This window comes from Falsiroseomonas sp. HC035, from assembly GCF_050563525.1.
GTDB lineage: Bacteria > Pseudomonadota > Alphaproteobacteria > Acetobacterales > Acetobacteraceae > Falsiroseomonas.
This window is the reverse complement of record NZ_JBNXUN010000011.1, coordinates 1-54,135: the sequence shown is the minus strand read 5'-3', so window position 1 is coordinate 54,135 and position 54,135 is coordinate 1. Positions and strand designations below refer to the sequence as shown.

Annotated in this window: 54 protein-coding genes, 1 tRNA gene, 1 pseudogene and 1 riboswitch (1 of these 57 only partly in view); of the genes and pseudogenes, 33 read left to right on the top strand and 23 right to left on the bottom strand. The window is 69.9% G+C overall.

What is annotated here, in order from left to right; translation table 11 throughout:
* On the top strand, positions 1-70 hold the end of the coding sequence (locus ACLF3G_RS20770) for a Bug family tripartite tricarboxylate transporter substrate binding protein (RefSeq protein WP_430671317.1). It extends 929 nt beyond the left edge of the window; the window shows 70 of its 999 coding nt (coding positions 930-999); the start codon falls outside the window, past its left edge; it ends in the stop codon at positions 68-70.
* Positions 71-83: 13 nt separating this feature from the next.
* On the opposite strand, the gene ACLF3G_RS20765 is transcribed toward ACLF3G_RS20770, so the two are convergent.
* Positions 84-157 (bottom strand) — tRNA-Pro (locus ACLF3G_RS20765).
* Between the two features lie 105 nt (positions 158-262).
* Between ACLF3G_RS20765 and ACLF3G_RS20760 the strand changes: the two genes are divergently transcribed.
* On the top strand, positions 263-1,867 hold the full coding sequence (locus ACLF3G_RS20760) for a sulfatase (RefSeq protein ID WP_430671316.1): 1,605 nt from the start codon (positions 263-265) through the stop codon (positions 1,865-1,867).
* Positions 1,864-2,841 (top strand): Bug family tripartite tricarboxylate transporter substrate binding protein, encoded by a 978-nt coding sequence (locus ACLF3G_RS20755; RefSeq protein ID WP_430671315.1) that lies wholly within the window; start codon positions 1,864-1,866, stop codon positions 2,839-2,841. The genes ACLF3G_RS20760 and ACLF3G_RS20755 overlap by 4 nt, the downstream gene beginning before the upstream one ends.
* Positions 2,842-2,856: 15 nt before the next feature.
* Here ACLF3G_RS20755 and ACLF3G_RS20750 read toward each other — a convergent pair whose 3' ends face one another.
* Genes ACLF3G_RS20750 through ACLF3G_RS20740 form a run of 3 tightly spaced genes read right to left on the bottom strand, consistent with a single transcriptional unit; the run spans position 2,857 to position 5,139 of the window.
* Positions 2,857-3,339 carry a DUF192 domain-containing protein gene (locus tag ACLF3G_RS20750; protein ID WP_430671314.1) on the bottom strand — a complete coding sequence of 161 codons (483 nt, stop codon included), beginning with the start codon at positions 3,337-3,339 and terminating at the stop codon, positions 2,857-2,859.
* Positions 3,336-4,523: an acetoin utilization protein AcuC gene (locus ACLF3G_RS20745; protein ID WP_430671313.1), complete on the bottom strand. Its 1,188-nt coding sequence runs from the start codon at positions 4,521-4,523 to the stop codon at positions 3,336-3,338. The genes ACLF3G_RS20750 and ACLF3G_RS20745 overlap by 4 nt, the downstream gene beginning before the upstream one ends.
* 58 nt (positions 4,524-4,581) lie before the next feature.
* Complete coding sequence (locus ACLF3G_RS20740) at positions 4,582-5,139, bottom strand: manganese efflux pump MntP family protein (protein ID WP_430671312.1); 558 nt, start codon at positions 5,137-5,139, stop codon at positions 4,582-4,584.
* Positions 5,140-5,307: 168 nt separating this feature from the next.
* Positions 5,308-5,416: riboswitch (TPP riboswitch) on the top strand.
* Here ACLF3G_RS20740 and ACLF3G_RS20735 point away from each other — a divergent pair.
* From ACLF3G_RS20735 to ACLF3G_RS20715, 5 genes are all read left to right on the top strand, one after another.
* Positions 5,407-6,168, top strand: a complete 762-nt coding sequence (locus ACLF3G_RS20735) for an ABC transporter ATP-binding protein (protein WP_430671311.1) — start codon at positions 5,407-5,409, stop codon at positions 6,166-6,168. Its footprint overlaps the riboswitch before it by 10 nt.
* Positions 6,165-6,923, top strand: a complete 759-nt coding sequence (locus ACLF3G_RS20730; protein ID WP_430671310.1) for an ABC transporter permease — start codon at positions 6,165-6,167, stop codon at positions 6,921-6,923. The genes ACLF3G_RS20735 and ACLF3G_RS20730 overlap by 4 nt, the downstream gene beginning before the upstream one ends.
* A complete protein-coding gene (locus tag ACLF3G_RS20725; protein WP_430671309.1) occupies positions 6,920-7,882 on the top strand; it encodes an ABC transporter substrate-binding protein in 963 nt (320 codons plus the stop codon). Before ACLF3G_RS20730 ends, ACLF3G_RS20725 begins: the two co-directional genes overlap by 4 nt.
* The gene (locus ACLF3G_RS20720; RefSeq protein WP_430671308.1) at positions 7,879-8,349 is read left to right on the top strand and encodes a YaiI/YqxD family protein; all 471 of its coding nucleotides are present in this window, start codon (positions 7,879-7,881) and stop codon (positions 8,347-8,349) included. Before ACLF3G_RS20725 ends, ACLF3G_RS20720 begins: the two co-directional genes overlap by 4 nt.
* Positions 8,350-8,402: 53 nt before the next feature.
* On the top strand, positions 8,403-9,383 hold the full coding sequence (locus ACLF3G_RS20715) for a Bug family tripartite tricarboxylate transporter substrate binding protein (protein ID WP_430671307.1): 981 nt from the start codon (positions 8,403-8,405) through the stop codon (positions 9,381-9,383).
* Here ACLF3G_RS20715 and ACLF3G_RS20710 read toward each other — a convergent pair.
* Positions 9,380-10,516 carry an alpha-D-ribose 1-methylphosphonate 5-triphosphate diphosphatase gene (locus ACLF3G_RS20710; RefSeq protein WP_430671306.1) on the bottom strand — a complete coding sequence of 379 codons (1,137 nt, stop codon included), beginning with the start codon at positions 10,514-10,516 and terminating at the stop codon, positions 9,380-9,382. The two genes, ACLF3G_RS20715 and ACLF3G_RS20710, sit on opposite strands and share 4 nt — an antisense overlap.
* On the bottom strand, positions 10,517-11,281 hold the full coding sequence (phnF, locus tag ACLF3G_RS20705) for a phosphonate metabolism transcriptional regulator PhnF (RefSeq protein ID WP_430671305.1): 765 nt from the start codon (positions 11,279-11,281) through the stop codon (positions 10,517-10,519). It abuts the gene before it with no gap.
* Positions 11,282-11,405: 124 nt separating this feature from the next.
* On the opposite strand from phnF, the gene phnG reads away from it, so the two are divergent.
* From phnG to ACLF3G_RS20665, 8 genes are read left to right on the top strand one after another with little or no spacing between them, the layout of a single operon-like run.
* Entirely contained in the window at positions 11,406-11,870 is a 465-nt protein-coding gene (gene phnG, locus ACLF3G_RS20700) for a phosphonate C-P lyase system protein PhnG (RefSeq protein ID WP_430671304.1), read from the top strand.
* Positions 11,867-12,433 (top strand): phosphonate C-P lyase system protein PhnH, encoded by a 567-nt coding sequence (gene phnH, locus ACLF3G_RS20695; RefSeq protein WP_430671303.1) that lies wholly within the window; start codon positions 11,867-11,869, stop codon positions 12,431-12,433. Before phnG ends, phnH begins: the two co-directional genes overlap by 4 nt.
* A 3-nt stretch (positions 12,434-12,436) precedes the next feature.
* Entirely contained in the window at positions 12,437-13,507 is a 1,071-nt protein-coding gene (locus ACLF3G_RS20690; protein ID WP_430671302.1) for a carbon-phosphorus lyase complex subunit PhnI, read from the top strand.
* Complete coding sequence (locus ACLF3G_RS20685) at positions 13,504-14,355, top strand: alpha-D-ribose 1-methylphosphonate 5-phosphate C-P-lyase PhnJ (RefSeq protein WP_430671301.1); 852 nt, start codon at positions 13,504-13,506, stop codon at positions 14,353-14,355. The genes ACLF3G_RS20690 and ACLF3G_RS20685 overlap by 4 nt, the downstream gene beginning before the upstream one ends.
* A complete protein-coding gene (gene phnK, locus ACLF3G_RS20680; protein ID WP_430671300.1) occupies positions 14,352-15,113 on the top strand; it encodes a phosphonate C-P lyase system protein PhnK in 762 nt (253 codons plus the stop codon). The genes ACLF3G_RS20685 and phnK overlap by 4 nt, the downstream gene beginning before the upstream one ends.
* A complete protein-coding gene (gene phnL, locus ACLF3G_RS20675) occupies positions 15,110-15,808 on the top strand; it encodes a phosphonate C-P lyase system protein PhnL (RefSeq protein ID WP_430671299.1) in 699 nt (232 codons plus the stop codon). The genes phnK and phnL overlap by 4 nt, the downstream gene beginning before the upstream one ends.
* Positions 15,805-16,947, top strand: a complete 1,143-nt coding sequence (locus ACLF3G_RS20670) for an alpha-D-ribose 1-methylphosphonate 5-triphosphate diphosphatase (RefSeq protein WP_430671298.1) — start codon at positions 15,805-15,807, stop codon at positions 16,945-16,947. Before phnL ends, ACLF3G_RS20670 begins: the two co-directional genes overlap by 4 nt.
* The gene (locus tag ACLF3G_RS20665) at positions 16,944-17,618 is read left to right on the top strand and encodes a DUF1045 domain-containing protein (protein WP_430671297.1); all 675 of its coding nucleotides are present in this window, start codon (positions 16,944-16,946) and stop codon (positions 17,616-17,618) included. The genes ACLF3G_RS20670 and ACLF3G_RS20665 overlap by 4 nt, the downstream gene beginning before the upstream one ends.
* Here the strand turns inward: ACLF3G_RS20665 and phnN are convergent.
* Complete coding sequence (phnN, locus tag ACLF3G_RS20660) at positions 17,557-18,135, bottom strand: phosphonate metabolism protein/1,5-bisphosphokinase (PRPP-forming) PhnN (RefSeq protein WP_430671296.1); 579 nt, start codon at positions 18,133-18,135, stop codon at positions 17,557-17,559. The two genes, ACLF3G_RS20665 and phnN, sit on opposite strands and share 62 nt — an antisense overlap.
* A gap of 86 nt (positions 18,136-18,221) precedes the next feature.
* Here phnN and ACLF3G_RS20655 point away from each other — a divergent pair, with 86 nt between their 5' ends.
* The 3 genes from ACLF3G_RS20655 (at position 18,222) to ACLF3G_RS20645 (ending at position 21,869) form a co-directional block, all read left to right on the top strand.
* Positions 18,222-20,009, top strand: a complete 1,788-nt coding sequence (locus tag ACLF3G_RS20655; protein ID WP_430671295.1) for a gamma-glutamyltransferase family protein — start codon at positions 18,222-18,224, stop codon at positions 20,007-20,009.
* Between the two features lie 93 nt (positions 20,010-20,102).
* Positions 20,103-21,071: a Bug family tripartite tricarboxylate transporter substrate binding protein gene (locus tag ACLF3G_RS20650; RefSeq protein WP_430671294.1), complete on the top strand. Its 969-nt coding sequence runs from the start codon at positions 20,103-20,105 to the stop codon at positions 21,069-21,071.
* 87 nt (positions 21,072-21,158) lie between these two features.
* Positions 21,159-21,869, top strand: coding sequence for a calcium-binding protein (locus ACLF3G_RS20645; protein WP_430671293.1), 711 nt, complete (start codon positions 21,159-21,161; stop codon positions 21,867-21,869).
* A 33-nt stretch (positions 21,870-21,902) separates the two neighbouring features.
* On the opposite strand, the gene ACLF3G_RS20640 is transcribed toward ACLF3G_RS20645, so the two are convergent.
* Genes ACLF3G_RS20640 through ACLF3G_RS20630 form a run of 3 tightly spaced genes read right to left on the bottom strand, consistent with a single transcriptional unit; the run spans position 21,903 to position 27,925 of the window.
* Positions 21,903-23,597: a thiamine pyrophosphate-dependent enzyme gene (locus ACLF3G_RS20640; protein ID WP_430671292.1), complete on the bottom strand. Its 1,695-nt coding sequence runs from the start codon at positions 23,595-23,597 to the stop codon at positions 21,903-21,905.
* Between the two features lie 35 nt (positions 23,598-23,632).
* On the bottom strand, positions 23,633-26,794 hold the full coding sequence (locus ACLF3G_RS20635; RefSeq protein WP_430671291.1) for an efflux RND transporter permease subunit: 3,162 nt from the start codon (positions 26,792-26,794) through the stop codon (positions 23,633-23,635).
* Between the two features lie 15 nt (positions 26,795-26,809).
* A complete protein-coding gene (locus tag ACLF3G_RS20630) occupies positions 26,810-27,925 on the bottom strand; it encodes an efflux RND transporter periplasmic adaptor subunit (RefSeq protein ID WP_430671290.1) in 1,116 nt (371 codons plus the stop codon).
* A gap of 256 nt (positions 27,926-28,181) precedes the next feature.
* Here ACLF3G_RS20630 and ACLF3G_RS20625 point away from each other — a divergent pair, with 256 nt between their 5' ends.
* Entirely contained in the window at positions 28,182-28,436 is a 255-nt protein-coding gene (locus ACLF3G_RS20625; protein WP_430671289.1) for an Lrp/AsnC ligand binding domain-containing protein, read from the top strand.
* 140 nt (positions 28,437-28,576) lie between these two features.
* Here the strand turns inward: ACLF3G_RS20625 and ACLF3G_RS20620 are convergent, their stop codons facing one another.
* Positions 28,577-29,548 carry a Bug family tripartite tricarboxylate transporter substrate binding protein gene (locus ACLF3G_RS20620; protein WP_430671288.1) on the bottom strand — a complete coding sequence of 324 codons (972 nt, stop codon included), beginning with the start codon at positions 29,546-29,548 and terminating at the stop codon, positions 28,577-28,579.
* Positions 29,549-29,730: 182 nt separating this feature from the next.
* Here ACLF3G_RS20620 and ACLF3G_RS20615 point away from each other — a divergent pair, with 182 nt between their 5' ends.
* Positions 29,731-30,024, top strand: coding sequence for a hypothetical protein (locus ACLF3G_RS20615; protein ID WP_430671287.1), 294 nt, complete (start codon positions 29,731-29,733; stop codon positions 30,022-30,024).
* 34 nt (positions 30,025-30,058) lie between these two features.
* Here the strand turns inward: ACLF3G_RS20615 and ACLF3G_RS20610 are convergent, their stop codons facing one another.
* From ACLF3G_RS20610 to ACLF3G_RS20600, 3 genes are all read right to left on the bottom strand, one after another.
* Positions 30,059-31,555, bottom strand: a complete 1,497-nt coding sequence (locus ACLF3G_RS20610) for an amidase (protein WP_430671286.1) — start codon at positions 31,553-31,555, stop codon at positions 30,059-30,061.
* A gap of 2 nt (positions 31,556-31,557) precedes the next feature.
* A complete protein-coding gene (gene ggt, locus ACLF3G_RS20605; protein WP_430671285.1) occupies positions 31,558-33,165 on the bottom strand; it encodes a gamma-glutamyltransferase in 1,608 nt (535 codons plus the stop codon).
* Positions 33,166-33,248: 83 nt separating this feature from the next.
* On the bottom strand, positions 33,249-34,010 hold the full coding sequence (locus ACLF3G_RS20600) for an SDR family NAD(P)-dependent oxidoreductase (RefSeq protein ID WP_430671284.1): 762 nt from the start codon (positions 34,008-34,010) through the stop codon (positions 33,249-33,251).
* 101 nt (positions 34,011-34,111) lie between these two features.
* Between ACLF3G_RS20600 and ACLF3G_RS20595 the strand changes: the two genes are divergently transcribed.
* Together ACLF3G_RS20595 and gpt are read left to right on the top strand one after the other, a co-directional pair.
* Positions 34,112-34,450 (top strand): tRNA-binding protein, encoded by a 339-nt coding sequence (locus ACLF3G_RS20595; protein ID WP_430671283.1) that lies wholly within the window; start codon positions 34,112-34,114, stop codon positions 34,448-34,450.
* Positions 34,451-34,464: 14 nt separating this feature from the next.
* A complete protein-coding gene (gene gpt / locus ACLF3G_RS20590) occupies positions 34,465-34,953 on the top strand; it encodes a xanthine phosphoribosyltransferase (protein WP_430671282.1) in 489 nt (162 codons plus the stop codon).
* A 40-nt stretch (positions 34,954-34,993) separates the two neighbouring features.
* On the opposite strand, the gene ACLF3G_RS20585 is transcribed toward gpt, so the two are convergent.
* Complete coding sequence (locus tag ACLF3G_RS20585; RefSeq protein WP_430671281.1) at positions 34,994-36,295, bottom strand: hemolysin family protein; 1,302 nt, start codon at positions 36,293-36,295, stop codon at positions 34,994-34,996.
* Between the two features lie 122 nt (positions 36,296-36,417).
* On the opposite strand from ACLF3G_RS20585, the gene ACLF3G_RS20580 reads away from it, so the two are divergent.
* The 5 genes from ACLF3G_RS20580 to ACLF3G_RS20560 all read left to right on the top strand — a co-directional run bounded on the left by ACLF3G_RS20580 (position 36,418) and on the right by ACLF3G_RS20560 (position 39,675).
* On the top strand, positions 36,418-36,846 hold the full coding sequence (locus ACLF3G_RS20580; RefSeq protein ID WP_430671280.1) for a DUF3429 domain-containing protein: 429 nt from the start codon (positions 36,418-36,420) through the stop codon (positions 36,844-36,846).
* A gap of 86 nt (positions 36,847-36,932) precedes the next feature.
* Positions 36,933-37,235 (top strand): hypothetical protein, encoded by a 303-nt coding sequence (locus ACLF3G_RS20575; RefSeq protein ID WP_430671279.1) that lies wholly within the window; start codon positions 36,933-36,935, stop codon positions 37,233-37,235.
* 1 nt (position 37,236) lies between these two features.
* Complete coding sequence (locus ACLF3G_RS20570) at positions 37,237-38,076, top strand: MurR/RpiR family transcriptional regulator (RefSeq protein ID WP_430671278.1); 840 nt, start codon at positions 37,237-37,239, stop codon at positions 38,074-38,076.
* A gap of 49 nt (positions 38,077-38,125) precedes the next feature.
* A complete protein-coding gene (locus tag ACLF3G_RS20565; RefSeq protein WP_430671277.1) occupies positions 38,126-38,755 on the top strand; it encodes a bifunctional 4-hydroxy-2-oxoglutarate aldolase/2-dehydro-3-deoxy-phosphogluconate aldolase in 630 nt (209 codons plus the stop codon).
* Positions 38,755-39,675 (top strand): sugar kinase, encoded by a 921-nt coding sequence (locus tag ACLF3G_RS20560; protein ID WP_430671276.1) that lies wholly within the window; start codon positions 38,755-38,757, stop codon positions 39,673-39,675. Before ACLF3G_RS20565 ends, ACLF3G_RS20560 begins: the two co-directional genes overlap by 1 nt.
* On the opposite strand, the gene ACLF3G_RS20555 is transcribed toward ACLF3G_RS20560, so the two are convergent.
* Entirely contained in the window at positions 39,665-40,153 is a 489-nt protein-coding gene (locus tag ACLF3G_RS20555; protein ID WP_430671275.1) for a GNAT family N-acetyltransferase, read from the bottom strand. The two genes, ACLF3G_RS20560 and ACLF3G_RS20555, sit on opposite strands and share 11 nt — an antisense overlap.
* A 69-nt stretch (positions 40,154-40,222) precedes the next feature.
* Positions 40,223-41,725, bottom strand: coding sequence for a M81 family metallopeptidase (locus ACLF3G_RS20550; protein ID WP_430671274.1), 1,503 nt, complete (start codon positions 41,723-41,725; stop codon positions 40,223-40,225).
* 80 nt (positions 41,726-41,805) lie between these two features.
* Here ACLF3G_RS20550 and ACLF3G_RS20545 point away from each other — a divergent pair, with 80 nt between their 5' ends.
* Complete coding sequence (locus ACLF3G_RS20545) at positions 41,806-42,585, top strand: alpha/beta fold hydrolase (RefSeq protein WP_430671273.1); 780 nt, start codon at positions 41,806-41,808, stop codon at positions 42,583-42,585.
* On the opposite strand, the gene ACLF3G_RS20540 is transcribed toward ACLF3G_RS20545, so the two are convergent.
* The 6 genes from ACLF3G_RS20540 to ACLF3G_RS20515 are packed head-to-tail and all read right to left on the bottom strand — an operon-like array spanning position 42,582 to position 50,129.
* Positions 42,582-43,820, bottom strand: a complete 1,239-nt coding sequence (locus tag ACLF3G_RS20540) for a M20 family metallo-hydrolase (protein WP_430671272.1) — start codon at positions 43,818-43,820, stop codon at positions 42,582-42,584. The two genes, ACLF3G_RS20545 and ACLF3G_RS20540, sit on opposite strands and share 4 nt — an antisense overlap.
* On the bottom strand, positions 43,817-45,103 hold the full coding sequence (locus ACLF3G_RS20535) for an ArgE/DapE family deacylase (RefSeq protein ID WP_430671271.1): 1,287 nt from the start codon (positions 45,101-45,103) through the stop codon (positions 43,817-43,819). Before ACLF3G_RS20535 ends, ACLF3G_RS20540 begins: the two co-directional genes overlap by 4 nt.
* A gap of 7 nt (positions 45,104-45,110) precedes the next feature.
* Positions 45,111-46,712, bottom strand: coding sequence for an ABC transporter ATP-binding protein (locus tag ACLF3G_RS20530; RefSeq protein WP_430671270.1), 1,602 nt, complete (start codon positions 46,710-46,712; stop codon positions 45,111-45,113).
* The gene (locus tag ACLF3G_RS20525; RefSeq protein ID WP_430671269.1) at positions 46,709-47,557 is read right to left on the bottom strand and encodes an ABC transporter permease; all 849 of its coding nucleotides are present in this window, start codon (positions 47,555-47,557) and stop codon (positions 46,709-46,711) included. Before ACLF3G_RS20525 ends, ACLF3G_RS20530 begins: the two co-directional genes overlap by 4 nt.
* A complete protein-coding gene (locus ACLF3G_RS20520; protein WP_430671268.1) occupies positions 47,554-48,540 on the bottom strand; it encodes an ABC transporter permease in 987 nt (328 codons plus the stop codon). Before ACLF3G_RS20520 ends, ACLF3G_RS20525 begins: the two co-directional genes overlap by 4 nt.
* On the bottom strand, positions 48,540-50,129 hold the full coding sequence (locus tag ACLF3G_RS20515) for an ABC transporter substrate-binding protein (protein WP_430671267.1): 1,590 nt from the start codon (positions 50,127-50,129) through the stop codon (positions 48,540-48,542). The genes ACLF3G_RS20520 and ACLF3G_RS20515 overlap by 1 nt, the downstream gene beginning before the upstream one ends.
* An 87-nt stretch (positions 50,130-50,216) precedes the next feature.
* On the opposite strand from ACLF3G_RS20515, the gene ACLF3G_RS20510 reads away from it, so the two are divergent.
* The 4 genes and pseudogenes from ACLF3G_RS20510 (at position 50,217) to ACLF3G_RS20495 (ending at position 53,752) form a co-directional block, all read left to right on the top strand.
* Positions 50,217-51,248, top strand: a complete 1,032-nt coding sequence (locus ACLF3G_RS20510) for a histone deacetylase family protein (protein ID WP_430671266.1) — start codon at positions 50,217-50,219, stop codon at positions 51,246-51,248.
* Positions 51,249-51,279: 31 nt separating this feature from the next.
* Positions 51,280-51,393 (top strand): annotated as a pseudogene (locus ACLF3G_RS20505) (magnesium chelatase domain-containing protein); the annotation flags it as partial.
* A gap of 224 nt (positions 51,394-51,617) precedes the next feature.
* Positions 51,618-52,979, top strand: a complete 1,362-nt coding sequence (locus ACLF3G_RS20500; protein WP_430671416.1) for a hypothetical protein — start codon at positions 51,618-51,620, stop codon at positions 52,977-52,979.
* A 278-nt stretch (positions 52,980-53,257) separates the two neighbouring features.
* Positions 53,258-53,752 (top strand): hypothetical protein, encoded by a 495-nt coding sequence (locus ACLF3G_RS20495; protein ID WP_430671265.1) that lies wholly within the window; start codon positions 53,258-53,260, stop codon positions 53,750-53,752.
* Positions 53,753-54,135: the final 383 nt, after the last annotated feature.

The window sequence follows — 54,135 nt, the reverse complement described above, 5'->3', positions numbered from 1 at the left end:
CGCGCTGGTGACGGCGGAGCGGGTGCGCTGGCGCGACGTGGTGCGGGACGGCAACATCCGCGTTCAATAGGACCGGAAAAGGATCGGGGTGCCCGGAATCGAACCGAGGACCTCCTGTACCCAAAACAGGCGCGCTACCAGGCTGCGCCACACCCCGTGGAGCGCGTGATTAGCCGAAGCCGCAGGGCAAGGCCAGCCGGATGACCGAGCGACCCGCATCACCTGCGGTCGAGCGGCCCGGCCGAGGGAGCGAGACAGTGCCATGCGGCTGATCTACATCCTGTTCGACAGCCTGAACCGTCATGCCCTGGGCTGCTATGGCGGGCAGGCGATCCCGACACCCCAGTTCGACCGGCTGGCCGCGCGCAGCGTCAGCTTCGGCACCCACTACGTGGGCAGCATGCCCTGCATGCCGGCGCGGCGGGACCTGATGACCGGCCGGCTGAACTTCCTGCACCGCGCCTGGGGCCCACTGGAGCCCTTCGACAACGCCTTCCCCGAGATCCTCCGCGCCGAACGCGGTACCCACAGCCACCTGGTGACCGACCACTACCACTACTTCGAGGATGGCGGCGTCGGCTTCCATGGCCGCTATTCGTCCTGGGAGTTCTTCCGGGGCCAGGAAAAGGACAAGTGGAAGGGCGTCGTCGCCCCGCCGATGGAGCGCTGGCGCGGCGCGTACCACCCGACCCAGTTCGACGGCCGCACCGACCAGAACGCCAACATGCCGTACTACGTTTCGCGGGAGCGGATGACGGAGGAAGCCGCCTTCCCGATCGCGCTTTGTACCGAAGCTGCGCTGGACTTCCTCGAGACCAACAAGGCGGCCGACAACTGGCTGTTGCAGCTCGAGTGCTTCGACCCGCACGAGCCCTTCTTCGCCGCCGCCCGCTTCCGGGAAGGCCTGCCCACCAACTACCGCGGCCCGGTGCTGGACTGGCCGCGCTACGGCCAGCCCGGCTATGCACCGGAGGAGGAGGCGGAGCTGCGCGCCAACTACCTGGCCCTGGTCGCCATGTGCGACGACTACCTCGGCCGGGTGCTGGACTGGATGGATGCCAACGACGCCTGGTCGGATACCGCGCTGGTGGTCTCGACGGACCACGGCCTGCTGCTCGGCGAGCACGAGTACTGGGGCAAGAACCGCCCGCCCTTCTTCGACGAGGTCGCGCGGATCCCGCTGTTCATCCACCATCCCGACCACGCGGCGCAGGCTGGATCACGGCGGATGGCGCTGACCCAGACCATGGACCTGATGCCGACCATCCTCGACATCTTCGGCGCCACGACGCCGCCGGAAGTGCTGGGCCGGTCCCTGGTGCCGCTGCTCGCGCAGGATGCGCCGCTGCGCCAGGGGGTGCTGTTCGGCCAGTTCGGCGGCGCGGTGAACGTGACCGACGGGCGCTTCGTCTACATGCGCCATCCGGAGGGCGCCCAGGCGGCGGTGCCGCTGCACCACTACACGCTGATGCCCGTGCACATGCGCAGCTTCTTCGAGGCGCGGGAGATCCAGGGCGCCACGCTGGCCGGCCCCTTCGGCTTCACCAAGGGCATGCCGGTGCTCAAGCTGCCGCTGGTGCCCGATGCCGCCGCCAACATGATCCACCGCTACCCACTGCTGGACCCGCACACGGCGCTGTACGATCTCCGCGCCGACCCGGCACAGGCCGCGCCCGTCGATGCCCCGGCGGAGGCCGCGCGCATGGCCGCGCTGCTCGCCGCCTTGATGGCGGAACACGAGGCGCCGCCGGAGGCCTTCGCGCGCCTGGGCCTGCCGGCACCTCGTTCCAGGGCCGCCGCTGATCGACCAGCCGAAGCCGCCGCCGCCATGCTGGCGGCAAGTGACCGGAGGAAACAGAAACCATGATCAACCGCCGCACCCTGACGAGCGGCCTTGCCGCGCTGCCCCTCCTCCGCGCCCGCGGCGCCGGCGCGCAGGCCCGGTATCCGGATCGCCCGGTCAGGATGATCGTGGGATTTCCCGCCGGCGGCGGTGTCGACCTGACGGCCAGGCCCCTGGCGCAGAAGCTGTCGGAGCGTTTCGGGCAGCAATTCGTGGTCGACAATCGTGGCGGGGCCGGTGGCAACATCGGAATGGACCTGGTCGCCAAGGCGCCGGCGGATGGCCACACGCTGCTGGTCGGCAATGTTGGCATGCTGGCCATCAACCCGGCGCTGTACAGCAGCCTGACCTTCGACACGGTGGCGGATTTCGCCCCGATCGCGCAGATCGTCGCCGTGCCGCTCGCGGTCGCCGTGCCGGCGGACCTGCCGGTGCGCAACCTGGCGGAGTTCATCGCAATGGCCAAGGCGCGGCCCGGCGCGCTGAACATGGGCTCGGGCGGCAATGGCGGCATCCCGCATCTGGCGTTCGAGCTGCTGAAGCGTCGTGCGGGTATCGATGTCGTGCACGTGCCCTATCGCGGCAGCGCGCCGGCCTTGCAGGACCTGCTGGGCAGCCGCCTCCAGTTGATGATCGACGGCTACAACCTGATGCGCGCGGCCGCCGAATCCGGCCGCATCCGCATCATCGCGACGACGGGGCGGGAGAGGCTGCCGGCGCTGCCGGACGTGCCGACGGTGCAGGAAAGCGGCGTGGAGGGGTTCGAGGCGGTGGGCTGGCAGGGCATCCTCGCCCCGGCCGCGACGCCCGCGCCGATCCTGGCGCAGCTCGAGGAGGCGATCGGCTGGGCGCTGCGCGACACCGACCTGCCGCGCGCCTACCTGGCGCAGGGCCAGCTTCCGATCTTCCAGGGCCGCGAGGCCTTCACCCAGACCGTGCGGCGCGAACGCGAGCAATGGACGCGGGTGGTGCGGGAGGCGAACGTCTCCCTGGATTGAAGTCGGGGTGGCGGTTCAGGGCGCGGTGCCGAAGATCCGGTGCAGGGCGCGGTCGCCGACGCGGATATCCAGCTTTTCCGTGATCCCGGCCTGCAATTCGAGCGTGGCACGGACCGGGCCGCGGCTGTCGATCGGTGTCAGGCTCTGCGGCACGGTGCGCTCCGCGATGCGGTGGATGCGGCCATCGGCGGCGATGAACAGCATGTCGAGCGAGGCCAGCGTGTTGCGCATCCACATGCTGCTCTCGCGCGGCTGGCCCCAGTCGAACAGCATCCCTTCCTCCGCGCCCACGGTCGGGCGGAACATCAGGCCGATCATCTGGTGGTCCGGGCTGACCGCCATCTCCACCTGGAAGGTGTGGCGGGTGCCGTTGCGACCGAGGATGACCAGCGGTTCGGTCGGCAGCTTCGGCTGGGGCCGGTCCACGCCCGGCTGGGCCAGGGCGGCGCCGGCCATGAACAGGCCGAGCGAGGCAAGCACGGGGCGTCGTTTCATCATGGCCCGAGCATAGCACCGGCCGCGAGGCTGGCGAGTGGCGGCTCCGGCAGCCCCTCCAGCGTCCGCGCCGCCAGCGCCCATATCTCCGGCCGCACCGGGCCGGGGCGGGGCGCGTCCGCGATGGTGGTGAACCAGTGGTCCGGCGGGTTGCGGCCGGCGGCGCGGTGGAAGGAAAGGCTGCGCAGTACGGCCTCCGCGGCGGGTGGGATGCGCGGCGGGATCGGCAGGCGGTTCAGTGTCGCCCAGACCCCGGCCCAGCAGCGCGCCACCGACCACGGGTTGTAGCCGCCGCCGCCCAGCACGATCAGCCGCGGCGCCACCCCCATCAGCGCCTGCGCCACCGTGCGATGCGCGCCGTTGGAAAGGGCGAGGCGGGACAGCGGGTCCTCCGCGATGGCATCCGCCCCGCATTGCAGCATCACCGCCTGCGGCCGCCGCTGGCGCAGGATGGGCAGGATGGCGTGGCGCAGCAGCACGTCCATTTCGCTGTCGTTGAAACCCTCCGGCACCGGCAGGTTGCGGGCATGGCCGCCGGCGCGGTTCTCCGCCGGGCCGGTGTTGGGCCAGCGCCCGGCTTCGTGCACGGATACGGTGAAGACGCGCGGATCCTCCGCAAAGGCCTGCTCCACGCCGTCGCCGTGATGCGCATCGATGTCGAGGTACAGGATGTTGTCGAGGCCGAGGTCCAGCCAGCGCAGCAGCCCGAGCACCGCGTCATTCAGGTAGCAGAAGCCGCTGGCGCGATCCGGCTGGCCATGATGCGTGCCGCCGCCGGGCACGTGCACGATGCTTGGGGCCGGCCCCGCATCGCGCGTCAACTCGGCTGCCCGCATCACGCCGCCGGCGCCGGTGGCAGGGCGCGAGAACACCTCCCGGTACACCGGGTTGCCATCCGCGCCGATGCGGTGGCGCGCCTTGTGGGCCGGGTCCACCTGCTGCGTCGCCTCGGCGGCCATCAGCGCGGCGATGTAGTCCGGCGTGTGGAAGCGCAGCAGGTCCACCGGCGTGGCGCGCGGGCTGTCCAGGTACTGCTCCGGTGCCACCCACCCCATGGCGCGGACGAGGTCCAGCATGGTCGAGACGCGCGGAATGGCCAGCGGGTGCTTCGGGCCGTAGGTGGAGCCGCGATAGATCTCGGAGCCGATGAGCAGGGGTCTGGTGACCAGGGGTTTGGGCGGGTGCATCGCAGCCGAAGATGGGGCCGGCCGGCCCAGGCGCCCAGATGCTGAGGCGCCCGGATGCTCAGGCGCCCAGATGCTCGAACAGGATCGAGCTGCCTAGGGCGATCAGCGCCAGTCCGGCCAGCGCCTCCGCGACCCGCCCGATGCGGCTGCCGAGCAGGCGGCCGGCCAGCATGCCGCCGGTCGCCATCGCGAAGGTGGCGGCGCCGATGGCGGGCGCCACGATCCAGATATTGGCGTCGAGCAACGCCAGCGACACGCCGACCGCCATGGCATCGATGCTGGTCCCCACCGCAGTGGCCAGGAGCATCCAGGCCGAGGCCGGGCCCGGTGCCGCCGCCGGGTCACGCCTCAGCGCCGCCCAGAGGCAATGCAGCCCGACCAGGCCGAGCAGGATGAAGGCCACCCAATGGTCGATCGCGGCGATGCTGCCGGCAGCCATCATGCCGGCGGACCAGCCAATCACGGGCGTCGCCATTTCCACCGTGCCGAACACCGCGCCGGTGCGAAGCGCATCGCGCAGCCGGATCCGGCGGCCGGTCGCGCCGCGGCTGAGGGCGGCGGCGAAGGCATCCACGGACATGCCGAGCGCGAGGACGGTGATGGCGGCGGGGGACATGGCGGACGACCTACCCGCAGCCCCAGGAATCGTCAAATTCTTATTTGAAATCAGTGTGTTGTAGTACCGGCCCAGCTTTGGTGCGCCGGCTACAGAAGCGGGAGGCTGGGACGATTCAAGGCGCCGGCACCAGCCCTTGCCATGCAGGCGGACCCGACGCATACAGGGCTGGTCATCGGGGGGAGCCCATTGGGGGCTGAGAGGCGGGGCTGATCCCCGCGACCCCACGAACCTGATCCGGGTCATGCCGGCGAAGGGAACGGTGTCTTGCCTGGCCTGCCCCCATTGGGCGCTCCCGCGCCCGGATTCCGCATCGCCCTGCCGCGTGGCCTCTCGCTTGGGGGGCTGCCCGTGCTGGGCGCGCTCGAACTCGCCGTCCAGGGCGGGCGGACCACGGCGCTGCTCGGGCCTTCAGGGTCCGGCAAATCCACGCTGCTGCGCCTGGTCGCGGGGCTGCTGCCGGTGCCGGTCGGCGGGCATGTGCAGGCCGAGGACGGCGCGAAGCTGGCCGGTCGCCTCGCCTACATGGCGCAGCAGGACCTGCTGGCCCCCTGGCGGGACGTGCTTGGCAACATCGCCATGGGCGCGCATCTGCGCGGCGAGCGGCCGGATCATTCGCGCGCCCGCGCCCTGCTCGCCGAGGTCGGGCTGACGGCGGCGGATGGCGCGAAGAGGCCGGCGCAGCTTTCGGGGGGCATGCGCCAGCGTGCCGCCCTGGCGCGAACGCTGATGGAAGACCGCCCGCTGGTGCTGATGGACGAGCCGTTCAGCGCCGTGGATGCGCCGACGCGCCACCGCATGCAGTCGCTGTCCGCGCGGCTGCTGGCCGGCCGCACGGTGTTGCTGGTGACGCATGACCCGCTGGAGGCGCTGCGCCTGGCGGACCGCATCTTCGTCCTGACCGGCAGCCCATCCGTCCCGGTGGAGGTGGCAGTCCCAGAGGGTGCGCCACCCCGTGCGGCCGGCGACCCGGCGCTGCTGGCGGCCCAGGCGGCGCTGCTGGAACGCCTGGCGGAGGCGGTCGCATGATCCGCGGGTTCATCGCCGCCGCCGGCCTCGTGTTGCTGTGGCAAGCCTTCGTCTGGGTCACGGAGGTGCCGCCCTTCCTGCTGCCGGCACCATCCCGCGTGGCCGCCGCCTTGGCGGACCGGTGGGACATCATCGCGGGCCATGCCGCCATCACCGGCACCGAGATCCTGCTCGGCCTGCTGCTGGGCACATTGCTCGGTTGCTGCACCGCGCTGGTGCTGGCGGCCTGGCCGGGCGGGCGGCGCTGGCTGCTGCCGCTGCTGCTGATCAGCCAGGCCATCCCCGTCTTCGCCATCGCGCCGCTGCTGACGCTGTGGCTCGGCTTCGGCATCGGCAGCAAGGTGGCGATGGCGACGCTCATCATCTTCTTCCCCGTCGCCACCGCCTTCTATGATGGGTTGCGGCGGACGGAGCCGGGGATGCTCGACCTCGCCGCGACCATGGGCGCCTCCCGCTTCGCGCTGCTGTGGCGGGTGCGGGTGCCGGCCGCCCTGCCCTCCCTCGCCTCCGGACTGCGCGTCGCCGCCGCCGTCGCGCCGATCGGCGCGGTGGTCGGTGAATGGGTCGGGGCCTCGGCCGGCCTCGGCTACCTGATGCTGCACGCCAACGGCCGCAGCCAGACGGATGTGATGTTCGCAGCACTCTTCGTGCTGATGCTGATGGCCCTCGCCTTGTGGTTCGCCACCGACTGGCTGCTGCGCAGGGCGATCCCCTGGCAGCCCGATTCCCTCCTCAGTGAAAAGGTCACGACATGACGCGCCTGCTCGCCCTGTTGGCCCTGCTGCTCGCCGCCCCCCTCGCGCACGCGCAACCGGCGCGGGAGCCGCTGACGGTGCTGCTGGACTGGTTCATCAACCCCGACCACGCCCCCATCATCATCGCGCAGGAACGCGGCGACTTTGCCCGGGCCGGCCTCGATGTCCGCATCGTCGCACCGGCCGACCCGAACGACCCGCCGCGGCTGATCGGCGCCAAGCGCGGCGATATCGGCGTGTACTACCAGAAGAACCTCTACCTCGCGGTCGACCAGGGCCTGCCGCTGATGCGCGTCGGCACGCTGGTGGCGACGCCGCTGTCCACCCTCACCGTGCTGCGCGACGGCCCGGTGCGGACGCTGGCGGATCTCCGCGGCAAGCGCATCGGCTATTCCGTCGCGGGGTTCGAGGAAGTGACGATGGGCGCGATGCTGGAGAGCGTCGGCCTGTCGCTGTCCGACATCCGCCTGGTGAACGTCAATTTCGGCCTGTCCTCGGCGCTGATGTCGGGCCAGGTGGACGGCATCCTCGGCGGCTTCCGCAATTTCGAGCTGCACCAGCTCGACATCGAGAACCGCCCCGGCCGCGCCTTCTTCCCCGAGCAGTACGGCATCCCGGCCTATGACGAGCTGATCTACATCGCGCATCGCGACCGGGCCCGCGACCCGCTGCTGCGCCGCTTCATCGACGCGACGGAAGCCGCCACGCACTTCCTGGTGAACAACCCGGAGGAATCCTGGCGCATGTTCATCGCTGGCCCCCGCCGCGAGCTCGACAACGAGCTGAACCGCCGTGCCTTCGCCAGCACTGCCAACCGCTTCTCGCTGAGCCCCGGCGCGCTGGACCGCAACCGCTACGAACGGTTTGCCCGATTTCTCGCCGACCGCAGGATGATCCGCAATGTGCCGGCGCTCGAGACCTATGCGGTGGAACTGCCGGCCGCTACTGCTGTGCGGTGAGCGCTGAACCTCGGTTCCTGGTCGACGCCGATGCCTGTCCGGTGCGGGACGAGATCCTGCGCGTCGCCGGGCGGCTCGGCTTCGAGACCATTTTTGTCTCCAACGGCTCTCGCCCCATCCGGCCGCCAGGTGGACGCACGCGGATCGTCATCGTCACCGATGGCGCCGACAAGGCGGATGACTGGATCGCGGAGGAGGCGACGCCCAACGATGTCTGCCTGACGGCCGACATCCCCCTCGCCGCACGGTGTCTGGCCAAGGGCGCCTTCGCGCTGAATTTCAAGGGCCACCCCTGGACCGAGAACAACATCGGCAGCGCTCTGGCCGGCCGCGCCATCTCCCAGCACCTGCGGGAGATGGGCATGGGCGGCGGCCCGCCGCCGATGGCGGGCGCCGACAAGTCGCGTTTCCTGAACGCGCTGGACACCATGGCGCAGGCGGCGATCCGGCGGTCCAAGGGGGCTTGATCGCGACCACGGTTGGGGGCCGAATATGCATCCTCATCCAAGGACGCGCAGAGATGGTCAGGATTACGCGGCGCGCTCTCAGCGGCCTCGCGGCTGCGGCGCTTGTGCCGGCCATGGCGGGCGCCCAGGCCCCCTGGCCATCCCGTCCGCTGCGCTGGATCGTGCCCTACGCACCGGGTGGAGGTTCGGACTTCCTCGCCCGCACGCTGGCCGCCGCCATCGGCGGACCGCTCGGCCAGCCCGTGCAGGTGGACAACCGCCCGGGCGGTGCCACCATCCCGGCGAGCGAGATGGCGGCACGGTCCCCGCCCGATGGCTACACGCTGCTGTCGGCCGACCTCACCGCGCTGGTCATCACACCGGCCATGTCGACCCGCCTGCCCTACCATCCGATCCGCGATTTCCGGCCGGTGGCGCCGATTGCCCGCTTCCCCTTCGTGCTGGTGGTGCATCCGGACCTGCCGGTGCGGACAGGGCCGGAACTGGTGGCCTATGCGCGCGCCAATCCCGGCAGGCTCAACTTCGGCTCCCCAGGCGTCGGCACGCCGACCCACCTGGCGACGGAACGCTTCAGCCGCACCGCCAATGTCCAGATCACGCATGTGCCCTACCGCGGCGGCGCGCCGGCGGTGCAGGACATGGTGGCGGGCGTGGTGCAGGCGATGTTCATCGACTACGCATCGGGCGCCCCGCACATCGCCAATGGCCGCGTCCGCGCCATCGGCATTCCCGCACCGCAGCGCCTGAGCCTGCTACCGGATGTGCCAACGTTGGCCGAACAGGGCCTCGGTGGCGCCGACATTTACTCCTGGCAGGGTGTGGCGGTGCCGGCCGGTACGCCGGATGCCATCGTCGCGCGGCTACAGACCGAATTGGTGAAGGCGCTGCAGACGGAAACGGTGGCCGCGCGCCTGCGCTCGATCAGCCTGGAGCCCTATCCCGGCACCGGCGCCGACCTCGCCGCGCTGATCGAGAGCGAGACGGCGATCTGGGCGCCGCTGATCCGGGAGCTTGGGCTGACGCTGGACAGCTAGATCCGGGCGCCCGCCCCTGCCGCCAGCCACGCCAGCCGTCCCTGGCAGAAGGTGGCGACCGGCGCGCGACGGTCCGGGTCCACCAGCACCAGGTCGCCCCGCAGCCCCGGCGCGATGCGGCCACGATCCGGAAGCCCCGCTGCCTGCGCCGGATTGGCCGAGACCAGCGCCCAGGCCGCCGGCAGGTCCAGCACGCCGCGACCGGCCATGACGAAAGCGGCCTCCAGCATCGCCGGCCAGTAGTAGTCCGACGCCAGGATGGTGACCAACCCACGCTCCGCCAGCGGCGCCGCGGCGGACCAGCCCATGTGGCTGCCGCCGCGCACCACGTTGGGCGCGCCCATCACCACATGCTCGCCCGCCGCGCGCGCGGCTTCGGCCACCGCTTCCGACATCGGAAACTCGCAGACCGCGGCGCCGAGTGCGCGGAAGCAGGCGCGGTCCTCCGGCGTCGCATCGTCATGGCTCAGCATCGGGATGCGAAGGGCGCGTGCCGCCGCGGCGAGACGCGCATGGGCCTCCGCCACCTCGCCGCGCCGGGCCAGCGCGGCCTCGGCCAGCGCGGCGAAATCCGAAACGGCGACGCCGCCGCGCTGCGCATAGGCGGCGGCCTTGGCCGGGTCCGGCAGGCGCCGGACGATGCCGGGCGTGTGGTCGTTGAAGGCCAGCAGCGCGACGCGGCCGGCCGCCATGTCGGTCAGCAATTCGCCCAGCGCATCCAAGTTGTCGGCCTCATAGCGGCAATGGATGCGCAGGTCGCAGCCGCCATCCGCGCGCACTGCCTCCACCGCCGCTAGCGTCCGGCGCCAGGCCTCGATGCCGCGCAGCCCCGGTTCCCAGGACAGGGTCACGCCGAGGCAGGCGGTTGTGATGCCGGCGGCCAGAAGCTGCGCCGCCGAGTCGCGCATCGCCAGGCCGGCCGGGAAGCCGATGCCAGGCCGTGGCTGCATCTGTCGTTCATGCGCATCGCCATGGATATCGACCAGGCCTGGCAGCACCAGCAGGTCCGCGGCATCGAAGCGCCGCGCACCGGCCGGCGCCGCGCCGGCGATCACGCCATCCTCCAGCGCCACCGCCGCCGGCCGCAGCGCGCCATCGAGCAGCGCGGTGCCGCCCTCGATCGACCAGTTCATTCAGGACTCCACGACAAGCTGCGCGCGGCCGGCCGCGTAGCGGGCGATCGAGAGGTCCACCACCTCCCCGGCCGGATCGACGTTCACCGCCTCCGTCACCAGCACCGGGCGGTTGCGGGATTGCTGCAGGATCTCGGCTTCCTCCGGCGTCGGCAGCCGTGCCGTGATGCGGGTGACCTTGCGGCTGTAATCCGGCACGCCGCAGGCGGCGAGTGCTGCGCTGACGGAGGGGTCCTTGCGCAGCAGCTCCGGAATCCGGCCGAAGCGCGTCGAGGGGAAGTGGTGCGTGCCGAGCACCAGCGGCCGGCCATCGGCCAGCGACAGCCGTTCCACCACCACCACCGGCCGCCCGCGCCGGATGCCGAGCTGTTCGGCCAGCCCAGTCTCGGCGGCCACCTCCGTCACGCGCAGGATGCGCCCGCCGGGTTCGCGATTCTGCCGGCGGATGATCTCGGCGAAGCGCGTGCGCGGGCCGAGGCGGTAGTCCACCACATCCTCCGCCACGAAGCTGCCGCGGCCCTGTTCGATGCGGACCAGACCACGGCCCTCCAGCTCCTCCATCGCGCGGCGCACGGTGTGGCGGTTGACGCCGTACTGCCCCGCAAGCTCCGCCTCGGTCGGCAGGCGGCCGCCGGGCGGGTAGGTCCCGCCGGCGATGTCCCGTTCCAGCCGCTGCGCGATCTGTCGCCAGAGCGCGACCCCCTGGCCGCGTGCCAGGGCGATGCCGCTGGCGGGTGCGTCGCCCGGTGCCGGTTCGTTGATCATTGGCCGCGGCCTGGGCCTGCATGGTTCGTCATGGAATCTTCAAACCCCTCCCGGTTCGCTTGTGCGAGTTTTGCTTGACCTTATCGGGGCGGATGACTAGTTGTCTAGACAATATGAGCGTCCCATGAGTCCAGATCCCGACGAGATTGAGAATAATGCGGAGCGCCGGCGGTGGATGTCCATCCTCGCCCGCGCGGATGCCGCCGAGATCGCCGCGCGGCTGCAGGCGATGCCGCCGCCGCCGCCGCATCGCAGGCTGCGCGGGCCGGAGACCGGGCTGGTGATGGTGCGCGGCCGCGCCGGTGGCGATGGCGCACCCTTCAACCTGGGCGAGATGACCGTCACCCGCTGCGCTGTGAGGCTGGAGGATGGCACGGTGGGGCATGGCTACGTCGCCGGCCGCGATGCGCGGCAGGCGGAACTGGCGGCGCTGCTGGACGCGCTGATGCAGGATGCGGCGCGGCGCCCGGCGCTGGAGGCCACGGTGATCGCGCCGCTGGAAGCAGCCCAGGCCGAGCGTCGGGCCGGCTCGGCCCGTCGGGCCGCCGCCACCCGCGTGGAGTTCTTCACCATGACGCAGATGCGATGAGCACGTCGTTCCCCGGCTTCGCCGATCCGGTGCTGGATTCGCAGGCCGCGTTCCGCGCCGTGCTGCAGGCGATGAGCCGCCCTGGCCAGGTGCAGCGCGTGCCTGTCCTGCCGGAAGTGCCGCCCGGCCTTTCACCCGCCGCGGCCGCCGTGCTGCTGGCGCTGGTCGATGCCGAGACCCGGCTGTGCCTCGCCGCCGGATCGCAGGCCGAAGCCTGGGTGCGCTTCCACTGCGGCGCGCCCTTCGCGCCGGCCGGCGCTGCCGCCTTCGTGCTCGATCCCGCCGCGCGGCTGGCAGAGTTGAACCCGGGGACGGAGGAGGAGCCGGAGCGCGGCGCGACCTTGATCCTGGAGGTCGGCGCCGTGGAGGAAGGCGCGGGCTGGCGGCTGACTGGCCCCGGTATCCGCGACGAGCACCGGCTTCGGGTGCGTGGCGCCCCGCCCGGCTTCCTCGGCGACTGGGCCGCCAACCGCCACCAGGCGCCCTGCGGCATCGATGTCATCCTGTGTGCCGGAGACCGTATAGCGGCGCTACCGCGCAGTGTCGCGATCGCGGAGGGCTGAGCCATGTATGTCGCGACCAAGGGCGGCGAACGCGCCATCGGCGCCGCCCACGCCTGGCTGGACGAGACCCGCCGCGGCGATCCCGCGCTGCCGGAACTGACCGCGGCACAGGTCGAGGCGCAACTCGGGCTCGCCGTGGATCGCGTGATGGCCGAAGGATCGTGCCACGATCGCGGACTGGCGGCGCTGGCGGTGAAGCAATCCCGCGGCGACCTGATCGAGGCGGCGTTCCTGCTGCGCGCCTACCGCACCACCCTGCCCCGCTTCGGCGCCAGCCAGCCGCTGGATACCAACGCCATGGCACTGCACCGCCGCATCAGTGCCACCTACAAGGATTTGCCGGGCGGCCAGGTGCTCGGCCCGACCTTTGACTACACGCATCGCCTGCTGGATTTCTCCCTCGCCGCCGCGGGCGGATCACGGGAGGCCCCGCCCGAGGCCGCGGTGACTGCCGAGCCGACGCCACGCGTGACGGAGATGTTGGCGCGCGAGGGCCTGATGCAGCGTGAGGCCGCGAGCGAGGCGGAGCCGGGCGACCTGACCCGCGAGCCCCTCGCCTTCCCCGCCGACCGTCCGCTGCGCCTGCAGGCGCTGGCGCGTGGTGACGAGGGGTTTCTCCTCTCGCTCGGCTATTCCAGCCAGCGCGGCTATGGCAACAACCACCCCTTCGTCGGCGAGATCCGCATGGGCGAGGTGGCGGTGGAGTTCGTGCCACCGGAGCTCGGCTTCGCCATCGACCTCGGCGACATCACCGTGACCGAATGCCAGATGGTGAACCAGTTCAAGGGAAGCCGCACGGAGCCGCCACAGTTCACGCGCGGCTACGGCCTGGTCTTCGGCCATGGTGAGCGCAAGGCGATGTCGATGGCGCTGGTAGACCGCACGCTGCGCGCGGCTGAATTGGGGGAGGACGCAACGGCGCCGGCGCAGCAGCAGGAATTCGTGCTTTCGCATTGCGACAACGTCGAGGCCACCGGCTTCGTCGAGCACCTGAAGCTGCCGCACTACGTCGATTTCCAGTCGGAACTGGAAAACGTGCGGACCATGAGGGCGAGTGTGGAGACGGCGAAGTGACGCACGATCCCGGCTACAACTTCGCCTACCTCGATGAATCGACGAAGCGGATGATCCGCCGCGCGATCCTGAAAGCGGTCGCCATCCCCGGCCACCAGGTGCCCTTCGGATCGCGGGAGATGCCGCTGCCCTACGGCTGGGGCACCGGCGGCATCCAGGTGACGGCGGCGATCCTCGGCCCCGACGATGTGCTCAAGGTGATCGACCAGGGCAGCGACGACACCACCAATGCCGTGTCGATCCGCGCCTTCTTCCGCCGCACCGCCGGCATCGCGACGACGGAAAGCACGGAGCAGGCCAGCATCATCCAGACCCGCCACCGCATCCCCGAACGCGCGCTGCGGGAGGACCAGATCCTGGTCTACCAGGTGCCGATCCCGGAGCCGCTGGGCCGGCTGGAGCCGCGCATCGCGGAGACGCGGCGGATGCACGCGATGGCCGATTACGGGCTGATGCATGTGAAGCTGTACGAGGACATCGCCCGTCACGGCCACATCGCCACCAGCTATTCCTACCCGGTCATGGTCAACGACCGCTACCTGATGTCGCCCTCCCCTATCCCGGCCTTCGACAACCCGAAGATGGACCGCATGCCGGCGCTGCAATTGTTCGGCGCGGGGCGGGAGAAGCGGATCTACGCGGTGCCGCCCTATACCAGCGTGCGCAGCCTGGACTTCGACGACCATCCCTTCCGCCCGATCCGCGCGCCGCACACCTGCGAACTGTGCGGCTCCGGCGACACCTACCTGGACGAGGTGCTGACGGATGATGTCGGTGGCCGCATCTTCGTCTGCTCCGACACGGATTTCTGCCGCGAGCGCCAGTCTATGAAGGAAGCGGCGGAATGAACGGGGAGCCGCTTCTCTCGGCCAGCGACCTGGTGCTGCGCTTCGGCCGCATCGCCGCGCTGGATGGCGTGGCACTCGACATCTACCCCGGCGAGGTCGTCGCCATCGTCGGTGAATCCGGCAGCGGCAAGACCACGCTTCTCCGGGTCCTTTCCGGCCTGATGCGGCCCGATGCCGGGGAGGTCCGCTACCTCGGCCAGGACGTGCTCGGCATGACGGAAGCCGCGCGGCGCCGCCTGATGCGCACCGAATGGGGTTTCGTGCACCAGAACCCGCGCGACGGGTTGCGCATGGCGGTCTCCGCCGGCGGCAACATCGGCGAGCGGCTGATGGCGACCGGCGCCCGTCACTACGGCAACATCCGGGCCCAGGCGGCGCATTGGCTGGAACGGGTGGAGATCGACCCCGCCCGCATGGACGACGTGCCGCAGAAGTTCTCCGGCGGCATGCAGCAACGCCTGCAGATCGCCCGCACGCTGGTGACCCTGCCGAAGCTGGTCTTCATGGACGAGCCGACCGGCGGGCTCGATGTGTCCGTCCAGGCGCGGCTGCTCGACCTGATCCGCGCCCTGGTGGCCGACCTCGGCCTCGCCGTGCTGATCGTGACGCATGACATCGCCGCCGCCCGGCTGCTGGCGCACCGGATGCTGGTGATGCGGCACGGCGTGGTGGTGGAGGCCGGGCTGACCGACCGGGTGCTGGACGACCCGCAGCATCCCTACACGCAACTCCTCGTCTCCTCGGTACTGGCGGCATGAGCTTCTCGATCCGGACGGAGGGGCTGGCGAAGGAATTTCGGCTGTTCCTGCAAGGTGATGTCCGCATCCCGGTGCTGGACGCGGTGGATTTCAGTGTGGCGCCCGGCGAATGCGTGGCACTGACCGGGCCTTCGGGCGCCGGCAAATCCACCCTGATGCGTTGCCTCTACGGCAATTACGGCGCCGGGTCGGGCCGCATCCTGCTGCGCCACCAGGGCGCGGTGGTGGACCTCGCCACCGCCGATGCACGGCTGGTGCGGGAAATCCGGCGCGAAACGCTGGGCTATGTCAGCCAGTTCCTGCGGGTCATCCCGCGCGTCGGCGCGCTGGATATCGTCGCCGAGCCGTTGCGCGCCCGTGGCGTGGCGGAGGATGCGGCCAAGGCCCGGGCGTCCGCGCTGCTGACGCGCCTCAACCTTCCGTCAAGGCTGCACAACCTGCCACCCTCCACCTTTTCGGGCGGCGAACAGCAGCGTATCAACTTGGCCCGCGGCTTCGCCGCGGACTACCCCGTGCTGCTGCTGGATGAGCCCACCGCCAGCCTCGACCCCGTGAACCGCCAGGTTGTCGTTGCCCTGGTCGCGGAGGCCAAGGCGCGCGGCGCGGCGCTGATCGGCATCTTCCACGACACCGAGATCCGTGACCAGGTGGCCGATCGCCTGTTCGAGGTTCTGCCGATCCAGGACGCCGCATGAATTCCGACATGATCCTGACCAATGCGCTGCTGGTCCTTCCGGACAGTGTGGTCCCCGGCACGCTGGTCCTTCGTGGCGACCGGATCGTCGAGATCCAGCACGGCCGCAGCCACGCACCCGGCGCCATCGACCTGGACGGCGACCACCTGATCCCGGGTATCGTCGATGTCCATACCGACAATCTGGAACGCCAGGTGCAGCCACGCGCCACCGCGCGCTGGCCGTCCCGCTCCGCCATGCTGGCGCATGACAGCCAGACGGCCGCGGCCGGCGTCACAACCGTGTTGGACGCGCTGTGCCTCGGCGACCTCGGCTTCGACACCGGGCGCACGCAGACCTTCAAGGACGGGCTGGCGGACCTCGATTCGCTCACCCACACCGGCCTGCTGAAGTCCGACCACTTTCTTCATCTGCGCTGCGAGTTGCCGGCTTCGGACATGCCGGAACTGGTGGACCTGGCGGCGGATCATCCGCTGGTCCGCATGGTCAGCCTGATGGACCATTCGCCCGGCGTCGGCCAGTACCGCGACCTGGAACGCTACCGCACCATGCGGGTGCGCCAGGCGCAGATGAACCTGGCGCAGGTGGACCAGCGCATCGCGGAGCTGCTCGACCAGCGCGCCCGCCTCCGCGAACCGCAGCGCCGCTGGCTGCTGGACCGCGTGGCGCACCGCCACCTGCCGCTGGCCAGCCACGACGACGACAACGAGGAGGATATCATCCGCAATGCCGCGGATGGCATCACCATCAGTGAATTCCCGGTGACGCGGGACGCGGCGCAGGCGGCGAAGCGGATCGGCGTGCAGGTCATTGCCGGGGCGCCCAACATCGTCCGCGGCGGCAGCCACTCCGGCAACGTCGCCGTCTCCGACCTGATGCATGACGCCGCGGTGGACGTGCTGGCCAGCGACTACGTACCGCCGGCCATGGTGGAAGCCGCCTGGCTCGCCGCCGGGCAGGGCCACGCCACGCTGCCGGCCGCGATCGCCATGATCACCGGCACGGCCGCCCGCATGGCCGGCTTCACCGATCGCGGCTGGATCCAGGCCGGGCTGCGCGCCGACCTCGTGCAGATCCGGCCCTTCGAGGGCCATGCCGTGGTGCGCAAGGTCTGGCGCGCGGGCGAACGCATCGCATGATGCGCGCCGCCATCTACTGGGCGCCGCGGCTGGAAGACCCGCTGCACGCACTGGGCTCGCAATGGCTCGGCCGCGACACAGAGACCGGCGGGACGCTGGCGCAGCCGGACCTGCCGGGCCTCGACATCGCGGAGGTCACCAAGGATGCCCGGCTGTACGGCCTGCACGCCACGCTGAAGCCACCCTTCCGCCTCGCGACAAGCTGGGCCGCGCTGCGCACCGACGCGCTGGCGCTGGCGGCGCGCACCCGGCCCTTCGCGCTACCGCCGTTGCATCTTGCGGAACATCACGGCTTCCTGGCCCTGATGGAGACGGAGCGTTGCGCCGAATTGCAGGCGCTGTGCGATGCCGCCGTCGCGGGCCTCGACGTGCATCGCGCGCCGCCGACCGATGAGGAGATCGCCCGCCGGCGGCCGGAGCGCATGACGGAGCGCCAGCGGGAGAATTTGCACCGCTGGGGCTACCACTACGTCTTCGAGGATTGGTGGTTCCACGTCACCCTGTCCCGCCGGCTCGACGGCGCCGAGATGCAGGTGGTGCGTCCGGCGCTGGAAGCGCATCTCGGCGAGGTGCCCGCCACGAGGCGCCGGGTGACGGAGCTTTGCCTGTTCACCCAGGCCGGGCCGGGCGCGCCCTTCCTGCTGGCCGAGCGTCTGCCGCTGCTCGGCTGAGGGCGGCGAGCACGCGGGCGACACCTTCCTCCCGCGTCGCGTCGTTCAGCACGGTCTCGACTTCCAGGCCCTCCGGCAGCGGGGCCTCCCGCGCCAGCCGCTCCGCGATGTCGGCCGCGGTCTCGCGGCCTCGGGCGGCGAGGCGGCCGGCCAGCACCGGCAGCGGCGCGGTGATGAACAGCACGCGCACCGGCCAGCGCATCGCGGCCTCGGTCAGCACGGTGCGGGACAGGTTGGCGATGACGACACGGCCGGCGGCCAGCGCCTCCTCCACATCGCAGGCGATGCCATAGAGCAGGCCATGCGCCTCCCACCACAGCGCGAAGCCCTCCGCCTCCCGCACCGCACGAAACGCCTCCCGCGTCATCGCCAGGTGATCCTCGCCGCCGGCCTTGGCCGGACGGGTGATGCAGCGGCGGGCGAACAGGAAGCGCGGATCATCCGCCAGGCGCGCCTGCGCCGCCGCCATCAGCGTGTCCTTCCCCGCACCGGAGGGCCCGACGACCGGAACAAGCATCGTGGTTGCGCACCGCAATATTGACCACGACGCTTCTGCCTGCGCCTATCGAAGGTCTCAAGCCGCCATACGGAAATCGTCCCATAATGTTCACGACGCGCCCCGAGATCGCCGGCACCTTCGGTGTCGTCGCCTCCACCCACTGGATCGCCTCGCAGGTCGGGATGGCGGTGCTGGAGCGTGGCGGCAACGCCTTCGACGCGGCTGTGGCCGCGGGCTTCACCCTGCAGGTGGCGGAGCCGCACCTGAACGGCCCGGGCGGCGACTGCCCGATCATCATCCACGACGCCAAGGCTGGCGCGCAACGCGTGATCTGCGGCCAGGGCGTGGCGCCGGCCGGGCTTTCCGTGGCCCATGTGAAGGGCGAACTGGGGCTGGACCTGATCCCCGGCACCGGCTTCCTGCCGGCCATGGTGCCCGGCGCCTTCGACGCCTGGGCGCTGATGCTGCGCGACTACGGCACCTGGTCGCTGCGCGACGTGATGTCCTACGCCATCGGCTACGCGCATCGCGGCATCCACTACGTCCCGCGCGTGATTGCCACGCTGAACACGGTGAAGCCGCTGTTCGAGTCCGAATGGCCGACTTCCGCCGAGATCTGGCTGCGCAACGGCGGCCCGGTGGCCGGCGGGCTGTATGCCAACCCCACGCTCGGCCGCACCTGGGAGCGCGTGCTGCGGGAGGCGGAGGCCGCCGGCCATGACCGCGTCGCGCAGATCGAGGCGGCTCGCAACGCCTGGTACGGCGGCTTCGTCGCAGAAGCCATCGGCAACTTCTTTGCACAGACGGAAATCCTCGACAGCTCCGGCCAGCGCCATCGCGGCGTGCTGAGTGCGCAGGACATGTCGCATTGGCGCGCCAGCACGGAGGCGCCCCTGCGGCGCGACTACCGCGGCCACACCGTGCTGAAATGCGGTGTCTGGAGCCAGGGGCCTGCCATGCTGCAGACCCTCGCGCTGCTCGAGGGCTTTGACATGGCGGGCATGGACCCGATGGGCGAGCGCTTCGTTCACACCGTGGTCGAATGCATGAAGCTGGTCTTCGCGGATCGCGAGGCGTTCTACGGCGACCCCGATTTCGTCGACGTGCCGATCCACCATCTGCTGTCCGAGGAGTATGCCGCCGAGCGCCGCAAGCTGGTCGGCGAACAGGCGTCCCTCGAACTGCGACCCGGCACGCTGCCCGGCATGCCGACCCCCTGGGTGGACCACGACGCCGCCAGCCGGGTGGAGATGCTGACCCGCGCGCCGGGCGTCGGTGAGCCGACAGTCGCCCGCCTCGGCGTCTCCTCCGCCGATACCTGCCACGTCGACATCATCGACAGCCAAGGCAACATGGTCTCCGCCACGCCGTCCGGCGGCTGGCTGCAATCCTCGCCATCCGTGCCGGGCCTTGGATTCTGCCTCGGCACGCGCGGGCAGATGTTCTGGCTGGACGAAAGCCTGCCGAACGGCCTGAAGCCGGGCAAGCGGCCGCGCACCACACTGTCCCCGGCCATGGCGCTGAAGGATGGCCGGCCCTGGATGAGCTTCGGCACGCCGGGCGGCGAGCAGCAGGACCAGTGGCAGCCCATCCTGTTCTCCCGCATGGTCGATCACGCGCTGAACATCCAGCAGGCGATCGATGCGCCCGCCTTCCACACCGAACACTGGCCGAGCAGCTTCTGGCCGCGCGTGGCGCGCCCCGGCAAGGTGGTGATCGAGGGCCGCTACGCCGCCGATGTGGCGCCCGCCTTGGCGGCGCGGGGCCACCTGGTGGAAGTCGGCGGCGAGTGGTCCGAGGGCCGGCTGTCCGGCGCGCGCCAGGAAACCGACGGCCAGCTGTTCGCCGGCGCCAATCCCCGCGGCATGCAGGGCTACGCTGTGGGTCGATGAACGGCGGCTGATGAACGGCGGAAGATGAAGCTTGCGGTCGGTCCTGTTCTTGCATTGAATTGTTTCATTGCACGCCCTCCAGGAGCCTGACCGATGATTCGCCGCCGTAGCCTGCCCGTTCTCGCGGCAGGCCTGCTTGCCACCCCGGCCCTGGCGCAGGCCCCCTGGCCATCGCGCCAGATCCGCCTGGTCGTGCCCTACCCGCCCGGCGGCGCCAGCGACATCGCCGGACGCCTGCAGGCGCAGGCGATGACCGAGGGGCTGGGCGTGCAAGTGGTGGTGGACAATCGCGCCGGCGCGGGCGGTACCATCGGCACGGCGCATGTCGCGCAGTCCGCGCCCGATGGCTACACGGTGATGATGGCGAGCCCGTCTTCCCACCTCGGCGCGCCGCTGCTGTTCAAGACGCCGGGCTATGAGGGCGTGGACGATTTTTCGGCCATTGCCACCTTCGCCACCGGCACAGCGATGGTCTGCGTGAACCCTGGGCTGCCGATCCGGAACATCCAGGAACTGGTGGCCTATGCGAAGGCCAATCCGGGCAAGCTGAACTACGGCTCGGCCGGCGCGGGCGGCGCCAACCACATGCTCGGCGTGCTGTTCATGCAGCGTACCGGCACGGATCTGACGCATGTGCCCTATCGCGGTGCGGCGCCGGCGCTGGCGGACCTCATCGCCGGCAACATCCAGGTGGTGTTCGACAGCTACTCCGGCGTCATCGGCTCGGTCCGCGCTGGCCAGGTGCGGGCGCTGGCGGTGACCAACCCGACGCGCTGGCCGCTGGCCCCGGAATTCCCGACCGTGCAGGAACAGGGCGTGCCCAACTACGACCTGCCGAGCTTCTCCGCCGTCATGGGCCCGAAGGGCATCCCGGAGCCGATCGTCGCCCGCATGAACGCCGCGATCAACGAGGGCCTGAAGAAGCCGCAGATGATCGAGCGGCTCGCCGCCAACGGCAACGCGCCCTTCCCCAGCACCCCGGCCGAGTTCACCACGCTGATGCGCACCCAGCGCAGCCTGTGGCAGGAACTGGTGCGCTCCACCGGGCTGCAGCCGGAGTAGCCATAGGCAGCGCCTGTCGTCATGACAGGCGCGGCGCAACTGGCGCGGTGGCATCGCGATCCTGTACCTATTTCACGGAGCAGGAGGATGGCGATGCCAGCCGAGATTTCCCGAGGCAAGCGGCCACTGGACGATGGGGACCTGGCGCACGTGGCTGGTGGAGCGGGGTCGAAGGATCCGCCAGCCCAGCAGGAGCCCGACCCCGGCCAATACCATCTCGATCATGGCGACGCTGGTGCCAGCTTCACCGGCGGGTCCGGCGAGGACACCATCCGCATGGGCCAAGGCGATGACAGCGCGGCCGGTGGCGCGGGCAACGACATCATCCATGGTGACAATTTCATGGCGGCCCAGGCGATCGCCGGTGATCCGGGCGAGCTTCTGTACACCGGCCACGACACGCTGGATGGCGGCGACGGCCAGGACACCATCTACGGCGACAGCGCATCCCACCCCGGCATCGGCGGCAACGACGTGATCAGCGGCGGCACCGGCGACGGCGCGGCGGACCGCGTGTTCGGCGGCGCCGGGGACGATGTCTACACCTGGCGTTCCGGCGACGGCAGCGACCGCTTCGACGGCGGCACGGGCCTCGACACGCTGCACCTGCCCGGGATGCCGGAGGAGGTGCTGCGCATGGGCCTGTCGGTTACGGGCGGGCTGGAACTGCGCAGCCTGGGCAACGGACTCCATGGCTTCTTCGACGCCGCCGGCAACCCGGCCATGGCCAGTGGGCAGATGACGTTGAAGGGCGAGACGGTGAGCTTCGCCGCACTGGAATACATCCGGCTGACCTAGCCATTCGGGGGGACGATGCCCCCCGGAACGCGGTCAGGCCTTGGTGGCCTGCGCCCGCAATTGCGAGATGGTCGCGCGGTTGGTCACCTGCTCCGGGTTCATGCGGATCTCGATGATCGCCGGCTTGCCGCTGGCCTTGGCCCGCTGGAACGCCGGCACGAGTTCATCGGTGGCCGAGACCACTTCCCCATGCCCGCCAAAGCTCTCGATGAACAGCCGAAAATCCGGATTGGTCAGCGCGGTGCCGGAGACGCGGCCGGGGTAGGCACGTTCCTGGTACATGCGGATGGTGCCGTACATGCCGTTGTTGAACACCAGGATGATCGGCGCGGCGCCGGCATGGAAGGCGGTCGCGATTTCCTGCCCCGTCATCAGCGCGCCGCCGTCGCCGACGAAGCACACGACGGTGCGGCCGGGGTTGGTGATCGCCGCGCCAATGGCCGCCGGGATGCCGTAGCCCATGGCGCCGTTGGTCGGGCCGAGGAACTCCTGCTTCTCCGAGATGTGCATGAAGCGGTTCGGCCAGGTGGCGAAGTTGCCGGCGTCGCTGGCGAAGATGGTGTCGTCCGGCAGCACCTTCTCCAGCGCCTGCAACGCCTCGGCCAGGTTCAGTGGCCCCTCGTAGCTCGGCGGCTTCGCCTGCGCCTCCCGCGCCGCGCGCACGTCGCGCCGCCAGCCAGCCCAGCGCGGGCGCTGGATGCGCGGCAGCGCCGCGGCGGCCTGGGCGAAGGCGTTGACGTCGGCGGTGATGCCGAGCGCCACGCGATGCACGCGGCCGATCTCGGCTTGGTCCTGGTGGACCTGGATGATCGGCTGCTTTCCGGCGAAGTCGAACAGCGTGTAGCCCTGGCTTACCGGCTCGCCCAGGCGGGTGCCGAAGGCCAGGATCAGGTCCGATTCGCGTGCCTTGGCCACCAGCCCGGCATCGGCGCCGACGCCGAGGTCACCGGCGAAATGCGCGGAGGTGCCGTCGAACAGGCCCTGGCGGCGGAAGGACACGGCGGTCGGGATGTCGTTGCCGACCAGGAAGTCGCGGATCGCCGCGCGACCCGCCGCGCTCCAGCCGCTGCCGCCGAGGATGGCCAGCGGACGCTCCGCCTTTTCCAGCATCGCCATCATGCGCGGCAGCGCCTCCGGAGCCGGATGCGCCGGCAGAACGGCGCCGCGGCCGATATCCGGCACGCTGGCCAGGTGCTTCTGCATCTCCTCCGAAAGTGCCACCACCACCGGGCCGGGGCGGCCGCTGGTCGCGACGTCGAAGGCATGCGCCATCAACTCCGGGATACGCGACGCCTCGTCGATCTGCGTCACCCACTTGGCGATCGGCGAGAAGAAGCGGCGGTAGTCCACTTCCTGGAAGGTCTCGCGGTCCGTTTCGTTCTGCGGGATCTGGCCGACCAGCAGCACAAGCGGCGTGCTGTCCTGGAAGGCCACATGCACGCCGATGGCGGCGTGGCAGGCGCCCGGGCCACGGGTGACCACGGCAACGCCGGCGCGGCCAGTCAGCTTGCCATGAGCCTCGGCCATATGGACGGCACCGGCCTCGAAGCGGCAGGTCACCAGTTCGATGCGGTTGCGCTGCGCGTACAGGCCATCGAGCAGGTCGAGGTAGCTTTCGCCCGGCACCGCGAAGACGTGGGTCGCGCCATTGGCGACCAGTGCATCGGCCAGCAACTGGCCACCCGTCCGAGCCTCGACATCCGCCACGCTGGTCGCTCCCCTGTTCATGCAGGGGAGGATTTAGCGCGGGTCGCGCCGCGCGCCTACTCCGCCGGCGCCGGGTGCGGCACGGGCTGGCGCTTCTCCAACTCCGACAGCTTCGCCGCCACCGCCCCGATCGGCTTGGTGTAAGGCGCCAGCAGCAGGTACAGCGCCGGCACGGCGTACAATGTCAGGAAGGTGGAGAAGGTGACGCCGCCGACGATCACCACGCCGAGCGCCTGCCGACTCTCCGCACCTGCCCCCGTCGCCATCGCCAGCGGCAGGGCGCCGAAGGCGGTGGCGATGGACGTCATCAGGATCGGCCGCAGCCGGGTAACCGACGCCTCCAGCACCGCGTCATGCACCGAAAGGCCGCGGTCGCGCAGCTGGTTGGCGAATTCCACCACCAGGATGCCGTTCTTGGCCATCAGACCGATCAGCAGCACCAGCCCGATCTGGCTGAAGATGTTCAGCGACAGCCCGGTGAATTGCAGCGCCAGCAGGCCGCCCGTTACCGCGAGGGGCGTCGACATCAGGATGATGAAGGGGTGGATGAAGCTTTCGAACTGCGCCGCCAGCACCAGGAACACCACGAGCAGCGCCATGGCAAAGGTGACGTACAGCGCGCTGGAGCTTTCCTTGAATTCCAGGCTCTGCCCGCGATAGCTGATGCGCGCCTCTGGCGGCAGAACCTCCCGCGCCACGCTCTCCATGAAGCCGAGCGCCTCGCCCAACGTGTAGCCCGGGGCGAGGGAGGCGCTGATGGTGATGGCGCGCACCCGGTCCTCCCGCGCCAGCGATTGCGGCCGGGCGCGTTCGGACAGCGTCACCACGTTGGACAACGGCACCAGGCCGCCCTGGGCGGACCCGGCACCGGCAATCAGGCCAAGCTGGCCGCCATTGCTGGTGCGGACGAAGATGTTCTGCAGATCGTAAGGGCTGGCGCGATCTTCCTCGCGCGCCTGCAGCAGGATCTTGTACTCCTGCCCCGCCTCGACATAGGTGCCGACCTCCCGCGATCCGAGCATCGTCTCGATCGTCCGACCCATGGACTGGATGGAGACGCCAAGTTCGGCGGCCTTGCGGCGGTCGATCTCGACGCGGATCTCGGGCTTGGTCTCGCGGTAGTTGCTGTCCAGGTTGAGCAGCCGCGGATTCTCCCGCGCCCGCGCCAGGAAGGCGTCGCGCCACTGCACCAGCGTGTCATAGCTGGTGCCGCCGATGACGAACTGTACCGGCGGCTGGAAGCCGCGCTGGCCGAGCGAGGGCGGGTTCAACGCGAAGGCGCGCACGCCGGGAATCGCCAGCAGGCCCGGCATCATCTCCGCCGCCAGCGCCTGCTGCTTGCGGTCGCGCTGGTCCCAGGGGGCCAGGCGCATGAAGATGTTGGCCACGTTGGCCTGCGCCGGCCGCTGGAAGCCACCCACGGTCGCGAACAGGGAGGAGATCTCGCCACTCGCGACGAACGGCTCCAGCACCCGCTCCACCCGCAGCACATGCTCGTTGGTATAGGCGAAGGAGGCGCCTTCCGGCCCGGTGGTCGGGATGATGATGACGCCGCGATCCTCGGTCGGCGCGAATTCCTTGGGCAGCGCCAGGAACAGCAGCACCCCAAGCGCCGTCAGCGCCGCGACGCCGCCCATGGTCAGGATCGGCGCCGCCAATGCCCGGCGCAGCGTGGTGCGCAGCACCCAGTTCATGCCGAGGAAGAACGGTTCGGTCCATCGCACCAGCCGCGACTCGCCCTCATGCGCGCGCAGCAGCTTGGAGCACATCATCGGCGTCAGGGTCAGCGCGATCAGGCCCGAGAACAGCACCGAGGCCGCCAGCGCGAAGCCGAATTCGGTGAACAGCCGCCCGGTGTTGCCGCCCATGAAGGACAGCGGCACGAACACCGCGATGAGGACCAGCGTGGTGGCAATGACGGCGAAGGCAATCTCCCGCGCGCCGCGGACGGAGGCGAGCAGCGGCTCCTCCCCCTCCTCGATCCGGCGGTGGATGTTCTCCAGCACCACGATGGCGTCGTCCACCACCAGGCCGATCGCCAGCACCAGGCCGAGCAGGGTCAGCACGTTGAGCGAGAAGCCCAGCGCGCCGAGCGCGATGAAGGAGGCGATGATGGACACCGGGATGGCAACGGCCGGGATGATGGTGGCGCGCCAGGACCGCAGGAAGAAGAAGATCACGACGACCACGAGGATCAGCGCGATCATCAGCGCATGCTCCACCTCGTAGATCGACTGCGCGATGAAGGTGCTTTCGTCGTAGCCGATGACGACGTCCACGCCGTCCGGGATGCCGGTGCGGATGCGCTCCACCTCCGCCTTCACGCCGTCCGCGACGGACAGGGTGTTGGCGGTGGATTGCCGCAGGATGCCGAGGCCGATGCCGGGCTTGCCATTGATGCGGTAGCCGCCGCGGGTATCCTCCGGCGCCACCTCGATCCGCGCCACGTCGCCGAGCAGCACCTGCCCGCCGCCGCTGCGCGCCAGCACCACCTGGCGGAATTGCTCCGGCTGGCTGATGCGCGTGTCGGTGCGGACGGTCAGCTCCCGCGCCGAGCCCTCGATGCGGCCGCCCGGCAGCTCGATGTTCTCGCGCCGGATCGCGTCCTCCACGTCCTGCACGGTCAGGCCGCGCGCCGCCATCGCCTGGCGGTCTAGCCAGATGCGCATGGATGGCTTGCGTTCTCCGAGGACCAGCACCTGCGCCACACCCTCCACGATCGCCAACTGGTCGGCGAAGCGGCGGCGGGCGAGCTCGGTCAGCTCCATGCCGGACAACTGGTCGGACACCAGAGCGACCCACAGGATGGGCCGCGCATCGCCATCCACCTTCTGCACCACCGGCGTATCCGCCTGGTCCGGCAGCCGGGCCAGCGCGCGCGCCACGCGGTCGCGCACGTCGTTCGACGCGGCATCGACGTTGCGGGAAAGCTGGAACTCGATGGTGACCTGGCTGCGCTCGTCGCGGGAGGTCGAGGACATCACCTTGACGCCCTCGATTCCCGCCACCGCGGCCTCGATGATCTCGGTGATCTGGGTGTCCACCACGCCGGCGGAGGCACCGAGATAGGTGGTGGTGATGGACACCACCGGCGGGTCGATCGCCGGGTATTCGCGGATCGGCAGGTTGATGAGCGAAGCCATGCCGAGAACGATCAGCATCAGGCTGATGACGGTGGCGAAGACGGGTCGCTTGATGGAAACGTCCGAGAGCACCATGGCGCGGTTTTCCCCTCAGGAGGTCGGGCGGACCATGGTTTCGGTGATGCGCACCGGCGCATCGTTGCGCAGGCGCTGAATCCCGCGGACCACCACCGGCTCCCCGGCCTCGATACCCGACAGGACCTCGACCTCGCCCCGCAGGCGCTGGCCGAGGCGGACCTCGACGCGCTTGGCGCGGTTGTCGCGGATGACGTAGACGAAACTGCGATCGCCGAGCGGGTCGATCGCCTCCTCCGGCATCAGCAGGGCGTTGGCGCGGGTCGCCAGCACCAGCTCGACCGTCATGAACAGGCCGGGCTTCAGGGCTTCATCCGCGTTGTCGAATTCGCTGATGACGCGGACTGTCCGGGTGTTGGCGTCGATCCGGGTGTCGATGACGGCGACGGTGCCGACAAAGCGCCGGTCGCCGAAGGCGCTGCTGCGGGCCGTGACTTGGCTGCCGACGCGGACGCGGGCCAGGAACACCTCCGGCACCGAGAATTCCACCCGGACCCGCTCGATATCGTCCAGCGTGGTCACCACCGTGCCAGGCTGCAGCAGGGCGCCGACGCTGACCTGGCGCAGGCCGACGCGACCGGCGAAGGGTGCCGCGATGCGGGATTCCTCCAGCCGCGCCGCGCTCTGGCGCACGCGGCCGTCGGCCTGGCGGGCCTGCGCTTCCAGCGTTTCCAGCCGCTGGGCGGCGATGGATTGGCCGGGCTGCAACTGCCGGGCGCGCTGCGCCTGGCTGCGGGCATCGTCGTACTGGGCACGGGCCTGGTCGAGTTCGGCGCGGAGCGCCGCGGCTTCCAGGTCGACCAGTTGGTCACCCTCCCGCACCGCCTGCCCTTCCTCGAACCGGATGCGGGTGACGATACCGCTGACCTTGGCAGTGATGGCGACGGCGTTGCGGGCGCGGACGGTTCCAACCGATTCGGTGCGGTCCACCACGGTTCCTGTGCGTACCGGCGCCACGACGACGCCTACCGGGCCACCGCCGCCGCCCCGCTGCTGCGCCGTCGGTGCCGCCGCCTCCAGCCCGACCAGGGCGAGGGGCCGCGGCAGCCCGAACTGCTCGCCATAAACGTGCCAAGCCGTTCCAACCCCGATGATGGCGGCGAGGACGGCTAGCTGGGAGGTTGTGCGCATGCGACCCCAGTTCTGACAGCGATTTTTCTGGCCCAGCCCGGAACAGCGGACAAGATACCGTTACCGTTCGTCACTGTCCGGAACCGCCAGAAAGTCGGCACCGGTCTGCAGCAAATGACCCACGTTCCGAAATTTTACAAGCAATGCTTCTTCATCAGCAGCCGCCCGCTATGCAATCGGCGTGCCCCGCCGCGGCCCCTTCCCGCCCCGACCGGCCCGCGCCACTCTGCGAACCGCAATCCGGGAGTCCGAAGCGATGCGCGCGATCTTCGTCATGGTGAAATGCGAGATGGGCCAGGCCTATCGCGTGGCGCGGGAAATGGCAGACAGCATCCCGGAATTGTCGGAGATGCATTCCACCAGCGGCCAGTACGACCTGCTGGGGAAGTTCTACCTGGAGCCGGACAACGATATCGGCCTGTTCGTGGTGGAACGCATCCAGAGCGTGCCCGGGGTGAAGGACACCTACACCCTGCAGACCTTCAATGCCTTCTCCGGCGGCAAGGCCTGACGCGGCTTAGACCAGATCCCATTGATCGAAGCCTGCGACCAGCACAGCTGGCCGGGCGCCCGAAGGGGCGCCGCGCCCAGTTGCGCGTAGCCAAGCCGGCGGTTGAGGCGGTGATCGGTCACGATCACCGGGACCCTGTGTCAGTTGATCTTCTGGATGCGGCCCCGCTGCAACGCCTCTGCCCAGCGCGCATCGTCGGTGGCGAGGAATTGGGCAAAGGCCGCCGGCGGGCGCAGGTCCATCTCCAGGCCGAGGGTCTGGAAGCGCTGCACCAATGCCGGGTCGCGGTAGGCCGTGGCGACCGCCGCGTGGATGCCTTCCGCCACTGAAACCGGCAGCGACTTTGGCCCGAACATGCCGACCCAGCTCGATATGTCGTAGCCCGCGACGCCAGCCTCCTGCGCGCTCGGCACATCCGGCAGCAGCGGGGTGCGTTGCGCGGTGGAGACGCAGAGCACCCGCACCCGTCCGGTGGACAGGTGCGGCATGGCGCTCGCGGTGCTGGTCCAGCCGCAGGGCAGGTGCCCAGCGACGATGTCGTTCATCATCAGCCCGCCGCCACGATAGGGCACGTCGACCATCTGCACCCCGGCCAGGCGCGCGAACTCGGTGCCGGCGAAGCGGGTCACCGCCTCCGTCTGGCCGAAGCCGATGGCACCCGGCCTGGCGCGGGCCGCCGCCAGCAACCCGGCCACGTCGGCGAATGGCTGCGAGGTGCCGGAGACCATGACCAGCGTCTGCGTCGTCATCTTCGCAATCGGCTGGAAATCGCCGATCGGGTCGTAGCTGAGGTTGCCCATCACGTATTTGTTCAGCGTGTGGGTGGAGGTCACCATGCCGATGGTGCTTCCGTCGCCCTCGGCCTTGGACAGGGCATCGCTGCCGATGGCGCCGTTCGCGCCGGGGCGGTTCTCCACCACGATCGGCTGTCCGACCGCCGGTCGCATCGCCTCCGCCACCGCCCGCGCCAGGATGTCCGTGCCGCCACCAGGCGGATAGGGCAGGATAACACGCACCGGGCGGCCGGGAGCCCAGGCCTGCCCCTGGGCGCGGGCTGGTAACGCGAGCAGGGCGGGTGCGGCGAGCAGGGCGCGCCGTGTGGCTAGGGTCATGGGACGTCTCCGGTCTGGCGCGCCGTGTCCGGTCGGCCGGCGCCCTTGCGGCGAGCATAGCCCGCAATCGGCCAGGCGGGAGTCCCGGCGTGAAACCCACTGAAATTCCCGCCATGGCAGCGCCATGTTCTGGTCGCGCCTGCCCTGACGCCGCCTTCACCTTGCCGCAACGACCTGCGCAGATGACCGTCTCGGAGGATCAGACCATGCGCGTGCTTCTCGGCTTCGCCCTCGCCACCGCCCTGCTGCTTGGTGCCTGCCAGAATCCGGATGGATCCGTGAACGTCCCGGCGACGCTTGCCCTTGGCGCGGGCGCGGCCATCGCGGGCGTCGCAATCGCGTCGGCCAACGACAACAACCACCGGCACTATGACAACCGCCGCTACTACGGCCGGCCGTCCTATGGCTACAGCCGGCCCTATTACGGCCGACCGGCCTATGGCTACGGCCACGGCCGGCCGTACCGCCGCTGGTAGCCTTCCAGCCCCCAGCCTTCTAGCCCCAGGTCTTCTAGCCCCAGGTCTTGAACTGGGGCATGCCGGAAATCGGCGGCGCCGCCTTCAGCGCGGCGATATTTGGCACCGGCCGGACCAGGCTGGCATCGCCGGCGACCGCGGCCTCGATCGCGGCCGCAACCGCCAGCACCAGCGCATCGCCACCGCGCGGGCCGACGATCTGCAGGCCGAAAGGCATCCCGGCGCGATCGACACCGAGTGGCAGGGTGACGGCCGGGTGGCCCACCAGCGTCACCGCATAGGCCAGCGACAGCCAGTGGAAGTAGGTGCGGGTCGGCGCGCCGTCGATCTCGGCCGGGTACAGCTCCGTCCACGGGCGCGGGCTGATGGTGATGGCGGGGCTGATCAGGATGTCGTGGTTCTGGAAGAAGCCCTGCCAGCCGCGGTAGATGCGGGTCTGCTCGCTGGCGGCGCGGGCATAGTCGGCCAGGGTGTAGCGCAGGCCTTCCTCGACATTGGCGATGACGTTGGGGCCGACATCCTGTGGCCGGGTCCGTACCTTCTCGGCATGGGACGCGATGAAGCTGGCGGCGCGCAGGACCTCGAACGCCTCGTCGGTGCCGGTGCAGTCCGGAGTCGCGTCCTCCACCCGGCCGAACAGCGGGGTCAGGGCCGCAACGCGGCTGGCGAAGATCTCGCGAATGTGGCGCTCGGTGGGTGCGATGCCGAAATCCGGCGTGGCAGCCACCCGCAGCGTGCCGAGGTCGATCGCCATCGGCGGGTACAGGTCCCGGTCGCCGCCGCGCACGCGCCGGTTCGGCAGGGTGTAGGCCAGCGGGTCCACCGCATCGTCATCCGCCATGGCGGACAGCATCAGCGCGCAGTCGGTGGCGTTGCGCGCCATCGGGCCGAGCACCGGCAGGGCGGACCAGCCATGCCCACGCCGTTCCGCCGGCACCAGGCCCGGCGAGGGCCGGTAGCCGACGATGCCGTTGAACGCCGCCGGATTGCGCAGCGAACCGCCGGTGTCGCTGCCCGAGCAGATCGGGAACATGCCGCAGGCCAGTGCCACGGCGGAGCCGCCGGAGGACCCGGCTGCCGACTTCGTGGGGTCGAAGGCATTGCCGGTGGCGCCATGGACGATGTTGCGGGTGTTGGCGCCGGCGCCGAATTCCGGCGTGTTGGTCTTGGCCGTGACGATGGCGCCCGCGTTCCGCAGGTTGGTCACCATCGCTTCATCCCGGGTCGGGATGTGGTCGGCGAAGATCGGGCTGCCCCAGGTGGTGAGCAGTCCCTTCACCTCCTCCAGGTCCTTGATGCCGACCGGCAGGCCATGCAGCGGGCCGAGCCTGCCGCCGGCCATGACGTCCGCTTCCGCCTGCTTCGCCGCGGCGCGGGCGCGGTCCTCGTCCAGCGCCACCACGGCGTTCACCGCATGGTTCACCGCGGCAATGCGGCCGAGGCAGCTTTCCAGCAGTTCCACCGGGGACAGTTTGCGGGAGCCGATCAGGCGGCGCGCCTCGACGGCGGTCAGGTCGCAGGGTTCGGCCATTTTCAATACCCCATCGCACAGCCGTCCTTGCGGGGGTCGGAGCCCCCGACAAGGCAGCCGCGCTCGCGGTCGATCAGGATGGCCTGGCCGCCGCCATGCGGCTTCTCGATCAGCGTGACCTCATGACCCAGCCGGTTCAGCCGGTCGATCACCGCCGCCGGGATGCCGCGCTCGACCTGCACCTTGCCGCCGGTGGGGAACAGCCGGGGGGCGTCCAGCGCCTCCTGCACGTCCAGGCCGTATTCGAACATGTTGGCCAGGAACAGGGACTGGCCCATCGGCTGGTAGTGCCCGCCCATCACGCCATATGGCATGATCGCCTCCCCGTTCTTCATCACCATGCCCGGGATGATGGTGTGCATCGGCCGCTTGTCGGGCGCGATGCAGTTCGGATGGCCTTCCTGCAGGCGGAAGCCGTAGCCGCGGTTCTGCAGCATCACGCCGGCGCCCTCGGCGAAGATGCCGGAGCCGAAGCCCTCGAAAAGCGAGTTGATGAAGGAACAGGCGTTGCCGTCCTTGTCCACGACGGACAGGTAGACCGTGTCCTTGTGCTTCTGCCAGTCCGCGTGGCCGGCCTCCGGCAGTTCCGCCATCGCCTTCTGGTCGGAGATCAGTTTTGCCAGGTCAGTAATGTAGCCTTCGGACAGCAGGCGCTCGACCGGCACCGCCACCTGGGACGGATCGGCCAGGAAGGCGTCGCGGTCGCGATAGGCCAGGCGGGCGGCCTCGATGTGCCGGTGGAAACGCTCGGTCGAGAGAAAACCCTCGGCCGCGGTGCCGAGCTTCTCGATCATGCCGAGGATCATCAGCACCAGCAGGCCGGAGCCGTTCGGCGGGCACTGGAACACCTCCATCCCGCGCCAGGCCCGGCTGATCGGGTCGACGAACTCGGCAACGGTGGCGCCACGGGCAAAATCCTCCGCCGTATGGGTGCCGCCGGCGGCGCGCAGGGTCGCCACCATGTCGGCGGCGATCTCGCCTTCGTAGAAGGCGCGGGCGCCGTGCTTGCCGATGGCGCGCATGGTCTTGCCGAGTGCCGGGTTCAGGAACCTGTCGCCCAGCGCGTAGGCCGCGCCGTTCTTCAGGAAGTGCTTCGCGGCCCCCGGGTGGCCTGCCAGCTTGCCGGCGGAGCTTTCCCAGTCCATCGCCACGCGCCCGGACAGGAAGAAGCCTTCCTCGGCGTAGCGGATGGCCGGCGCCAGGATCTCGTCCAGCCCCTTGCTGCCATGCGCCTTGTTCAGCGTCTCCCACGCCGAGATCGCGCCCGGCACCGTCACCGAATGGGCGGAGGTCGGCATCATCGCCGTCAGCCCGGCCGCCCGCAGCGCCTCCGGCGTCGCACCGCGCGGAGCGCGGCCGGAGCCGTTCAGCGCGATGACCTTGCCCGTCCCGGCCGGCACATAAAGGCAGAAGCAGTCGCCGCCGATGCCGGTGGATTGCGGCTCGACCACGCCGAGCACCGCCACCGCCGCGATCGCCGCATCCATGGCATTGCCGCCGGCCCGGAGGATATCAAGCGCCGCCAGCGTCGCCTGCGGCATGGAGGTGGCGGCCATGCCGCGCTCGGCATAGACGGCGCTGCGGCCGGGGGCGTGGAAGTCGCGCTTCATTCTGGGCAGGTCCTTCGGAACGTCGGGGAAGCGATGCAACGGCAGGCGGCCGGGTGCAACCCGCCCAGGCCGCCGAAAGGTCGCTACTGGGTCAGGAAACCGCCATCGATGACCAGCGAGGTGCCGGTGACCATGCGGCTGACCGGCGCGGCCAGGAAGACGATGGCGCCCATGATATCCTCCACCGTCATGATGCGGCCAAGTGGCATGCGGCGCACCTGGCTCGCCCGCACCTTCTCATCCGACAGCAGGCCGCGCGTCAGCGGCGTCTCGACGAAGCCGGGCGCGATGGCGTTCACCCGGATGCCCTGCGGGCCGAGTTCATAGGCCATGGCCTTGGTCATGCCCTCCACCGCGTGCTTGGTCGCGGTGTAGACGGTGCGGTTGGCGCCGGCGACATGGCCGTTGACGGAGGACATGTTGATGATGGCGCCGCCTCTCCCGCCCTCCACCATCCCCTTCGCCACCGCCTGGGCGACCGTGAACATCGCCCGGATGTTGAGGTCCAGCAGCCGGTCCAGCGCCGCATCCTCGACCTCGAGGAAGGGCTGGCGGATGTTGGTGCCGGCGTTGTTCAGCAGGATGTCGAAGGGGCCGGAGGCCTCGACCAGGGCGCGCACCGCATCGCGGTCCGTCACGTCGAGCTGCGCGGCGCGGGCGGCGTGGCCGGCTTCGCCGAGCGCGGTCGCGGTTTCCTCCAGCTCCTCAATCGTGCGGGCAGCGAGCACGACCTCGGCACCTGCCGCGGCCAGCGCCACGGCGCCGGCCTGGCCGATGCCCTTGCTGGCGCCGGTGACCAGGGCGCGCAGCCCGTCCAGGCGGAAGGTGGGGGTGGTAGGCAGCATGGCGTGTGTCCTCCGGCAGGAGGTTCACCGCCATGCGCCGGGCCGCGGGATCGTGCAAGAGGGTGGCTTCCGCCGCGCCGCGGCGCGGGGTAGGACATCGCATGGACCAGATCGAATATGCCGACTTCGACCAGGTCGACATCCGTGTCGGCACCATCATCGACGCGCAGCCCTTCCCGGAGGCGCGCAAGCCGGCCATCCAGCTCTGGGTACAGTTCGACGACGGGCTTGGGGTGAAGACCTCCTCCGCGCAGCTCACCGTCCACTATACGCCGGACCGCCTGATCGGGCGGCAGGTGATGGCAGTGGTGAACTTCCCGCCGCGCCGGATCGCGGGGTTCGAAAGCCAGGTGCTGGTGCTGGGCGTGCCGGATGAGAATGGTGCGGTCGTGCTGCTGAAGCCGGACATCAAGGTGCCGGACGGCGGCCGGATGTTCTGAGGGAAAAAGACGAGATGGCGCCGCGCTACTACACCGTGACCTGGGACCAGCTGCACCGGGACGCCAAGGCGCTCGCCTGGCGGCTGGTGGAACGCGGCCCCTGGACGGGCATGGTCGCGATCACCCGCGGCGGGCTGATCCCCTCCGCCATCATCGCCCGCGAGCTGGATTGCCGGCTGATTGAGACAGTGTCCGTGGTGACCTATGACGAGGAACACCGCGGCGAGCCCCAGGTCGTGAAGCCACCCGCCGCCGCGCTGGAAAGCCAGGGCGAGGGCTGGCTGCTGATCGACGACCTGGTCGATACCGGCACCACCGCCCGCCTGGTCCGCGCCATGCTGCCCAAGGCGCATTTCGCGACTGTTTATGCCAAGCCGCACGGCAAGCCGACGGTGGACACCTTCATCACCGAGGTGAGCCAGGACACCTGGATCCTGTTCCCCTGGGACACGGAGCCACAATTCATCGCGCCGATTTCCAAGGTGCACGCGAACGGAAAGTAGATAGAGCCCTCTCCTCCCGCTTGGGAGGAGAGGGTCCCAGTCAAAACGAGGGTATCTCCTCCCGCGCCACCAGCACCTTGTCGACCCGGCGGCCGTCCATGTCGATGATCTCGAAGCGCCAGCCGGCCCAGGAAATCCGGTCGCCTTCCTTCGGCACGCGCTGCAACAGCGCGAGCATGAGGCCGGCGACGGTGTGATAGGTGCCTTCCTGCGGCAGGTCCGGCAGGTCCAGCCGCGCCTTCAACTCGTCGGAGGGCATCATCCCCTCCAGCAGCAGGCTGCCATCATGGCGCACCACGGCATTGGCCCCATGGTCGGCCGGCGGGGCGCCCAACTCGCCGACGATCGCCTCCAGCAGGTCGGAGGCGGTGACCACCCCCTCGAAGCTGCCATACTCGTCCATCACCAGAGCCATGCCGATCGGGTCGCCGCGCAGGCGCTCCAGCGCATCCAGGGCGCTCAGCGTATCCGGCAGCACCGTGGCCTGCCGCATGGCGCGCGCCACCGACATCGGCGCGCCTTCCAGCAGCTGGTCCAGCAGGTCCTTGGCCGCGACCACGCCAACCACATTGTCCACCCGGCCGTCCGAGACGACGAAGCGGGTGACGGAAGATCCACGCAGGCGGGCGGCCACGTCCTCCGGCGGCGCGGTGCGGTCCAGCCATTCGAGCTCGTTCCGCGGCGTCATCAGTGCGCGCACCGGTTTGTCGGCGAGCCGCAGCACGCGCTCGATCATATGGCGTTCCTCGGTCTCGATCGCGCCGGAGGTCGCACCCTCCGCCACCACCGCCTTCACCTCCTCCTCCGTCACCTGGTTGCGGCTGACATCGTGCTTGCCGAACAGGCGCAGCACGAGGGCGGAGGAGGAGGACAGCAACCAGATGACGGGCGCGGTGGCCTGCGCCAGCATCGCCAGGGGACGGGAGACGACAACGGCCACCATCTCCGGATTGCGCAGCGCCAGCTGCTTCGGCACCAGTTCGCCGAGGATCAGGCTGAGATAGGTGATCAGCACCACCACCAGGGTGAAGGCGACCTCGTTGGCCGCGGCGCCGATCAGCGGGATCTCGGCGAGCCAGGGCGCCAGGGTCGCGGCAAGGCGGGCGCCGCCGAAGGCGCCGGCCAGCACGCCGACCATGGTGATGCCGACCTGAACGGTGGGCAGGAAGCGCTGCGGGTCGTCGGCCAGGGCCATCGCCGCGGCGGCCCCCGGACGGCCGCGGCGCTGCAGCGCCTGCAACCGCGCCCGGCGCGCGGAGACGATCGCCAGTTCGCTCATCGCGAAGACGCCGTTCAGCAGGACCAGCAGCAGGATCAGCAGAATCTCCAGGCCGATCGCCATCTTTCGCAAACTCCGGGATATCCGGCGCGGATGTAGCGGCGTCAGGTGCCCGAGGAAACCGATTGCTGGGGAAAACCGCGGGCAACCCTTCCCCTGGCACGAAGCCGACGCACATCGACGGTATGAATCCGACCCTCCCCCTCCCCGCCGCCCTCCTCGGCGCGGCCGGCCTGCTGCCCTTCCTTGGCCTGGCGGCCCTGGTCGGTTTCGGCGTCCCGCAGGCCGGCCCGGCGCTGGCGGCCTATGGCGCCACCATCCTCGCCTTCCTCGGCGCCGTGCATTGGGGCCTGGCGCTGGCCGGCCCGTCTCGGGCCAATGTCGCGCGGCTGGGCCTCGGGGTCGTGCCTTCCCTGGTCGGCTTCGCGGCCCTCCTGCTGCCGGTGCGCCAGGGGCTGGCCGTGTTGGCTGTGGCGATCCTCGCCACCGCGGCGGTGGAGACTCTGGCGGCCCGGCGCGGCCTGGTGCCACGGGACTACCTGAAGTTGCGCTGGCTGCTCTCGGCAGGGGCGGCTTGCTGCCTCGGCATCGGCGCATGGGTAGCCAGGGGTTGAAATGACGGGCGACGTGCGAATCCACTTGTTTCATTTCTGGGATTTGTTAAGGTTGCAGCAACCTAATCCCATGGTGGAGGCATTCAATGCCGGAAGATGAACAGCAGCACGGCGCCGCCATCGTGGCCTTCCCCAACTCCAACGAGCGCCGCCTGCGCATCGCGCTGCGCAACCTGGATGCGGCGCTGGAGGAACAGCGCCAGGCCGTCGCCGCCTTCCGCGCCGAACTGACGCAACTCGGCAGCGCCATGCAGGGCCTCGGCGAAAGCGCCCAGGGGCTTCAGGACCGCCTTTTCGAGGTGGCAGAGGACAACGCCCTGGCGCACCAGGCCGCACAGCGGTTGCAACAGACCTCGGCGGCGATGGACCGCGTGACCTGCGACGCCTGAGTTGCGGAACCGCCTCGCGTCGCTACAGGGCCGGCTGAGCCCGGCCGAGCAGAAGGTGGCGGCCCTCGTCGCGGCCGACCCTGATGCCGTGACGCGGATGAACCTTGCAGCCGTCGCCAAGGCCGCCAGGGTTTCGGAGCCGACGGTGATCCGCTTCTGCCGGGCCCTGGGGCTCGGCGGTTTTTCCGAACTGCGCCTGGAACTGGCGCGCGCGGAACACAGCGCCGCGCCGGCACCCGCGCGCGTTGTCACCGCCGGCATGGCGGTGGCGGACGCCGCGCGCACCGGCTGCGATGCCACCATCGCGGGGCTTGCGGCGCTGCGCGACGGGTTGGACCACAGGGCGCTCGAGGACGCCGCGCGCCGCCTGCTCGCCGCCCGGCAGGTCGAGATCTGGGGGTTCGCGGAGGCCGCGCCGCTCGCGGAGGCGACGGCCTGGCGGCTGTTCGGGCTCTGCCGCGGCGTCGTTGCACGGGGCGAGGCGCGGATGCAGGCGATGGCGGCCGCCGGGCTGGAAGCCGGGACCGTGGTGGTCTGCCTGTCCGCCCAGCGCGAGCCCTGGCACGCCGCGGAGGCGGCGGCCTTCGCCGGCGCGCCGCTCATCGCGCTGGCGCCGGCCGGCTCGCCACTGCTGGCCATGGGGACGATTGGCCTGGGTTTCGCACATGGCGAGGAGGCAGGTCTGGCCGGGCCGATGATCCGCCACCTGATGCTGGTGGCGCTGGCCGAAGCCCTGGCGCTGGCTGTCAGCCTGATGGCCTCGCCGGCGGCGCGGGAGCGGGCGGCGCTGATGCAGGCGGACGGCGCCGCAGGATGGCAAAGCCCCCGTCGCCCGCTATGAGGATATGACGAGCCGCGCGAAGCGGGCGCCATCCCCGGGAGTGACCGCCGTGACCCATGCCCTGCTGCCCGTCCTGCGCCAGGCCCGCATCATCCCGGTGGTCCGCACCAGCAGCGCAGCCCTCGCTGCCCGCGCCGTCGAGTGGTTGCGCGGCGCCGGCATGACGGTGTTCGAGATCACCATGACGGTGCCCGACGCCACCGCGCTGATCCGCGACCTGTCCAGCGACCCGGCTTTGCTGGTCGGCGCCGGCACGGTGCCGGACCGCGCCACGGCGGAAGCCTGCCTCGCCGCCGGCGCGCGGTTCCTGGTCGCGCCCTGGGTCGATGCGGAGGTCGCGGATGCCGCGCATGCGGCGGAGGCCATTGCCATGCTCGGTGCGCTGACGCCCACCGAAGTCCGCGCCGCGCTGGCCGCTGGTGCCGATGTGGTGAAGATCTTCCCGGCGAATTCCGCGGGCGGCCCGGCGCATATCAAGGCGCTGCGCTCGGTGTTCCCGCAGGTCGCCTTCTGCCCGACCGGCGGCGTCGATGCCCGCACCGCGCCGGACTACATGGCCGCCGGCGCCGCCTTCGTCGGCATGGGCGGCCGGCTGGTGGACGAGGCGCTGCTGGCCCGCGGCGACCGGGCGGCGGTGGAGGCCGCAGCGCGCGACGCGCTCGGCCAGCAGCAAGCCTGATGGCGGACATCCTCTGCCTCGGCGAGCCGATGCTGGAGTACAACCAGCAGCCGACGACGCCGGATGGGCGCAGCCTGTACCTGGAAGGCCATGGCGGCGACGCCTCCAACGCCGCCATCGCCGCCGCCCGCAGCGGCGCCAAGGTGGGCATGCTGGCGCATCTCGGCGATGACCGCCCCGGCCAGAGTTTTCGCGACCTGTGGGCGGCGGAAGGCGTCGACGCCGGCCGCGTCCGCACCGACCCGGATGCGCCGACCGGCATCTACTTCGTCAGCCACGGCCCGCAGGGCCACGACTTCACCTTCTATCGCCGCGGCAGCGCCGCCAGCCGCATGGCCCCGCGCGACGTGCCGGAGCCGGCGATCCGCCAGGCCCGATTCCTGCACCTGTCCGGCATCAGCCTCGGCATTTCCGACAGCGCCTGCGATGCGGCGTTCCACGCCATCGCCGTGGCGCGGCAGGCCGGCGTGAACGTGTCCCTCGACACCAACCTGCGCCTACGCCTGTGGCCGCTGGCGCGCGCGGCGGCCTGCATCCACGCGGCCGTGGCGATGGCGGATATCGCCTTCCCGTCCTTCGACGATGCGAAGGCGCTGACCGGGCTGGACCAGCCGCAGGCGATCGCGGATTTCTACCTCCGGCTCTGCCCGCTGGTGTTGCTGAAGCTGGGGGCGGAGGGGGTGCTGGTGGCGACGCGGGATGGCCGCCAGCACATCCCGGGTTTCGTGGTGCAGGCCGTGGACGCGACCGGCGCGGGCGATACTTTTGCGGGTTCGCTGCTGGCCAGGCTTGCCGCAGGCGATGCCGTAACCGACGCCGCGCGCTACGCCAACGCCGCCGCGGCCTTGTCCACACTTGGCTACGGCGCCGTCGCGCCCATCCCGCGCGAGGCCGCGGTGCGGGACCTGCTCAGCCGGTGACCAGGGGCCGGGAGTGGGTGGCGGCAGGCTCGCCCACAGCGCGAAGGAACCCGCAGGCTTCGTAGAAGGCGAAGGCCGAAACCGGTGCCCGGACCCGCAGGCGCGGATAGCCGCAGCCCAGGGCCTGCGCCGCCACCGCTTCCACCAGCGCGCGTCCCGCGCCGGCTCGCCTCGCTGCGCGCCGCACATACAGCCGCCGCACCCGTCCCACCCGGTCCTTCGACAGGTAGGGATCCCGCGTCAGCCCGCAGACGCCCACCAGCGCCTGGCCGACATGGGCGGCGAACAGAGCCTCGCCCCAGCCATCGAAGCGCAGCGTGCCGGCGTGCCAATCCTCCCGCAGCACGTCCAGCATCCGGTGCCCGGCGGCCGTTGCATCGGCCGCCAAATCCTCGAAACCGTCGGGCAGCGCGACGATGCGCTCCACGCGGAGCGGCACCGGCGACGCCGGGCGATCGGTGCGGCTGGGTCGGAGCAAGTCTCGAATGCCTCGGCCAGTGAGATTCCGCAGATAAGCGGGAACTGCGCCGCGCGCCAGGGCCGGAGATCAGTCGGTCCGGCGATTGTCCCCCGGGCGTAGCCGCAGGCCCGGGCGGAGCCGCGTGAAGGGCAGCGTCGCCGGGTCCGCCACCACCGGCCCTGGCGCCGCGACGACCAGCACGGCCTCCGCGATCGGCTGGAAATCCGCGCGGAAATGCACGCTCGACTTCAGCGCGAGGATGCGCTGCTCGGCCGGCTCGACCCCGACATGGCGGAACAGCGCCTGGTCATAGGCCTGCATCTTGCGCGAGGTCACGATGACGCGAACGCCCGGCTGCGGGGCGATGAGCGCGGTTGGGCCGAGGTCGGCCTGGTTGCCGCCGGCCATCGGGCCGGTGCAGGTGAACCGGCCATCCGTCAGCTTCAGCACCCGCGCCACCACGGCGAGCGGCGCGCCATCCGACTTGCCGCCGAGGGACAGCGTCACCTCCGCCCCCTCCCCGGCCGCGTGGCAGGCGCGTGCGCTCTCGGCGTCGTTGATCAGCGCCAGCACGGCGCCCTCCGCCTTCTGCCGGATGAGTTCCGCCAGCAGCCCCGTGGTGTCGCCATGACCGCCGCCGCCAGGATTGTCCTGCGTATCCGCCAGCACGATGGGGCGCTGCGCCAGGCGCGCAAGGCCGATCGCCTTGGCGACGCCGGCCGCCGCCTCGTGGATGTCGGGCGCGAAGGCGGCTTCGCGTGCCGCCAGGTCCGCGATCATCGCATCGGCAGCGGCATCGGCTGTGGCCTGGTCCGCGGCGAAGGCGCAGATGGCCGCGCCGCAGTCGGCGAAATCGGCATAGGGGAAGCCGAAGCACAGGCCGAGTTCGGCGGCACCGCTCCGCGCCGAAATCTCCGCACGCGCCGCCATCGCATCGGCCATCGGCGGCACCAGGGTGCATTGGCCGGTGATGGGGATCAGGTAGTCGAGCTGGCGGAACGCCTTGGCGAAGGGCCGGCCGAGGGCGATGCGGTCGAACAGAAGCTGCATCGCGCGGCCGCCGGCTTCCTTCATGTCGACATGCGGATAGGTGCGGAAGGGCGCCAGCGCATCGGCGTGCTGCACCATCGCCGCTGTCAGGTTGCAGTGCGGATCAAGGCTGGCGGTGATCGGCACGTCCGGGCCGAGGATCGCCCGCGCGCGGCGCAGCAACTCGCCTTCCGCATCCGGGAAGTGCTCCGCCACCATGGCGCCGTGCAGGTCGAGATACAGGCCGTCCAGCGGGCCTTCGTCGAGGGCTGCCTGGAGGTCGTGGAAGATCAGCGCGGCCAGCCGCTCGAAGGCCTCCGCGGTGACCGGCCCGGCTGGATTCGCAAAACCCCAGGACAGTGGCGCCAGCGCCACGCCCGCCTGTTCCGCCACGCGAATGGCGCCGGCGGCGGGCACGGCGGAAGGCCGCAGCGTGTCCAGCAGCGTCGCCGGGCGCTGCACAGCGGGCCAGCCGCCGGGTGCGAGGAAATCCGCCCAGCGCGTTGGGATCGGCGCAAAGGAATGGCTTTCATGCAGAAAGCCGCCGATGGCGATGCGCATCAATGTCCGCTCCGTGTTGCCGCGCGAGGGTGGCAGGCAGGCGCGGCCATGCGAAGACTCTGCCGCAGGAGAATCCCGCCATGCCCGACGCCAACCCGCCACCACTCCGCCAGGCCATGATCGGCGGCGCACCGATGGCCTATTGGGACACGGGCGGCGACGGCACGGCGCTGGTGTTGCTTCATCCGGGCACCGGCAGCCACGCCGTCTGGGACCATCAGCGTGACGTGCTGGCGGCGGCGGGCTATCGCGTCATCGGCTATTCCCGGCGTGGTCACATGGATTCGCCTGCGACGGGGGAACCCGGCTTCGCGGTAGATGATCTGGCGGAGATGCTGGATCATCTCGGCGTGTCGCGGGCGCATCTGGTGGGCTGCGCGCAGGGGGCGATCGTGGCGCTGGATTTCGCGCTGTCACATCCAAAGCGGGTCAGCCGGCTGGTGCTGGCCTGCACCCATATGGGGCTGGAGGATGCGGACCATGTCGCACGCAGCACCGCCCTGCGGCCGCCGGGCTTCGCCGCCATGCCGGCGGATTTCCGCGAGCTGGGCCCGGCCTATCGCGCCGCCGAGCCGGAGGGCGTGGCGCGCTGGCTGGCGCTGGAACATGCCGCGATCCCCGGCCCGAAAGTGGTCCAGCCCTGCCGCAACCGCCTGGACCGCGCGGCGCTTGGGCGGCTGGCGATGCCGGTGCTGCTGATCGGCGGCGATGCGGATTTGTGGGCGCCGCCGCCGGTGTTCCGGGACTTCGCCCGGGCGATTCCCGGCAGCACCCTGCGCATCCTGTCAGAATGCGGACATGCGGCGCAGTGGGAGCAGCCGGAGGCGTTCAACGCGGCGGTGCTGGACTTCCTGCGCTAGCCCTTCGCGATGCCGGCAGTGGCCAGCACCGCATCCGCCAGCACCAGCAGCCCGGCCTCCGCCCATTCCGGTGTGATCGATTCCGCCTCGTTGTGGCTCATGCCGCCATGGCAGGGCACGAACACCATCACGCTCGGCACGCGGCGCGCGCAATAGACGGCGTCGTGGCCGATCGCCGTCGGCATCTCCTGGAACTTCGTGCCGCGCGCCACCGCCGCCTCCCGCAGTCGCGTCACCAACGCGGCATCGAAGGGCGTGGCGGGTGAGATCCAGAAATCCTCCACGGCGATGGCGATGCCGCGCCGCGTGCCGATGGCAGCGGCCTCCGCGCGCAGGAACTCGGCGAGCGCCGCCAGCTTGTGCTCGTCGTCGTGCCTTGTATCCAGGCTGAACCAGATGCGGCCCGGCACGACGTTGCGGCTGTCCGGATGCACGGTCAGGCGGCCGACCGTCGCGCGTGCGCCGGCGGACAACGCGGCGCGCTCGATCGCCAGCATCATCTCCGCCGCGCCCATCATCGCATCGCGGCGGCCGGCCATGGCGCTGCCGCCATGCGCCTCTTCACCGGTGACCGTCACCTCGAACCAGTGCTGCGCCAGCGCGTGGGTGACGATGCCGAGGTCGAGGCCGAGCTTCTCCAGTACCGGGCCCTGTTCGATATGCACCTCGAAATAAGCTTCGAGATCCTGGAGAGCCGCCGGATCGGCCGCGCCGGCCCAGCCAATTCGCGAGAGTTCGGCGCCGAAGGTCGCGCCGGCGCTGTCGGTCTTCGCCAGCACCTCGGTCTCGGGGAAGATGCCCATGGCGGCGCCGCTGCCCATCATGGGCGGGGAGAATCGAGCGCCTTCCTCATTGGTCCAGTTGACCAGCGCAATCGGCGCCTCCGTCTCGATCCCCGCCTCATCCAGCGCGCGCAGGATCTCAAGGCCGGCCAGCACGCCGAGCACGCCATCGAACTTGCCGCCAGTCGGCTGGGTATCCAGGTGGCTGCCGATGGCGACAGGTTTCCGCCCAGGATCGCGCCCTGGGCGCGTCAGCACCATGTTGCCGACCCGGTCGAGTGTCAGCGTCGCGCCGGCCGCTTCCGCCTGGCGTTGCAGCAGCGCTCGCGCCTCGGAATCCAGGTCCGTCAGCGTCTGCCGGTTGTTGCCGCCCTTCGCCGTGGCGCCGATGCGGGCGTATTCCATCAGGCTGTCCCACAGCCGCACGCCGGACGGTCGGAAGTTGGTGCTCATGCGGATTCGACTCCACACCATTCGGCCATGGTGATCGCGATGGTCCGGGTGATGTCGTGCATGCTGTCCATGCCGACGCTCTCGTCGATGCCGTGGATATCCTGCGCGTCCGGCCCGAAGCAGGCGACGGGCGTGCCCTGGTACAGCGCGAAGAAGCGGCCATCGGTCAGGCCGGTGGCGGGGTACTTGCGAAGCTCGTTGCCGGTGAGGTCGGCGAAGTTGCGCATGGAGTCCTGCACGATTTCGGCGGACAGGTCGAAGACGCAGGGGTCGGCCATGAACCCCTTGAACTCCAGCCTGACCTTGGCGCCCTTCATCGCCGGATCGCCACGCGCTTCCTCCGTGATACGCTCGATGTCGGCGCGCACGCTGGCGGCGGTGTTGCCCATCATCACGCCGACGCGCAGGCCGAGCGTGGCGCGTGTGGGCACCGAAGAATTCCACTCGCCACCGGTGAAGGTGCCAAGGTTGACGTTCACCGGGTGATTCACGCCGCGGAAGCTCGGGTGGATCACCTCGCCGCGGTTCATCTCGCGCTCATAGGCCTCGAAGCGCGTCCAGATGGACATGGCGGCTTCCACCGCGTTCACGCCCGCCTGCTTGTCCCGCACATGCGCCGGTCGGCCGGTTACGGTGACCCAGGCCCAGATCACGCCGACCTCTGCCGTGTACAGCGCCGGCAGCCCGGGGCCGGGTTCGGGGATGATGACGGCATCGGCCTTCGGCATCGCGAGCATCGCGGCCAGCGCCCCATTGCCGGTGCATTCCTCCTCGATCACCGACTGCATCTGCACCTCCGCCGCCGGCTGCAAGCCGGCCAGCTTCAGGGCGCGGAAGGCGGTGACGTAGCTCATGATGCCGGCCTTCATGTCGCCGGCGCCGCGGCCATACATGCGGCCGCCGCGGATGGCAGGCTCGTAGGGCGGCGTGGTCCATTCATCCTCGGCGCCTTCCGGCACCACGTCGACATGGCCTTGGAGGGCCAAGCTGCGGCCCTTCGTCGCGCGCGGCCGATGCGTCGCCACCACGTTGTCGCGGCCTTCGTAGCCGATCAACGGCGGCGAGAAGCCGGGATGACCGGCAAGCGCGGTGGGGTCGGTCGGCACGCGTACGGGCGCGAGGCCAAGGCTCTCATACACCCGGGCCATCTCGTTCAGCGCCGACTGTTCGTTGCCAAGCGTGGAGGGGCAGCGCACCAGTCGCATCAGCGCCTGCTCGCCTTCCGCGCGCAGCGAATCGCAGGCCTCCAGGATGGCGCGGCGGGCGCCGGTGTCGAGCTTCATGCGGACCTCACGAAATGGTCGGCGGAGTCCAGCCCCTTCCGGGGATGCTGTCCAGAAGCTGCCTTGTATAGGCGTGGGCCGGTGCGCCGAATACCTCCCCGGTCGGTCCCATCTCCACGATCGCGCCGCGCTGCATGACGGCGATGCGGTCGCAGATCTGCGCGGCGACGCGCAGGTCGTGCGTGATGAACAGCATGGTCAGGCCGAGCCGGCGGCGGATATCCGCCAACAACTCCAGCACCTGCGCCTGCACGGACACATCCAGCGCGGAAACCGGCTCATCCGCGATCAGCAGTTCCGGTTCCATTGCCAGCGCACGCGCGATGCCGATGCGTTGGCGCTGCCCGCCGCTGAATTCATGCGGAAAGCGGTCCATCGCGCCGGCATCGAGCTGGACCAGACGCAGCAGATCCCGCGAGCGGTCCATCGCGGCGGCGCGCGGCGTGCCATGGGTGATGGGGCCTTCGGCGATGATCTCCCCCACCTTGCGGCGCGGGTTAAGCGAAGCATACGGGTCCTGGAACACCATCTGGATGCGCTTGCGGAAGGGCTTGCGGGCGGCGCGCGACAGTGGCCGCAGATCCTGCCCGTGGAACAACATCTGCCCTGCCTCGGGATGCACCAAGTCTACAACGCAGCGCGCGAGGGTGGATTTGCCGCTGCCGGATTCGCCGACCAGGCCAAGCGTCTCGCCCTGGTGCAGCACGAAATCCGCGTCGTGCACCGCGCGTACCGTCGTCTTGGCGCTGAACCAGCCGCCGCGGCTGTAGGTTTTGGACACGCCCCTGCCTTCCAGCACCACGGTGCCGCCAACGGCCGGTCGCGCGGCAGGTGCGCCATGCGGCACGGCGGCAATCAGTGCCTGGGTGTAGGGGTGCTGCGGCTGGTTCAGGATCTCCGCCGCCGGTCCCTGTTCCACGATGCGGCCGAGCTGCATCACTGCGACGCGGTCGGCGACTTCCGCCACCACGCCGAAGTCATGGGTGATGAACATCACGCCCATGCCGCGCCGCGACTGGATTTCCCGGATCAGGCGCAGGATCTGCATCTGCGTCGTGACATCCAGCGCTGTCGTCGGCTCATCCGCGATCAGCAGCGCGGGCTCCAGCGCCAGCGCCATGGCGATCATCACGCGCTGGCGCTGGCCGCCCGAGAGGCGGAACGGATAGGCCTGCGCCAGCGCCGCAGGGTCGGGCAGGTTCACGGCGGCCAACAGTTCCGGCACGCGGTCCCGTGCGCGGCGACCCTCGCCATGCACCGCCAGCGCTTCCGCGATCTGGTCGCCGACCCGCATGAGCGGGTTCAGCGCCGTCATCGGTTCCTGGAAGATCATCGCCATGCGGCTGCCGCGCAATTCGCGCAGCTGTTCCGGCGACTGCGCCGTAAGCTCCGTCTCGCCCAGCCAGATGCGCCCGGCGCGGCGCGGCAGCCCGGGCGGCAGCAGGCCCATCACGGCATTGGCGGTGATGGATTTGCCGGAACCGGATTCGCCGACGACGCACAGGATCTCGCCGGCGTCGACATGCAACGAGATGTCGGTGACCGCATGCGCCCGGTCCGCGCCGGACGGCAGCGCGACGGTCAGGCCCTCGACCCGCAGCAGGCTCATGCGGGCGCAACTCCACGCTTACGGGCGAGGCGCGGGTTCAGCGCGTCCGACAGCCCCTCCCCCACCAGGTTCAGCGCCAGCACGGTGAGGAAGATGGCGACGCCGGGAAACACGCTCATCCACCAGGCCAGCCGGATCACGCTGCGGCCGGAGCCGATCAGGAAGCCCCAGGTCATCAGGTTCGGGTCGCCCAGGCCAAGGAAGCTCAGCGCCGATTCCAGCAGGATGGCGTTCGCCACCATCAGCGACGACAGCACGATGATCGGGGACAGCGCGTTGGGCAGGATGTCCCCGACCACGATCAACAGCCGCGACTTGCCCAGCACCTCCGCCGCCTGCACGAATTCCCGCGACCGCAGCGACAGGAACTCCGCCCGCACCACCCGCGCGACGGGGGGCCAGGAGACGACGGCGATGGCGAAGACCACGCTGCCGATGGTCGGCGTGAAGATGGCGACCAGCAGGATGGCCAGCACGAAGCTCGGGATGGTCTGGAAGAACTCGGTGAAGCGCATCACCACGTCGTCGGCGATGCCGCCGAGATAGCCGGCGATGGCGCCGAGCGAGACGCCGACCGCCAGCGCCACCACGGTGGAGACCGCGCCAACCATCAACGAGATGCGCGCGCCATGCGCGATGCCGGCGGCGACGTCGCGGCCGAGGCTGTCGGAGCCCAGCAGCATGTCCATCTCGCCCGGCGGCATGAAGGGTGCGGCCACCATGTCCCACGGGCTGTCCGGGTAGATCAGCGGCGCGCCGACCGCAATGGCGAAGACCAGCAGCAGGATCACCAGCCCGACCACAGCGCCGTAGTTGCGGGCATAACGCCGCCAAAAATCCATCATCCGCTGACCTCCACGCGCGGATCGATGACGGCATACAGCAGATCCGTCACCAGGTTGAACAGCACCACCATGACGGAAGTCGCGAAGAACACGCCCATCAGCACCGGATAGTCCCGCGCCAGCAGCGCCTCGAAGGCCAGGCGCCCGATGCCTGGCCAGGCGAACACCGTCTCCACCAGGATCGACCCGCCGATGAGCTGGCCCGCCTGGATGCCGGCGAAGGTGATGACGGGCAGCAGCGCGTTGCGCAGCACGTGGCGGCGGATCACCTGGCCTTCCGGCACGCCCTTGGCGCGCGCCGTCTTGACGAAATCCTGGTCCGCGACTTCCAGCATCGTCGCCCGCGTCAGCCGCGCATAGACGGCCATGTAGAACAGCCCGAGCGTCAGCGCCGGCAGCAGCAGGTGCTTCGCCACGTCCAGCACCGCGGCAATGCCCGTGATGTTGCCGCCCACCGGCATCATGCCGAAGCTCGGCAGCCATTCCAGCCAGACCGAGAACACCAGCACCAGCATCAGTCCGACCCAGAAGATCGGCGTGGCGTAGAAGGTGAGCGCCAGCACGGTGATCAGGCTGTCGGCCCAGCGCCCGACGCGCTGCGCCGCCAGGGTCCCGAGCGTGACGCCGAGCCCGACCGCGAAGATGAAGGCCGCTCCGGTCAGCAGAAGTGTCGCCGGCAGCCGTTCCAGGATCAGCGTCGAGACCGCCACCTGCTGCCGGTGCGAGAAGCCGAGATCGAAGGACAGCACGCCCTTCACGTAGATCCAAAGCTGCACCAGCAGCGGTTCGTCCAAGCCGAACTGCGCGCGCAATTGCTGGATGAACCGCTCATCCGCCGCGCCCGACTGCCCGGCAATGACGGAGGCCGGGTCGCCGGGTGCGGCGTGGATCAGGAAGAAGTTGCAGACGATGATGGCCAGCACGACCATCACCGCCTTCACGCCCCGCCGCAGCAGGAAGCCCGGCAGGTGCGAGGCCTGCATCAGGCGGTCAGGAACACGTCGTCGTAGCTGCCATGCACGCCGGTGCCCAGCTTCACCGGACCCTGCACCTTCTTGTCGTGGATCGTCGGGAAAGCCATTTCCATCAGCCAGATCTGCGGCACTTCCTCGACCAGGATCTTCTGCACCTCGCTGAACGCCACGCGCCGTTCCTCGGCGGTCTGCGCATCCCGTGCCGTGGCGAACAGCGCGTCGACGCGCGGGTTGGAATAGCCGCCGGTATTGGTGAAGGTAACCTTCTGGATGTTGGTCGAGACATAGGTGCGCTCCACCCCCAGCGTCGGGTCGCCGAACTGGTAGACGAAGTTGATCGAGGTCTCGTACTCCCAGGCGCCGATACGCCGCGCCCAGGACCCGGCATCGGTGCTTTCCAGCTCCAGGTTGATGCCGACCTGCCGCAGCGACTGCCGCAGGTACTCCGCAAGCCGCGTCCACACCTCGCCATAGGGCAGCACCAGGTGCTTCAGCGTGGTGCGCACGCCCTGCGCGTTCGGCCGCAGGCCGGCGGCGTCCAGAAGCTGCATCGCGGCGCGCGGATCGAAGCCGGCCAGCTTCGCGTTCGGATCATGGAAGCGCGTCGTGCTGGCCACCGGATTCGTCGCCGGCTTGCCGACGCCGAACCATAGCCGCTGCGCGATGAAGTCGCGGTTCACGGCGCGCGAGATCGCCTGCCGCACCCGCACATCCGCCAGCGCCGGGACGCGATGGTTGGTCTCGATCCACGATAGCGGGGAGAAGTATTCCCAGCCATCCGTGCGCACTTCCAGGTTCGGCCGCGCGCGCATCGCCGGCACGTCGAACGGCTCGATGTCACCGGCCGCCGTCATCATCACCTGGCCGGTTTCCAACGCCAGGCGGCGGGATTGGCTGTCAGGCACGATGCGGTAGATGATGGCGTCGAGGTAGGGCTGGCCGGGCTTCCAGTAGTCCTCGAAGCGCTCCAGCCGGATGAAGTTACCGCGCTGCCACTCCGCGAACTTGAATGGCCCGGTGCCGATCGGCCGCTGCACCGCAGGCGCCGTGCGATAGTCCTGCCCGTCGAACAGGTGCTTCGGCACGATGGCGCAGGCGGTGACGTCAAACATCAGCAGGAAAGGCTCGAAGGGGGCCTTCAGCGTCAGCGCGACGGTGTGCGCATCCGGCGCCTCCGCCTTGTCGATGCGGCCGAAGATGGCCCGCGCGCGGGGCGCCACTTCCGGGTGGAACTTCATGACGGAGAAGATCACGTCCTCCGCCGTCATCGGGCGGCCGTCGTGGAACTTCACGTTGCTGCGCAGCTTGAAGGTGTAGGTCAGCTTGTCGTCGGACAGCGTCCAGCTTTCCGCAAGCTCCGGCATCGGCTCCAGCGTCGGGCTGAACTTCAGCAGCCCTTGGAAGATCTTGCTCGCCGCGATCAGCGTGGGCCCCTGGTTGTTCACCCCGATCTGCAGCACCGGCGGCTCCGGCTGCAGAATGCTGGTCAGCGTGCCGCGGCGGCGCGGCGCGACGCCCTGGGCGTGGGCATCCGCCACGCGCATCAGAACGGGTGTGGCGGCGGAGGCGGCCAGCAGGCCGCGGCGCGTCATGTTCATTTTTTGGAAGCCCCTTGTCGGACGCAAACGCTAACCCCCTGCGGGCCGCATGGACAAGGCGGCATTCACGCCCCTACCGTCCGGGCCATGAAAACCTTCGCCCATCCTGCCCAGGAACTGCACAGCCCGCGCTTCTTTTTGCAGCGCGGACAGGTCCGTTCCAACTTCGAAGTGCCCGGCCGCGCCGCCTCCCTCGCCGAGGGGCTGTCCCGCCTCGGCCTGGTCCCGGCAACGCCGACTGCTGCCCCGCGCGCGGCGCTGGAGGCTGTGCATCCCGCGCCGTTTCTGGACTTCCTGCGCGACGCCCATGCCGAATGGATGGCATTGCCCAACCCGGGGCCGGAAATCGTCGCCAACATCCACCCGACGCCGGAGATGATGGCGCAGGGCGCACCGGTGCCCACCGGCCTCATCGCCCGCGTCGGCTGGTACACGGCCGACGCCGGCTGCCCCATCGGGCCTGGAACCTGGGAAGCCTCGATCGGCGCTGCCGCCTGCGCGCTGGCCGCCGCCGAGGAAGCCGCCGCCGGCCGCACCGCCTATGCGCTGTGCCGCCCGCCCGGCCACCACACCTACGCGGCGCGTGCCGGCGGCCATTGCTACCTGAACAACGGCGCCATCGCGGTGGAGGCGCTGCGCCGCGCCGGGGCGGCGCGCGTCGCGGTGCTGGACATCGACAGCCACCACGGCAACGGCACCCAGGGCATCTTCTGGGATCGACCGGACGTACTGACCGTTTCGGTGCACGGCGATCCCAGCGGCTACTACCCCTGGTATGTCGGCCATGCCGGCGAACGGGGCGGCGGCGCCGGCCTCGGCTGCAACCTGAACCTGCCGCTGGCGCAGGGCAGCGGCGACGCGCCGTGGCTGGCAGCCATCGAGACGGGCCTCGCCGCCATCCGCCAGTTTGGCGCGGAGGCGCTGGTGGTGTCGCTCGGCTTCGATGCCAGCGAGCACGAGCCGCTGAACTTCCTGTCCGTCACCGAGGACGGCTTCGCGCGCGCCGGGGCGATGATCTCGGCGGCCGGCCTGCCTTCGGCCATCGTGCAGGAAGGTGGCTACAACGTGGACCTGCTGGGCACGCTGCTGGTGCGCTTCCTCGGCGGCTGGAATGGTTGATTTAATGGTGGAATGAATCAACCTTGGGTTCGTGAGCACGATCGCCCGAGTCCAGACTTTCGCGTTTTCCGGCATCGAGGCGCTGCCCGTCGAGGTCCAGGTGCAGATCGCGCCGGGCCTGCCTGCCTTCCTCATTGCGGGGCTGGTTTCTGACGGGAAACCAGCACATGAGCGAATGAGCCTCGCTTCCAGTCCTAAATGGCAGCCAAACCCTGAAACGGCGAAACCCCCGCCGCTTTCGCGAACGGGGGCCTCACACTCGGTAGTCGGCAAGCACCGAGTATGTGATGGCCTTGCATGCCGTCAAGCGCAACCTGACTTCAAGCGGTCACGCGTTCGCGAAGGCGGCACCAGCGGGAGACCCGCGCAATGCCTCTCAACTTCGTGTTCTCCACCCCTTCGACTCCTCCCTCCCCCGTTCCGGCCGACGCCGACATGCACCGCTACGACTATGCCTGGATGGAGGTCAGGGCACTCGATAGCCCGCGTTTCCGTGCCCTTAGGCGGGTAAGCCCGGCGGTTGCACTGGCGGTAGTGAGCCTGCACAACCGCCGCCTGCACGAGCCCGGCTGCACTTTCGACGACGACGAGGAAATCCTCACGGAAGCCGCTGGGGTTTCCGACCTCCTCCTGTGGGTCGAGGAGATCGCCCCCCTCCTGTGGGGGCGACGCTTCCTCCTTCGCGACGACGCCGGGCGTATTCACCTCGACTGGCAAGGCGACGCACTGGCCGCTGCCTGGGGCGTGTGCCTCTCGAACCAGCGGCGGACCAACCCGGCACGCGCGGCTCGAAACGCCTACCGAGCCGCCCGCTACGGAGGAGGCACACCGCCGCTCGGGACGCCCGATCGTCAACCAAAGTCTCAAGAACCACCGCAGATTTTGCAGCAGAAGCCGCCGACAACGCGTTGTAGTTCCAGTGTCATTGTTGAGGCAGGCACGAACCCCTCTGTCACAGAGTCTAGTCAGATCAGGTCTGAGCCGCAGTTTGAAAAAGTATCTAATTTACGACGGCCGATGCGCGACCTCGAAGATCAAGAACACGATCCCGACTTCCTGGCGCGGAAGCGAGCAGCCGACGCGGCAGCGTGGGAGGGGCGTCTCGATGCCCACCTTCGCGACGAAGAAGCTCAGGAGGAGGCTGATGAGGCAACGCGTGATGTCGCAGGCGCACCGTCCCTGACAGTAATCCTGGCGGCGGTGGCGGACATGTCGCGCCGGGCCAACCCGCCAGAACCCGCAGGGGAGGAGCCACAGCCCCTTCGGCCGCATCTTGCGTCCCAACCACCAGCACAACTACCAGCGCCGCCGGAGGACAGCCGGGCAGCCTATGTGAAGGCATGCAAGGCGCACATCTGGCCCGTCAAGGACCAAGACCACGGGGCAACGTGGGCCGCGTGGGAAGCGGCTGTAGCGAAGGTCGGCAGCGCGTCTCGGCTGCTTCGTCTCCACGAACTTAACCAACCCACGCTTCACGACTTGCGGGTCGCAAAGAAGCCGTGTCCGGGCCTGCTGCTGTGGCTGTCGAGCGAGCAGTGGCGGAAGGTCCGGGAGCCGATCGTCCTCGTCCCTCCGCTTGAGCGGGCCGTCGAGATGTATCGCAAGAAGCGCAACGAAAACTGGCCGCACGTCCGCGCCGCTTCACTTGCACGGGCATTGCTGACCTACGAGTCAGACAAGAGGGACCTCGACCGGCGGGTCGGGGAACCGGATCGGGAGCCACTGCCGTGACCCGTGCATCTAACTTCTACCAGCTCCCCGACCTTCATGATCTCGACCAAGGCAGCCCAGAGCCCTGGCACGAGGTTCACGAGCCGCTGCTGCGACAGGGCGGGGCCGATCCTAGTCTCGGCGGGTGTTGGGAAGGGGACACCTTCCCGGCGTCCCCGACATCCTTGGCATCCCCGGCATCCGCGTACAGCACCGACTATGACTCGCGGCTGACATGGGAAAACCGTGTCTGGCTGAACAAGCCACGATAATGAACGCTGCAATGGAACCCTATAGAGATGGCAGACCTTCCCGACTTCGACGCCGCCTCAGCGGCGCTGTGGCGCCACCTGTTCGACCGAGAGAAGCGGCGCCAGCCCTGGTGGGAGGGCGCCATCAACGGTGGGACCGCCGTCGGCAGCCACCTGCTGCAAATTCGCGACGACCCCCAGGAGCAGCGCGCAGTTGCCGGGATGCCGGGAACTTGCCAGGGCGAACGCTGTGCCCGCCACCTTTCCGCCGACATCCCGCAGATGGCCAAAGAGGCCCGGCTGGGCGCAGAGGGCCTGCTGTTCGCTGCCATCGTGGCTTTGGGCGACGAGGCGCGTCGAGCACTGGCCCCCATCACCGACATCCAAACTCCTGACAAGGAAATCGAGGTGACAGTTGAGCAATACATCCGCGAGCAAGGTCCGGGCCATCTGCTGGACGAGCATCAACGCAGGGTGCCAGATAATCTCATCGCGCGCTTGCTGCGGCGTGAGAATGCCGCAAAGCGGAAGTGGAAGCGCTAGAGCTAGAGCTAGAGGCGGGAGCTACGCTACCGGCGCTGGTCCACCAATACCCCCGCGAGTTCCCCGGCCAGATGACCGAGGGCAACGCCCTGGACTAAGGGCAGCGACGCGGGTCGGCGGCGTGGGTGTCGCAACCGCATCGCGCATCCGGGACCGCGTGCTTCAGACTGACGTGTAGTCAGGTGCCGCGTTGGCAGAGATGTCCCCTCGCGACGGTCAAGCATCCCCTCTCGCCGCTCCCTGGGTGAACGCGCGGACCGATGGCGTCAGCATCCAGGCAGCAAATGCTGGGTCCGCAACAGCGACGCCAGGATCACGAGAGGTCTCGGCGGCGGTACTGGCGAGGTCGGAACTGGTAGGCATGCAAGCGGCGGTCGCAGTCT

Excerpts from the sequence above, each read along its gene's own strand:
- ACLF3G_RS20755 (WP_430671315.1), top strand. The coding sequence starts at position 1,864 with ATGATCAACCGCCGCACCCTGACGAGCGGCCTTGCCGCGCTGCCCCTC.
- ACLF3G_RS20520 (WP_430671268.1), bottom strand. The coding sequence starts at position 48,540 with ATGCAGGCCTCGCACCTGCCGGGCTTCCTGCTGCGGCGGGGCGTGAAG.
- ggt (WP_430671285.1), bottom strand. The coding sequence starts at position 33,165 with ATGAAGCGCGACTTCCACGCCCCCGGCCGCAGCGCCGTCTATGCCGAG.
- ACLF3G_RS20750 (WP_430671314.1), bottom strand. The coding sequence starts at position 3,339 with ATGATGAAACGACGCCCCGTGCTTGCCTCGCTCGGCCTGTTCATGGCC.
- ACLF3G_RS20525 (WP_430671269.1), bottom strand. The coding sequence starts at position 47,557 with ATGATGGATTTTTGGCGGCGTTATGCCCGCAACTACGGCGCTGTGGTC.
- ACLF3G_RS20550 (WP_430671274.1), bottom strand. The coding sequence starts at position 41,725 with ATGCGCATCGCCATCGGCGGCTTTCTGCATGAAAGCCATTCCTTTGCG.
- ACLF3G_RS20510 (WP_430671266.1), top strand. The coding sequence starts at position 50,217 with ATGAAAACCTTCGCCCATCCTGCCCAGGAACTGCACAGCCCGCGCTTC.
- ACLF3G_RS20540 (WP_430671272.1), bottom strand. The coding sequence starts at position 43,820 with ATGAGCACCAACTTCCGACCGTCCGGCGTGCGGCTGTGGGACAGCCTG.
- ACLF3G_RS20615 (WP_430671287.1), top strand. The coding sequence starts at position 29,731 with ATGACCGTCTCGGAGGATCAGACCATGCGCGTGCTTCTCGGCTTCGCC.
- phnG (WP_430671304.1), top strand. The coding sequence starts at position 11,406 with ATGAGTCCAGATCCCGACGAGATTGAGAATAATGCGGAGCGCCGGCGG.
- phnN (WP_430671296.1), bottom strand. The coding sequence starts at position 18,135 with ATGCTTGTTCCGGTCGTCGGGCCCTCCGGTGCGGGGAAGGACACGCTG.
- ACLF3G_RS20620 (WP_430671288.1), bottom strand. The coding sequence starts at position 29,548 with ATGACCCTAGCCACACGGCGCGCCCTGCTCGCCGCACCCGCCCTGCTC.
- ACLF3G_RS20635 (WP_430671291.1), bottom strand. The coding sequence starts at position 26,794 with ATGGTGCTCTCGGACGTTTCCATCAAGCGACCCGTCTTCGCCACCGTC.
- ACLF3G_RS20600 (WP_430671284.1), bottom strand. The coding sequence starts at position 34,010 with ATGCTGCCTACCACCCCCACCTTCCGCCTGGACGGGCTGCGCGCCCTG.
- ACLF3G_RS20650 (WP_430671294.1), top strand. The coding sequence starts at position 20,103 with ATGATTCGCCGCCGTAGCCTGCCCGTTCTCGCGGCAGGCCTGCTTGCC.
- ACLF3G_RS20715 (WP_430671307.1), top strand. The coding sequence starts at position 8,403 with ATGGTCAGGATTACGCGGCGCGCTCTCAGCGGCCTCGCGGCTGCGGCG.
- ACLF3G_RS20730 (WP_430671310.1), top strand. The coding sequence starts at position 6,165 with ATGATCCGCGGGTTCATCGCCGCCGCCGGCCTCGTGTTGCTGTGGCAA.
- ACLF3G_RS20740 (WP_430671312.1), bottom strand. The coding sequence starts at position 5,139 with ATGTCCCCCGCCGCCATCACCGTCCTCGCGCTCGGCATGTCCGTGGAT.
- phnH (WP_430671303.1), top strand. The coding sequence starts at position 11,867 with ATGAGCACGTCGTTCCCCGGCTTCGCCGATCCGGTGCTGGATTCGCAG.
- ACLF3G_RS20595 (WP_430671283.1), top strand. The coding sequence starts at position 34,112 with ATGGACCAGATCGAATATGCCGACTTCGACCAGGTCGACATCCGTGTC.
- ACLF3G_RS20665 (WP_430671297.1), top strand. The coding sequence starts at position 16,944 with ATGATGCGCGCCGCCATCTACTGGGCGCCGCGGCTGGAAGACCCGCTG.
- ACLF3G_RS20640 (WP_430671292.1), bottom strand. The coding sequence starts at position 23,597 with ATGAACAGGGGAGCGACCAGCGTGGCGGATGTCGAGGCTCGGACGGGT.
- ACLF3G_RS20610 (WP_430671286.1), bottom strand. The coding sequence starts at position 31,555 with ATGGCCGAACCCTGCGACCTGACCGCCGTCGAGGCGCGCCGCCTGATC.
- ACLF3G_RS20495 (WP_430671265.1), top strand. The coding sequence starts at position 53,258 with ATGGCAGACCTTCCCGACTTCGACGCCGCCTCAGCGGCGCTGTGGCGC.
- ACLF3G_RS20690 (WP_430671302.1), top strand. The coding sequence starts at position 12,437 with ATGTATGTCGCGACCAAGGGCGGCGAACGCGCCATCGGCGCCGCCCAC.
- ACLF3G_RS20745 (WP_430671313.1), bottom strand. The coding sequence starts at position 4,523 with ATGCACCCGCCCAAACCCCTGGTCACCAGACCCCTGCTCATCGGCTCC.
- ACLF3G_RS20560 (WP_430671276.1), top strand. The coding sequence starts at position 38,755 with ATGGCGGACATCCTCTGCCTCGGCGAGCCGATGCTGGAGTACAACCAG.
- ACLF3G_RS20500 (WP_430671416.1), top strand. The coding sequence starts at position 51,618 with ATGCCTCTCAACTTCGTGTTCTCCACCCCTTCGACTCCTCCCTCCCCC.
- phnF (WP_430671305.1), bottom strand. The coding sequence starts at position 11,281 with ATGATCAACGAACCGGCACCGGGCGACGCACCCGCCAGCGGCATCGCC.
- gpt (WP_430671282.1), top strand. The coding sequence starts at position 34,465 with ATGGCGCCGCGCTACTACACCGTGACCTGGGACCAGCTGCACCGGGAC.
- ACLF3G_RS20530 (WP_430671270.1), bottom strand. The coding sequence starts at position 46,712 with ATGAGCCTGCTGCGGGTCGAGGGCCTGACCGTCGCGCTGCCGTCCGGC.
- ACLF3G_RS20760 (WP_430671316.1), top strand. The coding sequence starts at position 263 with ATGCGGCTGATCTACATCCTGTTCGACAGCCTGAACCGTCATGCCCTG.
- ACLF3G_RS20670 (WP_430671298.1), top strand. The coding sequence starts at position 15,805 with ATGAATTCCGACATGATCCTGACCAATGCGCTGCTGGTCCTTCCGGAC.
- ACLF3G_RS20625 (WP_430671289.1), top strand. The coding sequence starts at position 28,182 with ATGCGCGCGATCTTCGTCATGGTGAAATGCGAGATGGGCCAGGCCTAT.
- ACLF3G_RS20580 (WP_430671280.1), top strand. The coding sequence starts at position 36,418 with ATGAATCCGACCCTCCCCCTCCCCGCCGCCCTCCTCGGCGCGGCCGGC.
- ACLF3G_RS20575 (WP_430671279.1), top strand. The coding sequence starts at position 36,933 with ATGCCGGAAGATGAACAGCAGCACGGCGCCGCCATCGTGGCCTTCCCC.
- phnL (WP_430671299.1), top strand. The coding sequence starts at position 15,110 with ATGAGCTTCTCGATCCGGACGGAGGGGCTGGCGAAGGAATTTCGGCTG.
- ACLF3G_RS20710 (WP_430671306.1), bottom strand. The coding sequence starts at position 10,516 with ATGAACTGGTCGATCGAGGGCGGCACCGCGCTGCTCGATGGCGCGCTG.
- ACLF3G_RS20515 (WP_430671267.1), bottom strand. The coding sequence starts at position 50,129 with ATGAACATGACGCGCCGCGGCCTGCTGGCCGCCTCCGCCGCCACACCC.
- phnK (WP_430671300.1), top strand. The coding sequence starts at position 14,352 with ATGAACGGGGAGCCGCTTCTCTCGGCCAGCGACCTGGTGCTGCGCTTC.
- ACLF3G_RS20535 (WP_430671271.1), bottom strand. The coding sequence starts at position 45,103 with ATGAAGCTCGACACCGGCGCCCGCCGCGCCATCCTGGAGGCCTGCGAT.
- ACLF3G_RS20645 (WP_430671293.1), top strand. The coding sequence starts at position 21,159 with ATGGCGATGCCAGCCGAGATTTCCCGAGGCAAGCGGCCACTGGACGAT.
- ACLF3G_RS20630 (WP_430671290.1), bottom strand. The coding sequence starts at position 27,925 with ATGCGCACAACCTCCCAGCTAGCCGTCCTCGCCGCCATCATCGGGGTT.
- ACLF3G_RS20725 (WP_430671309.1), top strand. The coding sequence starts at position 6,920 with ATGACGCGCCTGCTCGCCCTGTTGGCCCTGCTGCTCGCCGCCCCCCTC.
- ACLF3G_RS20655 (WP_430671295.1), top strand. The coding sequence starts at position 18,222 with ATGTTCACGACGCGCCCCGAGATCGCCGGCACCTTCGGTGTCGTCGCC.
- ACLF3G_RS20585 (WP_430671281.1), bottom strand. The coding sequence starts at position 36,295 with ATGGCGATCGGCCTGGAGATTCTGCTGATCCTGCTGCTGGTCCTGCTG.
- ACLF3G_RS20545 (WP_430671273.1), top strand. The coding sequence starts at position 41,806 with ATGCCCGACGCCAACCCGCCACCACTCCGCCAGGCCATGATCGGCGGC.